This is a genomic window from Candidatus Alistipes pullistercoris (assembly GCF_027665465.1).
Taxonomy (GTDB): domain Bacteria; phylum Bacteroidota; class Bacteroidia; order Bacteroidales; family Rikenellaceae; genus Alistipes_A; species Alistipes_A hominis.
Genome location: NZ_JAQDED010000001.1, coordinates 643,300 through 700,970, shown reverse-complemented (window position 1 = coordinate 700,970; position 57,671 = coordinate 643,300). Strand labels below are relative to the sequence as shown.

The following is a 57,671-nucleotide window of genomic DNA, read 5'->3' as shown; positions in this document are numbered from 1 at the left end:
GTTTACGACCGAAACGGACGCTTCCTGGTACAGAGCAAAGAGGCTTACGACCTGATGGCGACCCCGCGCGAAGTGCGGCCGTTCGACACCGCGCTGATGAGCCGCATCCTGGGCGTACCGGTCGAACAGATCCGCAAGGAGCTGATCAAAGCGTCCAATTTCTCGCGCCGTAGGGCGTCGGTCATCGTCAAACAGTTGCCCAAAGAGACCAAACTGCGCCTCGAAGAGCACCAATTCCCCGGATTCTTCACCGTTTACCGCACCGTCCGGTCGTACCCGACTAAAATGGCGGGCAACCTGCTGGGATACGTCGGCGAAGTGGACGACCGGATCCTGGAACGCGACCCGTACTACCGCAGCGGCGACTACATCGGGCGCAGCGGCATCGAACAGGCCTACGAAGAAGTGCTGCGCGGAGAGAAAGGAGTGAAAATCGAAATGGTGGACGTGCACGGTATCCCGAAAGGCTCCTATGCGAACGGTATTTACGACACGCTGCCGTCTCCGGGCGTGGCGATCACCTGTACGATCGACGCGCGGCTGCAAGCGCTGGCCGAAGAGTTGATGGAAGGCAAAGTGGGCAGCGTCGTCGCGATCGAGCCGGAAACGGGCGAAATCCTCGTGATGGCCAACAGTCCGACCTACGACCCGGACGAACTGGTGGGCCGCGATCGCGGCAACAACTACATGAAACTGCTCAACGACCCGCGGCGGCCGCTTTACAACCGCGCGGTCATGTCGTTCTACCCCCCCGGTTCAACGTTCAAAGTGATCCAGGGACTCATTGGAATGCAGGAGGGCGTGCTGTCGCCGTCGCAAACCTATCCCTGTCACGGAGGATACCCGTACGGGCGCGGCGTCAAATGCCACGCGCACGGATCGCCGCTCGACCTGGAGGCAGCCATCGCGAACTCCTGCAACGCCTACTTCTGCTACGTTTTCCGGAATATCATCGAAAACAAAAAATACAAAAACATCGAGGAAGGTTTCGGCGTGTGGGCGGACTATGTTCGCAGTTTCGGGTACGGCCGCAAACTCGGAACGGACTTTACCGGCGAACTGAACGGGAACGTCCCCTCCTCCGAATTTTACGACAAGGCCTACCGGGGCCGATGGAACGGACTCACCGTGATCTCGCTGTCGATCGGGCAGGGCGAGCTGGGCTGCACCCCGTTGCAGATGGCCAACATGGTGGCTACGGTCGCCAACCGGGGCCATTACCGCACTCCGCACGTGGTCAAGCGGATACACGACCGCGACTCGATCGACGCGCGGTTCTACGTCAACCACACCACCCGGGTGGACGCCCGCTGGTTCGAACCGATCGTCGAAGGGATGTACCAAGCGGTCAACGGCGGCGGAACGGGCCGGATCGCGATGGTGCCGGGCCTGGATATCTGCGGCAAGACCGGTACGGCTCAGAATCCGCACGGGGCCGACAACAGCACATTCTTTTGCTTCGCCCCGCGAAACAACCCGAAGATAGCCGTCTCGGTCTACATCGAAAACGGGGGATTCGGCGCCACCGTCGCAGCCCCGATCGCCAGCCTGCTGACCGAGCTTTACCTCACCGATACGATCCAGCGCGCGCCGCTGGTGGAATACGTCAAAAACAAACAGATCGCCTACCCGTATTATGAGAGACAACAGCGAAAATAGACTCGCCGTGGGCGGCGTGGACTGGGTGGCGGTGCTGGCATACGTTCTGCTGGTGCTGATGGGCTGGCTGAATATTTACGCCGCCGTCTACGACGACGCGCATGCCAGCATCTTCGACGTCGGCCAGCGTTACGGGATGCAACTGGTCTGGATCGGGGCGTCGGCATTCATCGCGGTGTCGATCTTGCTGATCGACGACAAGTATTACCACGTGCTGGCCTACCCGCTGTATTGGATCATGATCCTGGTACTGGTCGGCGTGCTGCTATTCGGCAAGGAGGTCAACGGCGCGAAAGCGTGGATCATGCTGGGCCCGGTGGCGATCCAGCCGACCGAGTTCGCGAAATTCACCACCGCGCTGGCGCTGGCCCGTTACATGAGTTCCTACACGTTCGACATCCGCAAGCCGGGCGATCTACTGCGCGCGGGCATGATCGTCGGACTGCCGGTGCTGATCGTAATCCTGCAGAACGACACCGGTTCGGCCCTCGTATACGGCTCGTTCCTGTTCATGTTTTACCGCGAAGGGTTCAACGGCTGGGTCTACGTGGCGCTGATCATGATTATCTCGCTGTTCGTCTTTTCGTTCCTGCTCGAACCGGTCACGCTGCTGATCGTGCTGATCCTCGTCTGCGCGATCGGCGAAGGGGTGTCGAACGGCAACTGGAAAAGCAAAGTCACCTACCTGGCCGGACTGGCGCTCGGCTCGATCCTGCTCTACCTGCTGTTCAACGCCGTCCTGCGGATCGGCATGAGCTGGCACACGGCCATTTTGATCGCCGCCGTGCTGTCGGTCGGAGCCGTGGTCGCCTACGCTTACCGGTACAAAATACACAATATACTGACGTTCATCTTGCTCTTCTTCGGATCGCTCGGATTCACCTACACGATCGATTACGCTTTCCAGCACCTACAGATACACCAACAAAAGCGAATCCTCGATCTGCTGGGCCTGGAATCCGACCTGAAAGGCTGGGGCTACAACGTAAACCAGTCGAAAATCGCGATCGGATCGGGCGGTTTCAGCGGCAAAGGCTTTCTCGAAGGGACGCAAACGAAATTCAATTTCGTCCCCGAACAAAGTACCGACTTCATCTTCTGCACGGTCGGCGAAGAGTGGGGATTCCTGGGCAGCGCCGTCATCGTCGTCCTGTTCACCGTCCTGATCCTGCGGATCATCCGGATGGGCGAGCGTCAGATGGAACCCTTCGGCCGGATCTATTGCTACTGCGTGGCGTCGATCTTTCTGTTCCACGTAGCGGTCAATATCGGCATGACGATTGGTATCATGCCGGTAATCGGCATTCCGTTGCCGTTTTTCAGCTATGGCGGCTCGTCGCTGATCGCCTTCACGATCCTGCTCTTCGTAGCGATCAAGCTGGACGCATCCAAACACGAACTGTTAACATAACCCTAATCAGCCATACACCATGTCGAATTCCCTGAAAGGACTCACGCAGGACGAAGTAATCCGAAGCCGCGAACAATACGGCGCCAACCTGCTCACCCCGCCGAAACGCAAATCGCTGTGGCGCCTGTTCATCGAAAAATTCAACGATCCGGTCATCCGCATCCTGCTGGTGGCGGCCGTGCTGTCGCTCGGGATCGGTTTCATACATAATGAATTCGCCGAAGCGATCGGCATTTTCTGCGCGATCTTCCTGGCTACCGGCGTCGCATTCTGGTTCGAATACGACGCGATGAAGAAATTCGACGTGCTGAACAGCACCAACGACGACACGCCAGTGAAAGCCGTCCGCGACGGAGCCGTCGCCGAGATCCCGAAAAAAGAGGTCGTGGTCGGCGACATCGTCCTGCTCGAAAGCGGCGAAGAGGTGCCTGCCGACGGAATTCTGCAGGAAGCCGTGTCGCTGAAGATCAACGAATCGACGCTGACCGGGGAACCGCAGATCGGCAAAACGACCGACCCGGCCCATTTCGACAAAGAATCGACTTATCCGTCCGACCACGTCATGCGCGGAACGACCGTGGTCGAAGGCCATGGCGTCATGCAAGTGACCGCCGTAGGGGACGCCACCGAATTCGGCAAAGTCGCCGAACAAGCCACCGTCGAGAGCAATGAAGAGACCCCGCTGAACCTGCAACTGCAACGCCTGTCGAAGCTGATCGGACGCGTCGGCATCTCGCTGGCGATCGTCACGTTCGCAGCGCTGATCGTCAAAGGTATGCTGACGGGCGACTTGTTGACGGCCGACTGGCTGACCGTCGCAACCGAAGTGTTGCAATACTTCATGGTAGCCGTCACGCTGATCGTCGTGGCCGTGCCGGAAGGATTGCCGATGAGCGTCACGCTGTCGCTCGCGGTCAACATGCGGCGGATGCTCCGTACGAATAACCTCGTCCGGAAAATGCACGCCAGCGAAACGATGGGAGCGATCACAGTGATCTGCACCGACAAGACCGGCACGCTGACCCGCAATGAAATGCGCGTTTACGAAACCAAATTCTCCGAGGACGGGATCGACCCGCTGATCCGCGAAGGAATCGCCGCGAACTCGACCGCCTTCCTGGACGCGAACGGCAAAGTGATCGGCAACCCGACCGAAGGGGCATTGCTGCTGTGGCTCAAAGACCGGGGCGCCGACTACGCCGCGCTGCGCAACGCCGCGGAGACGGTCGATCAAATGACCTTCACCACCGAACGCAAATTCATGGCGACACTGGTCGACTCGGCTTCCGGCAAACGCATTCTCTACATAAAAGGCGCTCCCGAAATCATCCTGGCCAAGTGCGCCGGTTTCGGGGCGAAAGCCGAAGTGGAAAAGCAACTGTCCGCCTACCAGAACATGGCGATGCGGACGCTCGGATTCGCTTACGCCGTATGCGACGGCGTGGATACCTGCGACGAAGCGCTCGAACGCTGCCCGCTGCATTTCATCGGGATCGCCGCCATCTCCGACCCGGTACGCGACGACGTGCCGGCCGCTGTGGCAGAGTGCTTGTCCGCAGGCATCGACGTGAAAATCGTTACCGGCGACACCCCGGCGACGGCCAAAGAGATCGGTCGACAGATCGGCCTGTGGACGGCGGAAGACACCGACCGCAACCACATCTCCGGCTCCGAATTCGCCGCGCTGAGCGACGAGGAACTGCTCGAACGGGTACAGTCGTTGAAGATCATGTCGCGCGCGCGGCCGCTGGACAAACAGCGGCTCGTAAGACTGTTGCAACAAAAAGGGGAAGTGGTGGCCGTCACCGGCGATGGCACGAACGACGCGCCGGCGCTGAATTTCGCGCAGGTCGGACTGTCGATGGGTACCGGAACCTCCGTAGCCAAAGAAGCCAGCGACATCACGCTGCTCGACGACTCGTTCAGCAGCATCGCCACGGCCGTGATGTGGGGCCGCTCGCTGTACCGCAACATCCAGCGGTTCGTACTGTTCCAACTGACGATCAACTTCGTGGCGATCATCATCGTACTGTTCGGCTCGATTTTCGGCAGCGAATTGCCGCTGACCGTCACGCAAATGCTGTGGGTCAACCTGATCATGGACACTTTCGCGGCGCTGGCGCTCGCTTCGCTGCCGCCGAGCCGCAGCGTGATGCGCGAAAAACCGCGCAAAAACAGCGACTTCATCATTTCGCGCCCGATGATGCGCTCGATCGTCGGCGTCGGACTGCTTTTCGTCGCCGTACTGCTCGGCATACTGTACTACTTCGGATCGGCAATCACGATCTACGAGCTCTCCGCATTCTTCACGGTATTCGTCATGCTGCAATTCTGGAACATGTTCAACGCGAAGGGATTCGGCACAACCACCCCGATCTGGAAAGCGGTCGGGGGCTGCGCCCCGTTTTTCGGCGTGCTGCTGCTAATCTTGGCCGGTCAATTCATCATCGTAACCTGGGGCGGAAACGTCTTCCGCACGGTTCCGCTCTCCGGCTGCGACTGGCTGACTATCATCGGAGCCACTTCGCTGGTGATGTGGGGCGGCGAGTTGACCCGCGCGCTGAGTTCCCGCCGCAGGCACACAACGAAATAGACCGGGACGCAGAAGGGCAAGCTATCCGACCCCGGCGCACCCGGGAAACAGGCGTGCGAACCACGATTTTCCGGAAGCGATCCGCACCCCATTGCGGTAACAGGCGCCCGCTTCTTCTGCCGGATAATATCCTTCGAACAGGTCGACGATCAGATCGGCTTCGAACAACGTTTCGAAGCCCAATTCAATGGTTTTTTGCACATTGTGGTGCAAACCGACCACGTCGACGATCCACTGCGCGTCGGCAGAAGCGAACGACCCTTTTCAATATCCGATCCACCCTGTTTTCCATACGCTTCCGTTTAGTCCGGCCGGCAATTCCGGCCCTTTCCGCAAAATTAGGAAAAAGGGTATAAAATTGCATATCACCGTTAAAAAACATACATTTGTCAACTAACCAATCACAAACGCCATGAAAAAACATACTTTCCTGACCGGACTGCTGCGATGGATCGTTGCAGGAGTATTTATTTTTTCGGGGTTTGTCAAAGCCGTCGATCCTTGGGGCACGGCCATCAAGTTCGGAGAATATTTCAACGCCTTCGGAATGGGTTGGCTGTCCGGAGCCGAATACGCCTTTTCGATCCTGCTGTCCGCCTCGGAAATGCTGCTGGGATTCTGCCTGCTGTTCCGTATCCGGGAAAAGAGCGTCACGACACTGTTGACGATCCTGCTCGGATTCTTCACGCTGCTGACTTTCGTGCTCGCCCTGTGGAACCCGGTGGCCGACTGCGGCTGTTTCGGCGACTTCGTCAAACTGACCAACTGGCAGACCTTTTTCAAAAACGTAATCCTGCTGCTGTTTACCGTCGTCCTGTGGCGCACGGCTTGGAAACAGCCTTTCAGACAGCACAACCGTTACGCCTCGACAGTCGAATGGAGCATGATCTTTTTCTTCGGGCTGCTGTCGTCCGGGATCGGACTGTACAGCCTGCGCCACCTGCCTCCGATCGACTTTTTGCCGTTCCGCATCGGCGTGAACATTCCGTCGCAGCTGGAAGGTTACGGCAACGATACGCAGACAACGCTGATCTACAAGGACCGCACGACCGGACAGCAACGCGAATTCGACCTTGCCGATACGACCTGGTACGACACGCTGCGCTGGGAATACGTCGACACCCGAATCGTAGAAAACAACCGCAAGCGGCGAAGCGAAATCCAGGACTTTTCCGTTTTCAACGCCGACGAGAATTATGCGCCGACGCTGCTGGCTTCGACCCGCGAAGTTTTCCTGATCGCGCTGAACCCGATCGACCGGCCGTTGTCTTCGATATGCAGCCGGCAAATCGAACAAACCGTGCGCTATGCCGTGAAATACAACTACCCGGTCGTATGCGTCACCGCTTCTGCGTTACCCGAAGACGGGAAAATAACTTTCGGCGACAGTCGTATCCCGGTTTACAACATGGACGGCACGACGCTGAAAATGCTGATCCGCGCCCGGGCGGGACTCGTACTACTGAAAGAGGGGACGATCCTCGGCAAATGGAACTGCCGCGACATCCCGAATTTCGAACGGGATTACGACGGCCGGACGCCGCTCGAAACGGTCACCGAACGGCGCGACCGCAACAACCGCATCTGGCCGCTGGGCCTCCTTGCAGCCGCCTTGGCGTTCATTTACGTCGCCTATACGTCACGACGCGTCAAAGAATAATTTTTTTCGAAAGTCGATCCGGAATGTCCGCGGCCCGAAAACCGCGGACATTCTTTTCATAACCGTCCGCCGCCGGACGGCATGGCATGATTTTAGCTGAAGGTCAGCCATATCAGACTATCGCTTATGAATGCCAAACTCATTTTCACCGCCGGCATCCTGGTGTCGCTGCAAAGCTGCGGCCATTCCGGGACACAACCCGCGCAACAAGAGATCCGCCCGGTAAAAGTATACGCCACCCAACCGCTCGGCTCGGTCGACAAGGACTTCGCCGGCATGTCCGTAGCCGACGATATTTCGAACCTGGCTTTCCGGATCTCGGGACAGATCCTAAAGATGAACGTCATCACCGGCCAGAGCGTCAAAAAAGGGGATGTAATCGCCGAGATCAACCCGCGCGAGTATTCGCTGCAAATGGAGGCCGACAAAGCCACCTACCTGACCGCCCGGTCGCAAATGGAGCGAAACAAACGGCTGCTCGAGAAGCAGGCGATCTCCCGCCAGGACTACGAAATGGCCGACGCCGCCTACGTCCGTGCGAAATCCGCTTACGAGAATTCTCAAACGACCCTCGCGGATACCCGACTGCGCGCGCCGTTCGCAGGGGCCGTCGAAAAGAAGTACGTAGACAACTACCAGCAGGTGATGGCCGGCGAACCGGTCGTGCGGCTGGTAAACCCGATCACCGAGAGCGTCATGTTCACGATGCCGGAGAGCGGATTGCAGACATTGAAGATCCCCGGCATCCGGTTCTCGGTAAAATTCGACAATTACCCGGGCGTCACGTTCGGCGCGCGGCTGAAAGAATACGTGCAGACCTCGACGCAGGCGACCGGCATCTCCGTCACGTTGACGCTCGAGGGAGAGAACCTGAAAAAATACGACATCGCTCCCGGCATGTCGTGCATGATCAACCTGCGGGTGAACAATCCCGACCGCCCCGGCCTGACGGCCGTACCGCTGACCGCCGTATTCGAACGCAACGACAGCAACTACGTCTGGACGATAGACCGCGAACGCCGCACCCGGCTGAACCGGGTCGAACTCGGCGAGCCGATCGGCAGCGACATGATCGCCGTCGAGAGCGGATTGCTGCCCGGCGACACGGTCGTCACGGCGGGCATCTACCGGATCAATCCGAACGAAACGGTAAAAATCATCAAATAACCGGACCATGAATCTACCCCGCTACTCGCTCGACAACCGCAAGGTTATCTTTTTTTTCCTGGCCATACTGCTCGTCGGCGGCATTGTCGCTTTCACGCAACTGGGCAAAAAGGAGGACTCGCCATTCGTCATTAAAAGCGCGGCGATCGTCACCCGCTATCCCGGAGCGACGCCCGAAGAGGTCGAACAATTGATCACCGAACCGATCGAACGCGAAATCCAGTCGATGCGCCGCGTCTACAAGATCACGTCCGAGTCGTGGTACGGCATGTCGAAAATCATGATCGAACTGCAACCCTCGACGCCGGCCGGCGAGATGCCGCAGATGTGGGACGAACTGCGCCGCAAAATCATGAACGTGCAGCCCGCGCTGCCCGACGGGGCGTCGAACATCTCGGTCAGCGACGATTTCGGCGACGTCTTCGGCATCTATTACGGACTCTCGGCCGACGAAGGATTTACCTACGAAGAGATGCGCGACTGGGCGCAGCGAATCAAGACCGAACTGGTGACGGTGCCCGGCGTGCAGAAAGTCACGCTGTTCGGCGAACAGAACGGGGTGGTGAACGTCTACCTCAGCATGTCGGCCCTCGGCAACCTGTTCATCACGCCCGACGAAGTAATCCGCATCCTCAGCGGGCAGAACACGCTGGTCGGCAGCGGCGAAAAAATGGCCGGCCAGATGCAGATCAAGATCATCGAAACGGGAACTTATAAGAACCTCGACGACATCCGCAACCAGATTCTGACCTCGACCCAGGGTCTTCAGGTGCGCCTGGGCGACATCGCCCGGATCGAAGCGGGCTATGCCGAACCGCCAGGCACACTGATGCGCGTCAACGGCCGGCGGGCCATCGGGATCGGCGTTTCGACCGACCCGGAAAAAGACGTCGTCAAAACCGGCGCGCTGATCGAACGGAAACTGGCCGAGCTGAACCCGCAGATACCGATCGGCATCACGCTACAGACGCTCTATCCGGAAAACCAGATCGCTCGGGAAGCCAACAATACCTTCATCGTCAACCTGATCGAATCGATTTCGATCGTAATCGTACTGATCATGCTGATCATGGGTCTGCGCGCCGGCATATTGATCGGCAGTTCGCTGATCTTCGCCATCGGCGGCACGCTGCTGATCATGCAGTTTCTCGGCGTCGGCCTGAACCGTACTTCGCTGGCCGGATTCATCATCGCGATGGGAATGCTGGTCGATAACGCGATCGTCGTAACCGACAACGCGCAAAACGCGATCCTGCGCGGCGCGCGACGACGGCAGGCGCTGATCGACGGAGCCACCGGACCGCAATGGGGCCTGCTCGGAGCCACGTTCATTGCGATCTGCTCGTTCCTGCCGCTGTACCTGGCCCCGTCGGCGGTCGCCGAGATCGTCAAACCGCTGTTCGTCGTCGTAGCCATTTCGCTGTTGCTGAGCTGGATGCTCGCGCTGAGCCAAACCCCGCTATTCGGCAGCTACATTCTGAAAGAACAAACGCAGGCGGCTCCGCGAGACCCTTACGACCGGAAATTCTACCGCCTGTTCGACCAGTTGCTCGAACGGCTGATCCGCCGGCGCTGGTGGGTCGCGGGGATCATGGTCGCGCTGTTCGCCGGGTCGCTGCTGGTCATGGGAGCCATGCCGCAAAATTTTTTCCCGAACCTCGACAAGCCCTATTTTCGGGCCGACTGTTTCCTGCCCGACGGCTACAATATCCGGGATATGGAACGGAACATAATGCGGCTCGAAGAGTGGTTGTTACGGCAACCGTCCGTTAAGAACGTCTCGGCGACGATGGGCAGTTCTCCTCCGCGGTACTACCTGGCCAGCACTTCGTTCGGCCCGAAACCCAATTTCGGCAACCTGCTGGTGGAATTGACCGCGAAAGACTCGACGGCGGCGGTGGAGGAGCGTTTCAACGCCTATGCCCGCGCCAATTTCCCCGACCTGCTGGTACGCTCGTCGCTGTTCAAACTGTCGCCTGCGGTCGAAGCGGCCATCGAAATCGGATTCATCGGTCCCGACATCGACACGCTCGCCGCGCTGACCGAACAGACCGAAAGGTTGATGCGCGAGATCCCGGAAGTCACCGACATCCGCAGCAGTTGGGGCAACCCGATCCCGGTCTGGGAACCCGTTTATTCGCAGGAAAAAGGGCCCCGGCTCGGCATCACGCGACTCGCGGCAGCCCAGCAGATGACCATCGCCACCTCGGGCTACCAACTCGGCGAGTACCGTCATAAGGATCAGTTCATGCCGATTCTGCTGGTCGACGACGACCGGGCCGATTTCAACCTGAATAACCTGCGATCGGTGCCGATCTACTCGCCGAAAGGCAATGTCTATCCGCTCGAGCAGGTCGTCGACCGTTTTGATTTCGGATTCCGTTACGGCACGATCAAGCGCTACAACCGCGAACGGGTGATGATGGCCCAGTGCGACCCGGTACGCGGAGCCAATACGAAAGCGGCTTTCGGCAAGGTGCTCGAACAAGTGCGGTCGCGGATCGCGCTGCCCGAAGGCTACGACCTGAAGATCTTCGGCGAAGAACAGGGACAACAGGAGTCGAACGCTGCGCTGGCCGCCAACATGCCGCTCACGTTCATACTGATATTCATCACGCTGCTGCTGCTGTTCCGTACCTACAAAAAACCGGTCGTCATCGTGCTGATGGTGCCGATGATTTTCATTGGCGTCGTCGTCGGCCTGTTGGCTACCGGCAAACAGTTCGACTTTTTCGCGATGCTCGGCCTGTTGGGACTCGTCGGCATGAACATCAAGAACGCCATCGTACTGGTCGACCAGATCGGCGCCGAAACGGCAGTCGGCAAAAGCCCCTACGACGCCGTTCTGTCGGCGACCCGATCGAGAATCGTCCCGGTCATGATGGCCTCCGGCACCACGATCCTCGGTATGCTGCCGCTGCTGTTCGATTCGATGTTCGGCGGCATGGCCGCCACGATCATGGGCGGACTGCTGGTCGCTTCGCTGCTGACTATTCTGGTACTGCCCGTCGCTTACTGCCTGTTTTTCGGAATCCGTAAACCGGCGCCTGCAAACCCTTAAAACAAACCCCGCAATGCGTACGAAATTCATATACCTATTACTGATCGCAGCCGTATCCGGCTCCGCCGCCGCCCAGGACACGCTCTCGCTCGACGACTACCGACTCCGCGTCCTGCAATACAGCTACACGCTGAAACAGGCCGCCGAGCAGACCCGCGCCGCAGAGGCCGCCGTCCGGGGCAGCTACACCGGTTTCCTGCCTCAACTCAGCGCCGACGGCGACTTTTCGATCAACTTCCGAAAACGTTTTCAGAGCGACCGGCTGCTGAAACCCTATTCGTTTTCGTTGCAGCCGGCTCTGGTACAGCAAATTTACGTCGGAGGAAGCGTCCGCGATAGTTACCGACAGGCGCAGGTGAATCAAGATCTGTTCCGGTTGCAGGAACAGCAATCGGAGCTGGACGTCGCCTACCTGGCCGAATACAACTACTGGAATCTGGCTTCGAACAAAGCGCTGCTGGACATCACGACCCGCTACGAAGCGATCGTCCGCGAAATGTTCAACGTAGTGCAGACGCGTTTCGACGACGGCTACGTAGCCCGCAACGACCTGCTGATGATTCAGACCCGATTGCAGGAAGCTGAATTCAGCCGTATACAGATCGAAAACGCCTACCGTATTTCGCTGCACAATTTCAACATCCTGATGGGAGAAAAACCCGACGCGCCCCGCCATGCGGCCGACTCGATCACGCAATCCGTTCCGCCGTTGCAGGAGATAGCCCCGGAAGAGGCCGTCCCGTCGCACCCGTCCTACCTGATCGCCGGCAAACAAATCGACCTACAACGGTACAACGTCAGACTGGCGGCTTCGCGGTTCAACCCGCAGCTCTCGGCCGGCGTGCAGGGCATTTGGAACACCCCGTCGCCGAACTATCACGGACAGACCCGGATCGACGGGCTGGCATTCCTACGGCTGAACATCCCGATTTTCCACTGGAACGAACGGCGTCACACGGTCCATGCGGCCGAAGCGACGCTCCGCTCGTCGCAGTATGCGCAGGCCGCCGTCGCGGACAACCTTTCGGTAGCGATCTCGAACGCATGGACAAACATCACCGAAGCGAATTTGCAGATCGCGACCGCCCGCTCAAACCTCGACGTCGCACGCGAGAACCTGTCGCTGAACACGTTCAGCTACAACGAGGGGGTACTGACCATCCTCGACGTCATATCCGCGCAACTTTCGTGGTTACAAGCTTATACGAACGCCGTAACGGCCCATTTCAACGAAAAGGTCGCCATTTCGGCCTATAAGAAAGCGATCGGCCGCTACGATTTTTCCAGATAATCCGCACGACCGTCGCCACCGCACGACCGCGGCTTACAGTGCGATTTCCAGAAACAAAGCGGCCATCCGTTTACGCCTTCTCTACCCCGCGATCTCGCTCAATTCGAGCCACCGCATACTTTTTTCGTCAATCAGGGCGATCACCTCGCCGATCCGCACCGATTTGGCGGTAAGCTCCCCGACAGATAGGCTACCGCTGCCGAGCAGTCGCTCCAGCTCGGCCTTTTCCTGCTCCAACTGCGGAATCTCCTGTTCAAGCCGTTCCATCTCTCGGTTTTCCTGATACGTCCGCTTGCGTTTGCCGGACGGCGCGGACGACTGTTTCGGCATTTGCTTTTCCTGTATCTTCTTGTTCTCCCGCGATCCGGCCGCCCGTTCTTCGGACTCTTTCAGCCGTTTCCACTCAAGGTAATCGCTGTAATTCCCCGGAAAATCTTTGATCTGCCCGCCGCCCTGGAAAACCAGCAGGTGATCGGCTACTTTGTCCATGAAATAACGGTCGTGCGAAATTACGATCAAACAACCGCCGTAACCCTGCAAGAACTCTTCGAGCACTTGCAGCGTCATAATATCCAGGTCGTTGGTCGGCTCGTCAAGCACCAGAAAATTCGGATTGCGCATCAGCACCGTGCAGAGGTACAGCCGTCGCCGTTCGCCGCCGCTGAGTTTTTCGACATAATCGTACTGCGTCTGCGCCGTGAACAGGAAATACTGCAAAAATTGCGACGCGCTCAACCGGCGCCCTTCGCCCAGCTCGATATGTTCAGCGATTTCGGTCACCACGTCGATCACCTTCGCGCCATCGTCGAACGACAGCCCGTCCTGCGAATAGTAGCCGAAACGGACCGTCTCGCCGATATCGATCGTCCCGGCATCCGGCTGCACCAGCCCCATCAGCATCTTGATAAAGGTCGATTTTCCGGTGCCGTTGTCGCCGACGATACCCATTTTTTCGTAACGGGCGAAACGGTAGTCGAATCCGTCGAGAATCACCTTGTCGCCGAAACGTTTGGAAAGCCCCCGCACCTCGAAGATCTTTTTCCCGATGTAAGCCGCTTTGACGTCCAGCCGCACATCTCCGCTCTCGCGGCGCTTGCGCAGCCGTTCCTCGAGTTCGCCGAACGACTCGACCCGCGAACGCGCTTTCGTCCCGCGCGCTTGCGGCTGCCGGCGAATCCACTCCAACTCGGTACGGTACAGATTGTTATCGCGCTCGCGTTGCGCATCGGCCGCATCGAGCCGCTGCTGCCGCTTTTCGAGATAAAGGCTGTAATTGCCGTGATACACGTACGCCTGCCGGTCGTCGATCTCAACGATGTCCGAGCAGACCCGGTCGAGGAAATAACGGTCGTGAGTCACCATCAGCAAGCTCAGTCGGGTATGAGCCAGATATTCTTCGAGCCATTCGGTCATCTCAAGGTCGAGGTGGTTCGTCGGTTCGTCGAGGATCAGCAGGTCGGGTTCGGCGATCAGCGCATTGGCCAGAGCGACCCGCTTGACCTGACCGCCGGACAACTGTCCGGTCGGCTGATCAAAATCCTTAATTTTCAACTGCGTGAGGATCTGCTTGACCCGCGATTCGTAGTTCCAGGCATCCTGCGCGTCCATTTCGGCCATCGCCCGGTGCAAAACGTCTTCGTCTGCCGACGCCACCGCCTGTTCGTAGGCGGCAACGGCGCGCAACGCGGGCGAATCGGCCAGGAAACAGGCGTCCAGCACGGTCGTTCCTTCGGGAAACGCGGGATTTTGTTCCAGATAAGCCACTTTCAGATCCCGGCGGAACGTGATCCGCCCCGCCTCGTAATCCTCGCGCCCGGCAATGATGTTGAGCAGAGTCGTTTTGCCCGTCCCGTTCTTCGCAATCAGTCCGATACGCTGACCTTCGCCGACTCCCAGCGACAAATTTTCGAAAAGCACCCGGTCGCCGAACGATTTGACGAGCCCCTCCACCTGAAGATAACTGACCATAAACTCCCTTTTTTCGTACAAAGATAAAAAGTTACGGCCGATTCATCCGGTTTTTCATAGTCAGGTCCGGAAAAATGCAACGGAAAAGAAAACCGGAGAGAAACCGTCGCAAAAAAATCCACCCGTTTCGGAGTGGATTTTAAATCGAACGTTTCCGGCAGAACTACTTCGCAACTTCCTGCTGAGCCTGCTGGATCATGTTATCGTTGGCCGTAATCAGGATCTCCACGCGGCGGTTCTGCGCACGCCCTTCCTCGGTCGAGTTGTCGGCGATCGGCGCATCGTAAGCCAGTCCGCGCGTAGTAATCCGGTTCGGATCGATCTTCTGACCTATCAAATAGTTAGATACGGCCTGCGCACGTTCCTCGGACAATTTCTGATTGATCTCGCGGCTGCCCGTATTGTCCGTATGACCGTAGATCGCCACGTCCGTCTCGGGAGATTGGGCCAGCGAAGAAGCGAATTTCTTCAGCGCCGAACGCGAAGCGTCGCCCAGTTCGCTCTTTCCGGTGGCAAACAGGATCTTGTCGTCGAATGTCACCTTGATGGCGGGCACGTTGTTTTCGTCGGTCACGGTTTCGACCTTCGCGCCCTCGATTTTTTCGAGTTCGGCTTTCTGCTTGTCCATCCGCTTACCGATCAACGCGCCGACTCCCGCGCCGACTCCCGCGCCGACCAGCGTACCGATCGCGGCGCCCTTACCGCCTCCGGCCAACGCGCCGATCCCGGCGCCGGCAACGGCTCCGCCGCCGCCGCCGATCGTAGCGCCTTTACCCGTAGAACTCATGTTCTGAAAAGCCGCGCAACCGGTCATCAGCAATGCCGCCGACAACATGGCGGCCATCGAAAATTTTCCTGTTCTCATATCCGTCGCAATTTACTCCGATACTTATCGGATAATAGTCTCCTCACGGTCGGGTCCCACCGATACGATCTTCACCGGCACGCCCGTCTCTTTTTCGATAAATTCGATATATTCCTTCAGTCGGGTGGGGAACTGATCGTAGTTCCGTATCCCGTTGATGTTGCAGTTCCATCCTTCGAACTCCTTGTATACCGGAACGATCTCCCCGTTGACCTCATACGGGAATTCGGTCGTCTCCTTCCCGTCCACCTTATAGGCTACGGCGACTTTCAGTTTTTCGAAATCGTTCAGCACGTCCGACTTCATCATGATCAGCGCGGTCACCCCGTTCATCATCACCGAATAACGCAGCGCCACCATGTCGAGCCATCCGCAGCGGCGCGGACGCCCGGTGGTAGCACCAAATTCCATGCCGATCCGGCGCATCTTCTCGCCGTCCTCGTCGAACAGCTCGGTCGGGAACGGACCGCTGCCGACCCGCGTGCAGTATGCCTTGAAAATCCCGTACACATTGCCGATCCGCGACGGAGCCACCCCGAGACCGGTGCAAACCCCAGCGCAAAGCGTATTGGAAGAGGTCACGAAAGGATAAGTGCCGAAATCGATATCCAGCATCGATCCCTGAGCCCCTTCGGCCAGGATCGCCTTGCCCTCGTCGAGCAACCCGTTGATTACGTGCTCGCCCTCGATAAAACGGAAACGCTTCAGGTTTTCGATCCCTTCGAGCCACTCCTTCTCGTAATCGGTGATATCGAACTGGAAATCGTATTGCCGCAGCAATTCCAGATGTTTCGCTTTCAGTCGCTGGTAACGCTCTTCGAACGCGGGAGAGAGAATATCCCCTACGCGCAACCCGTTGCGTCCGGTTTTGTCCATGTAGGTCGGGCCGATTCCTTTCAGCGTCGAACCGATCTTGGTCTTGCCTTTGGAAGCTTCGGAAGCCGCGTCGATGATCCGGTGGGTCGGTAGGATCAGGTGCGCCTTTTTGGCGATCAGCAGCTTGCTCTGTACGTCGACGCCGTCGGCCTCCAACGTGGCGATCTCGTCGGACAGGATCACCGGGTCGATCACGACGCCGTTGCCGATGATATTGATCGATCCGTCGCGGAAAATCCCGGAAGGAATCGTGTGGAGCACGTATTTTTTGCCTTCGAAATGAAGGGAATGTCCGGCGTTCGGCCCACCCTGGAAACGGGCGATCACCTGATAGTCGGGGGTCAGTACGTCCACCACCTTTCCTTTACCTTCGTCACCCCATTGCAAACCTAAAACAACATCTATTTTTTTCATTGGTACGGTTAGAATAATTTCACAACGCAAAATTGCTTTCAAAGGTACGTAACTTTTTCATAACATAAAAGACGTCCGCAAAATTTAAGCGCTATTTTCGCGCCCGGCAAGAACGCTGGAACGAAGGGCGGTACCGCCCCGGAAACAAAAGCGCGTCAAAAGCGAAATCGGCGAACGCCCGTCCCGCAGCACGGAGCCGCGACGGTTCGATTGCGGACGATACTACTTTCGCCCGTCCGTCCGTTAATTTAACCGGAAAACACTCGGGGGTTTTCGGTAAAATAATTAACTTAGCACCTTAAAACGGGAATGCGAATGCGAAAAATACTGCTGATTCTGTTGTTGCTGGCAGCCGTCGGGCCGCACCGGGAAACAAAAGCGCAACTCAACAAGGCCTACTTTTTCTACGTGGGACAGAACTTCCTGATCGACAGCAAGTATCAGGATGCGATCGAGGTGCTCAATATCCTGTTGCGGGTCGACTCGACCGCCACCGAGGGTTATTTCCTGCGCGGCATCGCCAAATACAACCTCGACGACCTGCTGGGCGCCGAACAGGATTTCACGCTCGCCATCCGCCAGAATCCGGTTTTTACGACCGCCTACCAGTACCGCGCCATCACCCGTTCGCGGCTGGGCAATTACGACGACGCCCTGAAAGATTTCCAGGAAGCCATCGACCTGCGCCCCGACCGTCCCGGCCCCTATTACAGCCGCGGAGTCACCTTCCTGCTGAGCCAACAGTTCGAAAAAGCCATCGCGGATTTCACGACTTTCATCCGCTATGACAACAAGGTCTCGGACGCCTACCTGAACCGCGGCACCAGCTACCTGTACATGAAGGACACCACGCGCGCCCTGGAAGACTACAACCAGGGCATCCGCACCAACTACTACGACCCGAACGGTTACAACCGTCGCGGCTCGCTGTATCTGAGTCAGAAAAAATACGACCTTGCGAAACAGGATTTCGACCGGGCGATCGGCTACGACTCGACTTTTATCCCGGCTTATTTCAACCGGGCGCTGGTCTACTCGAACACCCGGCGGCCGGTCGACGCCATCGAAGATTTCAGCCGGGTGATCGAACTCGACTCGACCAGCGCGCTGACCTATTTCAACCGGGCGATCTTGCGTACGCAGATCGGGGACTACAACAAGGCGCTGGAAGACTACGACCGGGTGGCGCTGTACTCTCCGAACAACGTGCTCGTCTACTATAACCGGGCCGGCCTGTACGCCCAACTGGGCGATTACGACGCGGCCATCCGCGACTATTCGCGCGCCATCGAGCTCTATCCGGACTTCGCCAACGCCTACCTGAATCGCTCGTCGCTACGTTACGCGACCAAAGACCTGAAAGGTTCGCGCAGCGATAAGGAAACCGCCGACCGGAAAATCGCCGAATACCGCTCGAAGCTGAACGACAGCACCTTCTCGATCTACGCCGACACGAGTCGCCAGTTCAACCAACTGCTATCGTTCGAAAATAATTTCACCGACGAAGAATACCAGCAGGTCAATGCCAAAAGCGCCGACATCGCGCTATTGCCGCTGTTCAAATTCTCGTTGGCACAACCCGACAGCACCCGGAACGCCGAGATTCCGCAGCAGTTCCAGCCCTATTACTCGGAAGAAGCCGAGCGTTTCAAAAAGCAGATCGGCCTGCCGCTGTTGAAATGGGTGAACCGCGACAGCGACGTTCCGCCCGATTCGCTGATCGCGTTCGATGCGGCGAACGGCGATTCGATCCGGACGGGAAGCGACTCATGGCAGATCTATTTCAAACGGGGACTCTCGCAATCGCTGATCAAGCAGTACACCAGCGCCATTTCGAACTATACGGCGGCGATCGACCGCAACCCGTCCAACCCGTTCCTGTACCTGAACCGCAGCACGACGCAAAGCGAGATGATCGACTTCGTCTCGTCGATCGACAACAGCTTCCAGCGGATCGCCATCGAAAGCGACCCGGCCAACCGCCTCAAGACTCAATCGACCCGTACGTACAATTACGACGAGGCGATCGGCGACCTGAACAAGGCGATCAAGCTGTTACCCGATTTCGCCTACTCGTATTACAATCGCGCCAACCTGTACTGTCTGTCGGGACAAATGTCCGAGGCGTTGGAGGATTACACGCGGGCCATCGAGCTGAACCCACAGTTCGGAGAGGCGTACTACAACCGGGGACTGATCCAGATCTACCTGAAAGACACCCACAAAGGATGTCTCGACATGAGCAAGGCCGGGGAACTGGGTATCCAGCAAGCTTATAAAGTATTGAAAATATACGGGCAGCCGGGCAATAAATAGCCCGGCTACGACGACACCGGCAGCGAACGCGCCGCTTCCGGGTCGACGGAAAAAGACTAACAGCAAACCGATCCGATGAAAGAGATCATACGGAAAAAAATGGCCGCGTCGCCCGTCCTGCGCTGGACGGTACTGGGACTGGTATCGTTCACGATGCTGACCGGCTACGTCATCGCCGACGTCATGGCGCCGCTGAAAACCCTGCTCGAACAGCAGCTCGGATGGGACAGCTCCGACTACGGGCTGTTCACGAGCGGTTACGGCTGGCTCAACATCTTCCTGCTGATGCTGATTTTCGGCGGTATGATCCTCGACAAAAAAGGCGTCCGTTACGCCGGCGTCCTGTCGGTCGGGCTGATGATCGGGGGCACCCTGCTGAAATACTGGGCAATCACTGCCGACCTCGGCGGAGCGGTCTCGTCGTTTTCGATCGGAGGGCATTCGCTTTTCTCGGTCAAATCGCAGGTGCTGTACGCGACGCTCGGATTCGCCGTTTTCGGCGTCGGCGTCGAAATGATCGGCATTACGGCCAATAAAGCGGTCGTCAAATGGTTCCGCGGACGGTCGCTCGCGCTGGCCCTCGGCATCAACGTAGCGGCGGGACGGATCGGAACCGCGATCGCGATGTTCGGGTCGCTGCCGCTGGCTCGGATGACGGGCAATCCGGGCGCTCCGCTCGCCGTATGTCTGTTGCTGCTTTGCATCGGTCTGCTGAGCTTCCTGGTTTTCTGCGTGCTGGACCGGCGGGAAGACCGGGAAACGGAAACGCTCCCCGGCACGGAAAAAGAGGAAGAATTCAAACTGTCCGACATCGTCAAAATAGCGAAAATCAAAGCTTTCTGGTACATTACGATCCTTTGCGTGCTGTTTTATTCGGCCGTTTTCCCGTTCCTGAAATACGCCACCGAACTGATGATCCAGAAATTCCACGTATCGCCCGGATTCGCAGGCGCGATACCGGCCCTGCTGCCGTTCGGAAACATCTTGCTCACCCCGTTGTTCGGCAGTATTTACGACCGACGGGGACACGGGGCTACGATCATGCTGATCGGCTCGGCGCTGCTGGTCTGCGTATACACTCTGTTCGCAATCCCGGCGCTCACGGCAAACTGGATGGCCGTCGTGCTGGTACTGGTACTCGGAGCCGCCCTTTCGCTGGTGCCGTCGGCCATGTGGCCTTCGGTGACGAAAATCGTCCCGTACCGGATGCTGGGCACCTCCTATTCGATGATTTTCTGGATACAGAACTGGGGCCTGGCCTTCGTCCCGCTGTTGATCGGCGTCGTGCTCAAGAACCATTGCATCGCCGGCACCGTCGTGATCGACGGCGTGGTATCCACGCGCTACGACTACACGCTGCCGATGCTGATTTTCGCCGGATTCGGGGCACTGTCGATCGTCTTCGCGCTCCTGCTGCGCCGTGAAGACGCCCGCAAAGGATACGGACTTGAAAAACCGAACGACGAATTGCAAACGAACTCAACCACTAAAACTCAAATACCATGAAAAGAAGAGATTTTTTACGCGTCACACTGGTCGGAGGCGCCGCAGCGGCGGTAGCGCCGCTCGATTTATGGGGAAAAGGAACCGGCAAATCGGGTTTTACCCTCTGGCAACTTCCTTCTCAGGTAGACACGATCGGAAATTCGTTCGTTTTTCTGACGGACAAAGGGCGCGTCGTCGTCATGGACGGCGGAATGAACGACGAAACGCTTTTCCTGCGGGGATTCATCGCCGCACTCGGCAACGAAGTGGAAGCATGGTTCACGTCGCATCCGCACAACGACCACGTCGGCGCGCTGACCAAGATCCTGCAAAAACCCGACGGCATGAAAATCAATAAGGTATACCACTCCCGTTTCTCCGACTCGCTGCTCGCCTGCGAGGCCCCCTATCAACAATATGCGCTGGACTATTACGAAGCGCTGGACAAATCGGGCATCGAGGTGGCGAACCAGACCGAACCGGGGCTGACCGGACAGATCGACGGCCTGAATTTCAAGATCCTGGGAGTGACCAACGAAGAGTTCCGCACGAACCCCTATAACAATTCCAGCATGATCATCCGCGTGTGGGACAAAGCCAAATCGCTCGTATTCCTCGGCGATGCCGGCGTCGAGTGCGGCAACAAAGCGCTGAACGGCCCCTACCGCAAAGACCTCGACTGCGACTACCTGCAAATGGCCCATCACGGGCAGCAGGGTTGCGACGAAAACTTCTACAAAACGATCAATTTCAAAGCCTGCCTCTGGCCCACGCCGACTTGGGTATGGAACAACGACCAGGGGAAAGGTTTCAACACCGGCCCGCTGAAAACGATCGACACCCGCCGCTGGATGGATGAAAAGGGAATCAAAGAGCACCACGTCAGCTGTCTGGGACTGTTCAAACTCGGGTAACCGAACCCAAAAACGGCATTTTTTAAAGTCCCCGGAATCTTATCCTTCAGATTCCGGGGATTTGCCGTCCGGCCAATCCCGGAACCGAAACAACACCAATCAAAAAAGGGAACCGGAATTTTCTAATTCCGGTTCCTTTTCTGAATTTATATCGCAACTTTTACTTGCTCAGGTTGATGATCGAAGCGACCATCGCCGCCAGAGACGCCGTCGAGGACATCATTCCCATCACGTTAGCCAGCCCGTTCCCCTTGCGCTCCTGTTTCATCGGAACGATCACTTGACAGCCGGGCTCCACTTTCGGATAACGCTTGCAGAGGAATCCGCCGCGGGTAGCCGCCACTTTGCCGTTCATGTAGACGACGAAAGGACGCCTGCGCGCCTCCTGCTTGTAACCGCCGGCCTGATAAATATAATCCTTCACTTTCGACCGGTCGTACACGACGGTATTCTGGTACAACACGGCTCCCGACACGCGCACCGTACTATTGAATTTCGGAATAAAGATGCGGTCGCCGTCCTGCAGGATGATATCGTCGTTAGAACCCGGATTCTTAACGGCCGCCATTACGTCGATCCCCACCGGATAATAATCGGGAATCTCGACGGACTGCGTCGATACGGAATCCTTCCCCTTGTTCGTATTGGCAATCGCCATCACGGCTGCGACTTTGGCGCGGTCGTCGGCAGTCAGCCGCCGCTGCACGCTCGCCCCGACGACATAAGCTTCCGGCGTAAAACCACCCGCTTTCTTGATGATATCGGACAGCCGTTCCCCGGCCGAAGCGAGCACATACTCGCCGCCGAAAAGTATTTCGCCGGTAATCGCCACGCTTTGCTGCTCGGAATACCCCGGAGACCGGCGGATATAGATCTCGTCGAACGGCTCGATCAGAAACCGGCTGTCTTCCGGCGCGATCTTCAAATCTTCCGATATCTCGAAAGAATAATTTTCCGCGATTTTAGGCGAATAGGAAGTCGATTGGGGATCCTTGATCCGGCGGGCCACCTCGATCTTGGCCAGCGAGGCCGATTCCCGCAAACCGCCGCAGATCAGGACGACGTCTTCCACGGTCATCCCCTTGCGGAAAGTAAACGTATGCGGGTTGTTGACCTCTCCCTTCACCGTAACCGTATATTCTTCCCGCAAATCGTAGATATTCGGAATGTAAACCCGATCCAGGTTTTGCAGCGCGATGTCCGTCTGTCCGCCGACGATCTCCCGAACGTCGAACGGGATCACCGTATAATTGTTCGCCATATCCACCCGGGTGATCTGTCCCCGCGAGGCGAACTCGCTGCCCTTCAACCCTTCGGCTTTTGCGATCAACTGCGACAATGTCGCGATTTTTTCGGAAAATTCGTACTCGCCCGGACGCCATACGGCTCCTTCGATCGCAACCATGTTCGCATACATCGGCAGCACCTTCCCGATGCTCACGCTATCGCCGTCCAACAGCTCGAACGTCCCGAAATCGGCTTTATCCACCGTCAGAATGGTCAGCATCCGGCCGCTCTTGCGGTGCACCGTCACGTTGTCGCTGTAAGCATCCCCGGTAAAACCACCCCCGAAATCGATCAGCCGGGCCAGCGTCTCGCCGTCTTTCATGTCGTAAATACGCTCCCGCTTGATCTTTCCCCCGATCGTCACGTGGTTGTCATAAGGCGGCACGATGATCATATCGTTGTCTTCCAGCCGGATATTCGTCTCGTATTTCCCGTTGATCAGGTAGTCGTACACATCCAGATCGGCGATTTGCTTGCTGTTCCGGAAAACCTGAATATGCCGGAGCGACCCGATCCCGTTGACCCCGCCGGCCGAATAGATCGCATTGAACAGCGTCGCCAGCGAAGGCAGCGTATAAGTCCCCGGAGTAACGACCTCCCCGGAAATATTGACCTTGATGCTGCGAATCTGCCCCAGCGACACCTTCACCTGTCCGTTCATGATCTCGTGAATCCGGGATTCGACCCTTTTTTGGGCTTCGGCAACCGTCAATCCGGCCAAATTGATCGGGCCGACCCCCTGGATGCTGATACTGCCTTCCGGGGAAATTTTCTCCTGTACGCGCGATTCCGCCTCGCCCCAGACTTCGATGATCACCTCGTCGCCGGGCCCCAGCACGTAACTGGGCGGAGTAGCCATGTTGTAACTCGGCGCGAAAGTCAGGTTCTTCGTCGAAAATATCTCCTGTCCGAAAACGGTATTCCGGGTGAGGGAATCGACCGAACGGCGCTGAACGGCAGTCTTATCCTCCGATGCCTGCCGCTGATCGGCGGAAGCTTCCCGTCGCACTTCGTTCCCGCCCGTGTCCGCGGACGTATCCGCTCGGGAAGATTGAGAAGAAGAGGGAGAAGTCGCATGCATCGCCGCATTGATCTGGGCGTCCGAAGCTCCCATCGCTTTCGCCTGCTGCACCATTCCCGGCGTAACGACCACCTGGCCCGACGCGCCCGTTAGCATCAACAAGGCCCCTATGAGTAAAGCATAACCTGATTTACGTGTCGAATTCATATGAAATATTATAATTTTATCAAAAAAACGGTTCGGATTAGTAAAACGCAACTGCCCTGATTCTATTATCCGCTCACTTCCCGGTCGGATTTGTTTTGCGATTGCCCAGTATGTCCAGCAAGCGAATCAACAAAATGCCCAGCACGATATCGATCGCAAAGAGCAAATTGATATTCAAATCTTTCAACAAGATGTTCAACAAAATAAAACCGGCCTGCAAAGCGATAATCACCATCGCGCTGCGGAAATGAGTCAGCCCGATCCGCAGCATTTTATGATGAATATGTCTCTTGTCGGGGTAAAACGGGGAGAGCCCCGCCTTGATCCGCACGCAAAAAACGCGGAGCGTATCGAAGGCCGGGATAAACACCATCCCCAGGAATACGGCCGGAGCCGACCGTATGTGAAACATATCGGTATTGATATTCATGTTGTAGAATTCCAACCCGAAAAAAGCGATCAGGTAGCCCAGCGTCAGCGACCCGGTATCCCCCATGAATATTTTCATCCGCTTTCCCGACACGTTGTAAAAGAAAAAGACGCTCACCACGCCGGCGATCCCCATCGTCATCATGCCGTAAACATACAGTTCGTTCCAGCAGAACCATCCGCCCAGCGTCCCCAGGGCGAGCAGGGCAAGCCCCGAACAAAGGCCGTCGATCCCGTCGATCAGGTTATACGCATTGACCAGCAAAACCACCACCAACACCGTCAGGATACAGCCCGCCCATACCGGGATCTGATACAGTCCGAAAAGACCGCCCAAGTTCTCGATTCCTATCCCGCCGAAAATCAGCAGAATAGCCACCGCGACCTGCATCACGAACTTGCTTTTGTACGACACGCCCGACAGATCGTCCGACAGTCCGGTGAAAAAAATGAACGTGGACCCCGCTATCAGGAACATGATCTCGCGGAAAACATCCGTTTCCAGCGCGGTCGCCGTGATATCGTAACCCAGATAGTACCGCAGTCCCATCATCAGCGAAACCGAGAACAGGAAAGCCGGGAAGAAAGCGACGCCGCCCAAACGGGGAATATTCGTATGATGGAGCTTACGTTCGGAAAACTCATCGAAAAGCTTCTTTTTTTTAGCGATCAGGATGATTTTCGGAATCGTCAAACGTCCGACCAGAGCCGAAATCAGAAACGTAGCTATGACAAACAATTTCAACATTGCGTATTCAGTAGAAACAAAGCCTTGCAAAAATACGAATTATGTTTGACATTCTGCCGGTCTGCATTCCATTTTTATTCGTTTCGGCCGAAAACGTCATTTTTCAACGATAAAACCCTGTTTTTATAAAATAAAACGTTATTTTCACCGCTTGTATTGAGCCGGAGCAGGAATACGGGGAACCCTGCTTTTCAAAAACTGTAAATCAATGAGAATTGCGATTGTCGGCAGCGGGTACGTCGGATTGGTATCGGGCACCTGCTTCGCGGAAATGGGGATCAAAGTCACCTGCATAGATACGAATCCGGAGAAGATCGAACGCCTGCAAAACGGAAAGGTTCCGATCTACGAACCGGAACTGGACACGTTGATCCAAAAAAACATGCGGGCGGGACGCCTGTCGTTCGGAACCGATTTGGGCGCGGTCGTCAACAGCGTCGACGTCGTCTTCATCGCGGTCGGCACGCCGCCGGACGAAGACGGGGGGGCGGATCTGAGCCATGTGCTCGACGTCGCGAAAACGTTCGGGGCGAGCGTTTCGAAGTATACGCTGCTGGTCACCAAAAGCACGGTACCGGTAGGCACCGCCGCGAAGGTCAGGGAAACGGTCGAACGGGAACTGGCGGCGCGCGGAATCGAAGTCCCGTTCGACGTGGCTTCCAATCCGGAATTTCTGAAAGAGGGAAATGCCATCAAAGATTTCATGAGTCCCGACCGCGTGATCGTAGGAATCGACAGCGAACGGGCCCGCAAACTGATGACCCGGCTCTACCGGCCTTTCCTGCTGAACAACTTCCGTGTGATCTTCATGGACATCCCGTCCGCAGAAATGACCAAATACGCGGCCAACTGCATGTTGGCTACGCGGATCAGCTTCATCAACGACATCGCCAACCTGTGCGAACTGGTCGGAGCCGACATCCACATGGTTCGCAAAGGGATCGGCAGCGATCCGCGAATCGGCAGCAAATTCCTCTATCCGGGCTGCGGTTATGGGGGGTCCTGCTTCCCGAAAGACGTCAAGGCGCTGATTCATACGGCAGAACAGCGCGGATACCGGATGCAGGTGCTCCACGCGGTCGAAAGTGTCAACCAGCAGCAGAAACGCGTGCTGTTCGACAAGTTGATGCGTTATTTCGGCGGCGATCTGACCGGCAAGCGGATCGCGATGTGGGGCGTCGCCTTCAAACCGCAGACGGACGACATCCGCGAAGCTCCGTCGCTGGTGCTGATCGACCTGATCCTCCGGGCCGGCGGCCGGATCACCGTATACGACCCGGTAGCGATGGACGAATGCCGCCGCGTCGTCGGAGACAAAGTCGCCTATGCGAAGGACATGTACGAAGCGGTCGTCGATGCGGACGCCCTGCTGCTGGTCACCGAATGGAAAGAATTCCGGATACCGTCCTGGCCGGTCATCGAACGGACGATGCGCTGTCCGGCGCTGTTCGACGGCCGCAACATTTACGACAAACACGAATTCGACGGCACGTCGATCGTCTACCACTACATCGGGGGCTGATCCGAGGCGGCCCCGTTTCCCGGCTGCAGTTCCGGACAAAAAAACGGCGGAGTCTGTTCAAGACTCCGCCGGATTCATATTTTTGACGGTCGTCAGAATCCCACGCCGATCCGGAAACCGAAATTATTCAACTGGTCGGTCTTGTATTTCAACACCGTCCCGCTGTTGGTCGCATAGCTATAATAAAGAGCGAAGTGAAACCCGAAGCCGGATGCCCCGAACGGGCGAACGTTCAGACCGATTTCCGGCGACATATAGAATCCCCACGTCTTTTCATAGGCTTCCAATATGTAGAAGTTGGAAGAAATGCGCGCGTAATTGGCGCCGAGTTTCAGGGCTACGTAAGGTTCCAGCACGTTCGTCTGCAAGAAACGATAACGTCCGGTGGCGCCGAACGGCAACTGGAAGACCGAATGCTGCTGGTCGGTAGTCACCGTCGAAGTCTCGCCGACCGGAAAAGTCTGCCTCGGAATGTACTCGTTGTTGGTATGGTAAGCGATGAACGCACCCACGCCGAAATTATTCGGGAAATAATAACCGCCCTCGAAGTTCATTCCCCAGCCGCTCGATTTATCGGCGAAGCTGGCTCCGAGCGGCACGTTGTACTGCCAGTCGATATTCAGATAGATGTTGTCGTTGCCCTGAGCACGACCGACGGACGGCAGCAACAACGCCGCAACGGCAACCGCTGCCCATCCCGTTAATTTGCTTTTTATGTTTTTCATGATATTCTGCTGTTTTTAAATTCTACATGGGTTGAAACGGAACTTATTCCCCGACTGCGGCGCTTCTGACCAGATAGGGGGACTGCACGAACGACTGATTGATAGCCCTTACGGTCAGTTCCATGTTGAACGCGTCCGATCCGCTCAGCAATCCGCTCAGGAAGCTGTTCCAGACGACGGTCAGTTTTCGGTCGGCGCTGGGCGACGTACTCAGGTCGACCATCTCGGTCAGCAGCGAACCGACGCTGTAACTGTACACGACCGGATAAGGGTAATACCAGTATCCCCAATCGCCCCAGTAGCCGGGAAGCCAATAACCGGGATATTCGTTCCACCAATAAGGATTGCGGTAATCCACGAAATAGGCGACGCTCTGCACGTAGCTGATCTGCAAACCGACGTCGGCTTCCGATTTATCGTCCGTACGGACATAACCGCAGGCCTGCATGTTATCCTCATAGGCTTTCAGGATATCGGCGGCCTTGCTGCCCGTCCAGTATTCCGGATCTTTCGTATCGCCGATCACCATCACGCTGTCGGGCATATAATAACGGGTGAAACGGTTGAAATCCGCCTTGCCGTCGTAATTGGTAAACACCAGAAAATCACTGCTCAGATCTCCCAGATCCGGATCCTCCCGACAAGAGGTCAGTGCAAAAACGGCAATCAAAACGTAAATTAATTTTTTCATACTCTTTGCTATTTAATAAGGTTTTCGAATTCTATAAATACTACAACCGAATCTATTTCAAAATCCGTTCCACACTACTTTCGCCCCGTCTGCCGAAACCGCGCCGACCGGCGGCAAATCTCCTCCCAAACTTCCTGCTTTTGCGCCCGAACGCGATGTTTTTTCATTCCCGAAACCGCTCCCCGATAAATCTTTATTTTGTTCCGAAAAGACTTTCTTAAGGCATAAATCTTGCGATGCACGACAAAAATTCGTATCTTTGAGCAGATGAGACGTTTTCTATAATTATTCTAACTTTCGAGAAAGATGGTGCTGGATGCCGGGAATATCCTGTTGGTGGGAGCGGTTTTATTGTTTGTGAGTATTGTCGCGGGAAAAGCCGGTTACAAGTTCGGTGTGCCGATGTTGCTACTTTTTCTCGGCGTGGGGATGGCATTCGGCAGCGACGGCGTAGGCATCCAGTTCAACAGCCCGACGATCGCCCAGTTCATCGGAATGATCGCACTGAGCGTCATTCTGTTTTCCGGGGGCATGGACACCAAGTTCAAAGAGATCCGCCCGGTTCTCGGACAGGGAATCATCCTCGCTACGTTGGGCGTCATGCTGACCACCGCCATCACCGGAGGAGCCATCTACCTGATTACGGATTACCTTTTCCCGAGTTTTTCGCTGACGCTTTACGAATCGCTGCTGCTGGCCGCCGTAATGTCGTCGACCGATTCGGCCTCGGTATTCTCGATATTGCGATCGAAAGGACTGAAACTCAAAGAGAACATGCGTCCGCTGCTGGAATTCGAAAGCGGCAGCAACGACCCGATGGCCAACATCCTGACGATCCTGTTCATCCAGATCATCCAGGTCGGCGAAATGAGTTTCGGCGAGTCGGTTTCGATCCTGCTGTTGCAGATCTCGATCGGGGCCGTCGCCGGATACGTGCTCGGACGCGTCTCGTTGCTGCTGATCAACCGGCTGAACATCGACAACCGCTCCTTTTACCCCGTGTTGCTGCTGGCCTGCGTCTTCTTTATCTTTTCGTTCACGAATCTGATTCAGGGCAACGGCTATTTGGCCGTTTACATCGCCGGGCTGGTCGTCGGCAACAACAAAATGCCGCATCATCGCAGCACAGCGACCTTTTTCGACGTCATCGCCTGGCTTTCGCAGTTGGTCATGTTCCTCACGCTCGGACTGCTCGTCAATCCGAAAGAACTGATCCCGGTAATGGCGATCGGGCTGCTGATCTCGGTCGTAATGATCTTCCTGGCCCGCCCGGCGACCGTATTCCTATGCCTACTTCCGTTCCGCAAAATGAGTACCCGCGCCAAATCCTACGTGTCGTGGGTCGGTCTGCGCGGCGCCGTACCGATCATTTTCGCCACTTATCCGCTCACGGCGGGTATCGAAAACGCATCGCTGATCTTCAACATCGTATTCTTCATCACGATCGTCTCGCTGGTCGTACAGGGCACGACGGTGAACTTCATGGCTAAAAAACTGAAACTGACGGACGACACGGCTTCCAAAAGCCGGAAATTCAACTTCGAAGAACTGCCGGCGGAGATCAAATCCACCCTGTCCGAAATCGACGTGACCGCCGACATGCTGGTCAAAGGCGACCGGCTGATGGACCTGCCGCTGCCGGACGACGAACTGGTCGTGACCGTCAAGCGCGACGACACCTTCTTTATTCCGAACGGACGCAGCAAGCTTTATCTGAACGACAAGCTGATGATCATTTCGCACAGCAAAAAAAATCCGGACACGGAAGTCCCGGATTCCAATACTCCGTCCGAACCGGCATCCTGAATGCCGGAAACCTAACGGCGGACGTAATCCAAAAAAACGAAAGGATGTTCGAACTTTTCGCCGCGTTCGCGACGTTCCTCGCGTACCGGCGTCCAATCGGCCGGATTCCACGCCGGGAAAAGGGTATCGCCTTCGTAATCGGCCTCCACCCGCGTCAGGTAAAAGCGGTCGGCCAGCGGCAACGCCTGGGCATAAATCTGCGCGCCGCCGATCACGAAAATCTCTTCGGACGGATCGAAACGCCGGATCGCATCCTCCAACGAACCGGCGACGACGCACCCTTCGGCGCGGTAACCGGTCTGCCGGGTCACCACGACGTTGATCCGGTTCGGCAGCGGACGCCCGAGCGATTCGAAAGTCTTGCGTCCCATAATCACCGGATGCCCGGTAGTAATCGCCTTGAACCGGCGTAAATCTTCCGAAATATGCCAGATCAGCCGGTTGCGATCCCCGATCACCCCGTTGCGCGCTACGGCCACGATAATCGAGATCATACGGCGATCGGCGCTTTAATAGACGGCCAGGGATCGTAGCCTTCGAGCGAAAAATCCTCGTAACGGAAGTCGAAGACCGATTTGACGTCGGGGTTGATCTTCATCACCGGCAACGGTCGCGGCGTGCGCGCCAGTTGCAGGTCGACCTGTTCGGTATGATTCAGGTAGATGTGCGCATCGCCGAGCGTATGCACGAACTCGCCGGGCCGCAGGCCGGTCGCCTGCGCGATCATCATCGTCAACAGCGCATACGAAGCGATATTGAACGGCACGCCGAGAAAAACGTCCGCGCTGCGCTGGTAAAGCTGACAGGAGAGTTTGCCGTCCGCCACGTAGAACTGGAACAGCGCATGGCACGGCGGCAGCGCCATCCTATCGATCTCGGCCACGTTCCACGCGCTGACGATCAGCCGGCGCGAGTCCGGATTGCTGCGGATCTGGTCGACCACCTGCGCGATCTGGTCGATATGGCTGCCGTCCGGCGCGGGCCAACTGCGCCACTGGTATCCGTAAATAGGTCCGAGGTCGCCGTTGGCATCGGCCCATTCGTCCCAAATCGTCACGTTGTTGTCGTGCAGATAGCGGATGTTGGTATCGCCGCGCAGGAACCACAGCAGCTCATGAATAATCGAACGCAAGTGCAGCTTTTTGGTCGTCAGCGCCGGAAACCCCGCTCCGAGGTCGAAACGCATCTGATAGCCGAACGTGCTGATCGTACCGGTACCCGTGCGGTCGCCTTTCACGGTGCCGCAGGTCTTGATATGGCGGAGCAGGTCGAGATATTGTTGCATGTCGTTATGATGTTGTCGGATAGCTGTTCAGCGTAAATCCGTTTTGATCCAGTTTGCCGTAAGTGGGGCGGTCGATCCACTCGCCGAGGAATGCGATCCGGCTGCCGCCCGCGAGCGGAACGATCTCCGCGCAATGAATATGCCCGCAAACGAACAGGTCGATCCCCGGATGTTCTTTCAGGAAATCGGAGGCGAAACGCACGATCGGCTCTTCTGCGCCGCGGAACGCATGCCGGATCGGTTTCGCCTTACGGTTCGAACCGCTCCACCAATGGCCGAAACGCATCGCCGCATTCGGATGGACGAATGTCGAGAAAACCCACTGGATCGCCCGGCTGCGAAACACCCGGCTCAGCAGCCGTCCCCCGCGCCCCCGCTTGCCGAACACATCGCCGTGTCCGATGAAAACCCGTTTCCCGGCCAACGCGAGAATTTCGTAATCGGCTCGGTGCAGTACCACCCCGCACTCGGTCTGCAAGTAGTCGAACGCCCAGAGGTCGTGGTTACCGGGAAAAAAATGGACGGCGACCCCTCGGTCGGTCAGTTCCGACAGTTTTCCCAGCAGCCGCGTGAACCCTTTCGGCACGACGCGCCGATACTCGTACCAGAAATCGAAAACATCGCCCACCAGAAAAATCGCCTCGGCATCCGCAGACACTTCGTCGAGCCAGCGGACGAACAACCGCTCGCGCGTAGCGTGCGTCTGCCCCACCTTGAGGCCCAAATGGATATCCGATGCGAAATAGTACATTACCTGACCAGTTCGGCGACTTTATTTTTCAGTTGATCCCCGAAAAGGTTACGAGCCACGATCGCACCGTCGGAACTGATCAGCACGTTCGACGGCACGGCCTGGACGTTATAGCTCATGGCCGCGATACCGCCCGTGCCGCGCGGATCGAACACGTTGATCCACGGGAGCTTCTGATCCTGCACCACCGTCACCCAGTCGGCTTTCTCGTCGTCCAGCGATACCTGATAGATGGCCAGTCCTCGGTCTTTATAAGTTTTATACAGCTCCCTCATTTCGGCGTTTTGCACCGGATAGCGGGAATCCCGGGTCGACCAGAAACTGACGAGGATTGTTTTTCCGTCCAGCGAAGACAACTTCTGATCCTTGCCGTACACATCCTGCAAGTCGATTTCCGGATAATTCAGCGCGTTCCCCGACTGGTTCTGTATCCGGTCGGCCAGTTCGAGCACCTTTTTCCGCTCTTCGATCTCTTTTTGAAGCACCTTCACGCGCGAAGCATCGGGATAGCGCACCGACGACGAATCCGCGACGATCCGGTAATAGATCAGATCGGTTTTTTCATTGAACAGCCACGGGTCGTCCGGCAACCGTTGGTACAGCGCATAAACGGCAGCCATCGACGAAGGATGGGCCATAATGAAAGCGATGTGCTCGCGCTTGATCCGGTAATACTCCGCCAGGTACTGATCCAGCAGGTTTTTCCGCCGCTTTTCGGTATCCGCCACCACGGGCGTATTCCGGTAAATCTTCGACAACGAATCGAGCGTCGCGACGCCGTTGCCGTACTGCGTATTGAACTGCTTGAGCAACTGCGACTCCTCGGAGCCTTCGACCGTGTAGTTCCGGGCCAGGTCGCACAGCGAGTTGACCTCGATCCGGTCTCCGGGCGTCACGATCAGCGGAATCGCACTGCCGTCGCAAAGCAGGTTGTAAAATACGGGGCCTTTCTCGGGCAGCTTCACCCGAAAACGGAAATCGCCCCCTTGGTCGATAACGGTCGAATCCACGATCCGGCGTCCCTGCGTCGTAACCATTTCCAGCAACACGGTATCGTGAGACAGTCCCGAGAAAGAGCCCTGGACACGCGCTTTGCGATCCTGTCCGCAAGATGCGATCAACACGGTCAGGGTAATGACCGAAAGAATCTTTTTCATACAGTTTCCTCTCGTATTATCAATACGGTCGTCACGGCCGGGCCGAAGCACGAAACCCGTGACTTTTTTAAAGTTACAAAAATAGATTAATTTTCTCACAATATAAAACGATTTTCCCGGCATTTATAGTATCTCCGAAACAAAGCGGGCCGGGTTTCGAAACCCGGCCCGCTTTGCAGAACAGCGTTCCCGCCCGTCAGGCGGGAACCGATTCCTGCATCGTTTCCTTATATTTCCGGTCGACCTCGATCTCGAAATCGCTCAGCACGTTCATGTAATTGATGAACGCTTCGTAAGGCGACTCGTACGGGTTGAAATAGCTGTGAACGTCGCCGTCCGAGAACCATTTCGTCGCCATGTAATAAAAATGATCCGACACCTGCATGAAATTCCACGCATGGTAAAAATCGGGATGATTGATCGCCCGGATCTTATCTTTCAACGCATAAAGTTTTTTGAACGCTTCGTTCTGGAGTTCGTTGCCGAGCCAGGCCGTAATGTCCCGCTCCTCGTCGGCCCACGAAATCGGGTAGGGAGCGTGCAAGATAGCCACCGGCTGGAACTTTTTGGATACCTCGGTCGGCGTGGCGAACTTCAGCGACCCGGTCGCCAGCGCTGCATTCGGCAGGTGTTTCATGAATTCGAAGATCCCGCTGTCGGCCTTCTGATGCTCCCCGAACGTCTCGTAGTCCATAAACAGGTTGATCACCTCGCCCGGAAGTTCCGGATTGTTCAGCCAGCTCACGTATTTCTCGGCCGTCAGCGGCCACTGCGACCATCCCCGGTCAGAAAAACGGAACGCAATATCGTCGCTCAGCTTGAAATTCCGCAGCAGCAGGTGCAACTTCTGGTCAATCGCATTGGCATAGACGTAATTCGGACTTTTCCATCCCAGAACGTGCTTGGCGCCTTCGGCCAACATCGTGCGGAACCCCATCGAAGCGACCACTTCACCGATATGATCCGAATAGATCAGTTCGGTATTGCGAAAAGCCGTGGGCTTTACGCCGAATTCCTTCTCCATCAACGCACAGTGCTGCTTCACCTGAGCCACGAATTCGTCCCGGTCGGCCAGCGCCGCCAGCGAATGCGAATACGTTTCGGCCAAGAACTCGACGCAGCCCGTACGCGCCAACGCCTGGAAGCTGTCCAGCACTTCGGGCGCATACATCCTGAACTGTTCGACCGCGATCCCGGAAATCGAAAAACTGACTTTGAACTTTTTGCCGTTTTTGCGGATCAGTCCGGCTAACAGCTCGTTCATCGGCAGGTAGCATTCCCGCGCCACTTTCTGCATGATCGCACGATTGGCGTAATCGTCCAGGTACTCGTGGTCCTTACCCATATTGAAAAAACGGTACTTTTTCAGTCTCATCGGCTGATGTACCTGAAAATAGATGCAGATTGTTTTCATAACCTCGTATTTTATAGTCCGTCCCTTATCCGACCAAACTGCGGTAAACATCGAGCACTTCGCCGGCCGCGTTGTCCCATTTCAGATTAATCACTTCGCTTTTCCCCTTTTCGGCCGACATCGCCGCCAGCGACGGATATTTCAACAGGCCGTAAATCGCGTCCGCCATCGCGTCCACATCCCAATAATCGACCTTGATCGCGTAATCGAGCACTTCGGCCACTCCCGACTGTTTCGAAATGATCACCGGGACGTTCGACTTCATCGCTTCCAGCGGCGAAATTCCGAACGGTTCCGACACCGACGGCATCACATACACATCGCTCATACCGAACATCTTTTGCACTTCGTCCCCGCGCAGAAACCCGGTAAAATGGAACCGGTCGGCAATCCCCAGCTTGGCGACGCGCCGGATCACATGGACCAACATATCGCCGCTGCCCGCCATGACGAAACGGACGTTCGGCAACCGTTTGAGCACTTTGGCCGCCGCCTCGACGAAATAGTCGGGGCCTTTCTGGTAGGTGATCCTCCCGAGGAACGTCACGATCTTATCCTCCACGTTCCGTTCGCTCTCCCCGGAATCCCGCTTGTCGAAACGCACCGCATTGTGCACGGTCACGACTTTGTCCGCCGGAATCCCGTATTTCTCGATCACGATGTTGCGCGTCAGGTTGCTCACGGCGATCACGCGGTCGGCGGCTTCCATGCCGGCCCGTTCGATGTTATAGACCGACTGGTTGACATGCTCGCCGCTACGATCGAACTCGGTCGCGTGCATGTGTACTACCAGCGGCTTGCCGGACACCCGTTTGGCGGCGATCCCCGCATAGTAGGTCAGCCAGTCGTGCGCATGGATCACATCGAACTCCCCGGCCCTATCCCGAGCGATCTGCGCGGCGACCATCGCATAGCGCGCCACTTCCTCCATCAGGTTCGGCCCGTACTTCCCGGAAAAAGCATAACGCTCTTTCCATACGTCGTGTCGCCCGGGCAACTCCCCGGTTTCGCGGAACTGCCTCGAATAATCGTCGAACTCCTCGGGAGACACATAGGGCACCATATTGGAATCCACATGGATAAACGTCAGCTTCTCCCAAATTTCTTTCTCCCGCGTATCGTCCGCGGACACTTCCACGTCGCTCGCGTTGACGACCCGTACGAAACGGCCGTCCTCGTCCCCGTAAGCCTTCGGCACCACGAAGATCACCCCGACGTCGTGCTTGGCCAGTCCCCGGGTCAATCCGTAGCATGCGGTTCCCAGTCCTCCCGCGATATGCGGCGGAAATTCCCATCCGAACATCAATACTCTCATCTGCTTTATGGTTTTTATTATTTTATATCAATTCAATTCGTTTTCCTCTTTTCCACACCGACCCATAAACAGCGGAGCTTTTTCTGAAATTTTCCGGAAAATCCGGTTTGCCGGCCTCAACCGTTCCTTCAAAAAACAATTCCCTTGCAAACAACCTGCCGTCCGGTTTCCGCACCCCCTTTTCCCGGCTTTATTTTTTAGATTTACACTCCTGTATCATCTGGTCGATCCGCAAAACGGCGCCTACGCTCCACGCCTGCGAAACGGAACCCCTCGGACAGTGCGGAGGATCTCCGTCGTAAATCTCATTGATCGAAGCGATTCCGCTGACACTGATATCTTCTTCGAAATTTTTCAGAATATCCTCCGCTTCGTTCAGGAACTTCTTCCCGTGCATATCGAAGCCGGCCTTCACATAGTGTTCCAGCAACCAGGGCCATACGGTTCCCTGATGGTATGCGCGGTCGCGGGTCGGCTGATCTCCGCCGTAGTGCCCTTTGTAAAGGGGATTGCGCGGCGAAAGCGTCCGCAGCCCCTTGGGCGTCAACAGGTGACGATGCACTTTGTCGATCACGTCGAGCTTCATCGCGTCGCTGAGCATACCGTACGGCAGCGAGCAGGCGATGATCTGGTTCGGCCGGATAAATCGGTTCTGCCCCTGTTCGTCCACATAATCCGCCAGGAACGACTCTTCCGGATACCAGAAAAGCCCGACGAACGACTCCTTGATCCGTTCGGGCATCCGCTCCCAACGGCTCACGAAATCGGTATCCTTATTTTTCCGCGCCAGTTCAAGCGTATAACAAATCGCATTGTACCACAATGCGTTGATCTCTACTTGATAGCCCTCGCGTCCCGTCACCGGGCGGCCGTCCACGACGGCGTCCATCCAGGTCATCGCATAATTCGGATGCGCGGCCCATACCAGTCCGTTCTCGCGCACCTGCACCCACTCGCCTCCGCGCATATACGACTCCAGGATCTCTTTCATCGGCTTGCCGTAGGCCTTCCACAGCTTACGTCCGCCGCCGATATGCTTTTCGAGGCATTGCAACGTCCAGAAAAACCACAACGGAGCGTCCACCGAATTGTAGGCGCTGCCCATATTCGGAAACATGCCGTCTTTCATCTCGCGCACCATCGTATCGATCACCTCGCAACACGACTCGACGCCGCCCTGGGTCAGCGTGATGCCCGGCAGCGCGATGAACGTATCGCGTCCCCACCGGCCGAACCACGGATATCCGGCCACCACTTCGGTCTTATCGCCGTGACGCACGATGAATTGCCTGGCCGAATGCCGCAGACACGACAAGAAATCGATCTTGTTCGACCGGCGCGCCAACTCTTCCATGAAATCCTTTTCGAGCGTCGCCGGATCGACCTCCTCGGTCGAACACGAAAAAATAACGCTCTGCCCCTTGACGATATCCGTTTCGAAATAACCGGTCGTCAACAGGTCCTCGTGCCCCGGATAACCGCGATCGATCTCCTCGGCATATTCGAAGTTATAATACCAATCCGGCGCAGCGACGAATTCGCATGGAACGTTCGTCTGCATATGCAACCACGGAAATCCCTCGTAGAGCCGGCTCCGCACGCCGCCGGGAATCGGGTAGCTGTGACCGTCCGCGAACAGGTTAGCCTTACTCAGCCCGTGCCGGTCGCGGAACGCCAGGAAGGGCCGCAGCCTCAACTGCGTATCCGAGCGGGCGTCCAGCAACGTATAACGGATCAGCAACTGCGTCCGCGAATGAATCCACAGCAACTCTTTTTTCAGCACGACCCCGCCCACGCGGTACGTAATCGCCGGCGTCGGCGTATAGGTAAAATCGGTAATATACTTATGCCCCCGGGGTTCGTACACGCCGGGAAAACGGTGGATCGCCAGGTTGAACGTCTGATCGTGCTGAACGATCGTTTCATCCACCGACGACAGCAGCACGTAATTATTCTCGTCGTCATCGTCTTTCGGGCACACCATCAGCCCGTGGTATTTCCGCGTATTGCAGCATACGATCGTCGTACTCATATACCCTCCCGCGCGGTTGGTACTGAGCATCTCGCGCTGAAGCGAATACTCCAGATTCCCCAACTCGTTTTTGTCGAAATGCAAAACTGCCATATCCTCCATTTATTTTCTATATCTACGCGTAAATTTAAGAAAAAATTGCGCGAAATCCAATAAAAATTTGCGGCGCCGAAAAGCCTTTCCGACAGCGAGGGAGCGCTCTTCGCCGACACGCTCCTCATCGAACGCGTCGTTCGGACATCAGGCTGATTATCAACCCCATTTCACCAGAGCGAAATCCATCCGGTGCGGCAGTTTCGCGTTCTTCGGGAACACGCGGATCGCCATATCGAACGAACCGGTCGCCTCGGGGGTGGACTGGATCGAATAATAGGCCTGAGTACCCTCCTCGCGCACGAAATTCAGTTCGCGTTTGGCGACCACCCGCACGTTGCCATCGATGATCTGGTCAGAAAGAATCATTTCCACGCCGATGTCCTCCGGAGCGAGCCCGTCGATGTCCACGATCACCTCGATGTCGTAACTATGCCCGATCAAGATGGCCTCTTTGCCCATGTCGAGCCGCTTTACGCTGATCACATGCACCTTGTCCCACCGGCTGCTGACCCGCCGTTTCCAGGCCGCGATCTCGCGCGCCTGCGTATAGTCGTGGGCTACCATCTGCTGGTTCCGGTCGTACAGCTTATGGTAAAAACGCTCCTCGTAGTCGGTCAGCATCCGATTGGTCGTAAAGTTGGCCGCAATGTCCGCCACGCAGATCTTGACCGATTCGATCCAGTCGTTCGGAATATTCTCCTCGTCGCGGCGGTAGTATTTCGGCACGATCTCCTCTTCGATCGTATTGTAGATCAATTCGGCGTCCATTTCGTCCTGGAAGCCCTGGTCGTCGAACGTCCGTTCCATCGGCAGCATCCATCCGCCGCCTTTGCGATATCCCTCGACCCACCAGCCGTCCAACACGCTGAACTGCATCACGCCGTTCATGACGGCCTTTTCGCCGCTGGTGCCGGACGCTTCCAGCGGACGGGTCGGCGTATTGAGCCATACGTCGACGCCCTGCACCATCCGGCGGGCCAGCTCCATATCGTAATTCTGCAGGAAGATGATCTTCCCGGTAAACTGCGGCATCGCGGCCACTTCGACGATCCGTTTGATCAGGTCCTGGCCGGGTTTGTCGTTCGGATGCGCCTTGCCGGCGAAAATGAACTGCACGGGACACGTCGGATTGTTGACGATGTTGTTCAGCCGGTCGAGGTTCGTAAAGAGCAGGTGCGCGCGTTTGTACGTGGCGAAGCGGCGTGCGAAACCGATCGTCAGCACGTCGGGCTTCAGCGCCTCCTGGATCCGGATCATCTGCCGCGGCGAGTCGAACCGGAACTGCTTCGGATCGCTGACGCGTTTTTTGATATGGTCGATCAGCTTGTTTTTCAGCACGAGACGGGCGTCCCACAACTCCCGGTTACTGATATTATGCACTTTCTGCCATGCCGAGATCTTGTAATCCTTTTCGAGGAACCCGTCCCCGAAAAACCGGGCATACAGCCGGCGCAGATTCGCGGCGCACCAGGTCGGGAAATGCACTCCGTTGGTCACGTAGCCGATATGCAGCTCGTCCTTGAAGTACCCCGGCCACATGCCGCCGAGGATCTCCTTGCTGACCTCGCCGTGCAGCCAGCTCACCCCGTTGACCTCCTGCGAAAGGTTGCAGGCCAAAAAACTCATCGAGAACTTTTCGTTCGGATCGTTCGGATTCGTCTTGCCGAGGTTGATGAATTGCTCCCACGTGATCTCCAGCCGGTCGGGGTAGTGGGACATGTACTGCCGGATCATCGATTCGGGGAAAGCGTCGTGTCCGGCCGGAACCGGCGTATGCGTCGTGAACAACGACGACGAACGCACCACCTCCAGGGCTTCGCTGAACGACAGCTTTTTATTGTGGATCAGGTTGCGGATCCGTTCGATCCCGGTGAAAGCCGCATGGCCTTCGTTGCAATGGTACACATCCTGCCGAATGCCCAGCGCCCGCAACGCCCGGATACCGCCGATGCCGAGCAGCATCTCCTGCTTGAGCCGGTTTTCCCAGTCGCCGCCGTACAGGTGGAACGTAATCGAACGGTCCTCCTCCTGGTTCAGGTCGTGATCGGTATCGAGCAGATACAGCTCGGTGCGCCCCACGTCGCAGCGCCAGATGCGCGCCGTAATGTCCCGTCCCGGGAAAGCGATCCGGATATCCATCCAGTTCCCCTCCTCGTCGCGCACCGGCGTGATCGGCAGCTTCAGGAAATTCTGGGCCTCGTAGCTGGCTTCCTGAGCGCCGGAAGCCGACAACCGCTGCGTGAAATAACCGTAACGGTACAGCAATCCGACCGCCACCATCGGCACGTTCTTGTCGCTGGCTTCTTTCAGGTAATCTCCGGCCAGAATCCCGAGTCCGCCCGAATAGATTTTCAGCGAACTGTGCAGTCCGTACTCCATGCTGAAATAGGCGATCTTCGGCCCTTCGGCATCGGCTTTCTGCCGCATATAATCCTCGAACTGCGCGTACACCGCATCCATCTTGCCGAGGAATATTTCGTCTTTTTCAAGCGCCAGAATCCGCGAATAGGTCAGCTTGTCGAGAAAGTCGATCGGATTCTTTTCGCATTTGACCCACAGCGCGTTGTCGATGTATTCGAACAGCTCGTAAGCGCTCATCGTCCACGACCACCACAGGTTTTTCGAAAGTTCTTCCAACGGACGCAGTCGTTCGGGCAGCTTGCGTTCGACCATCAGGCGCGTCCACGACGGGGTATTGCTAACCAACTGTTGTTTGACGAAGTTGATCTGCTCGGTATGCGCGCCGCCCCCGTCGTATGCGGCGCGGTTGTTCCGCGTCGTCGCCCGGTCGTTGGCCTTCCGGTACGCCTCGTAATAAAATTCGATCAGGTTTTTCCACAGCGCGATCTTCGATATCTCAAGGGCCGACACCCGGTACGAATCGTATTGCTGCCGATCCATCGCGCAATAATTTTTCAGCGCGTCCGAGATGGCCGCAACTACTTCCGAATCGTTCGTATCGTTGCGCGCGATCACGTCGACGCCCTTGTGTTCTTTCAGTTTGCCGTCGACCCACAGGCCGAACCCGGTCAGCGACGTAGTGATCGTCGGCACCGAGAAAGCGATGCTTTCCAGCGGAGTATACCCCCACGGCTCGTAATAGGACGGGAATACCGTCACGTCCATGCCGCACAGCAATTCGTAGTAGTGTTTGTTGAAAATCCCGTCGTCTCCGTTCAGATACGAAGGCACGAACACCAACTGTACCGGACACGCCGGGTCCATCAGGCGGGAATTTTTGATCCGGCCGATGATCGGGTCCCACTCCGGAGCCGAAAGATAATGCGTCGTATTGCGCAGCACGTTCGGATCGATCGGGTTGTTCGGATCGTTCAGGTGCGCCTGCAAGTCTTTGCGCGGCCCGTTGTTTCCGGCCGGCACGGTTACGTAGGCCAGCACCGGACGTTGCAACGAATCGTCTTCGGAGAGCTTCAACAGCGAATCGACGAACACGTCCAGTCCCTTGTTCTTGAACTCGTAACGCCCGCTGGTTCCGACGATCAGCGGTTCGCGGTCGTATTTGACGCCGAGACAGGCTTCGGCGACTTCGATCATCGCCTTGCGCGCCGAAGCGCGTTTCTCGAGCAACTCGGCCTCTTCCCAGACAATGTCGTCCTCGAAGCCGTTCGGCGTAACGACGTCGACCTCTTTGCCGAGCAGATAGCGGCACTCGCGCGCCGTCAGGTCGCTGACCGTCGCGAAACAGTCGAAATTGGCGGCCGACGTCTTTTCCAGCGAATGTTTGGCAACCACGTTGAACCGCCGCGCCAGTTCGTCGGCGTTCAACCGCGTCATATCGCCGTACAGCGGCAGTCCGTTGCCGGCGATACAACGCCCCATGACCGTCGCATGGGTGGTAAATACCGTGGCGACGTAAGGCGAATGTTTCTGTAGGTACAATCCGCCGCTGGCCGTCATCCATTCATGGAAATGAGCCACCACCCGGTCGGTCGCCGAACAGAAATAATTCACGTAGCTCTCGATCACCTTGCCGGCCGCCGCCCCGAACAGCACGGGCTCGATATAATCCCACTGCCCGCTGATCGAATCGACCCGGTAACTCTCCCACAGGAATTTCAACACATCGTCCTTGCTCGAGAAAAACTGGCTGAAATCGACCAGGATCGTCAACGGCTTCCCTTTGACTTTCCACCGGCCGGTCTTGACCCGTATGTTATGATTGGCGAACAGCACTTGTTTCCACTCCTTGAGCAGCGCCGGGTCCTCCTCGAATTCGAGGTTGACATCCTCGCGGTGCACGTCGGGTCCGATCAGGATGTAATGGTCTCCCAGCTGTTTCGAAATTGTCAACGCTTTGGTTGCGATCACGGTATGGATGCCGCCGACCTTGTTGCACACCTCCCAACTCACCTCGAACAGATAGTCGGGCATCTTCTTAACTTCTTCGTTGTTTGACATTTTCATCTATTTTTAGATATACTTGATTTTCAATTTAACGTTCCTAACAAAGATACGTTTTGTTTCCGGAATCCCGGCGTCATTCCACATAAAAAAGATCGGATATCACCGTATCCGAAATCAGATAGTGTTCAAACGGAATGCGATACGCGGAGCCCGTGCGTACCAGCGTCCCTTCGGCCAGAAATTTAACGGCCAGCCGCGTGAAATATTGCAATTTCCGTGCCCCGAATCGGCGTTCCAGCACGTCGGCGTCGAGCCCCGACGCCGTCCTCAGCGACGTCATCACGAACTCGTTGTAGGCGGCATGTTCCGACAGCGTTTCGCTTTCGAAATGCTCCTGCCGCGGTTCGCGCTCCAAGTAGAGCCGCACGTCCGCCGCATTCCACTGCCGGAGCGCCCCGTCGAACGAATGCGCCGACGGCCCGACGCCGAGGTAACGGGTGCCGTTCCAGTAATTGCCGTTGTGCTGCGATCGGAATCCCGTCCGGGCGAAATTCGAAATCTCGTAATGTTCGAACCCGGCTCCGGTCAGCATCTCGTGCAACAAGCGGTACTGCGCTACGCTCCGTTCCGGATCGATTTCGCGCAACGCGCCGCGGCGCAGGCGTTTGCCGAAAACGGTTCCCGGCTCGACCGAAAGGTGATAGGCCGAAATATGCTGTACGCCGAGCCGGATCGCCTGTCCGACGTTTTGTTCCCACTCCGCGAGGCTCATCTGCGGGATGCCGTAAATCAGGTCCACCGTCAGGTTTTCGAAGCCGGCCCGCTGCGCCTCCCCGACGGCCCGCACGGCCGATGCCGCATCGTGGCGCCGGTGCATCCACCGCAAATCGCGGTCGATGAACGACTGAATTCCGATGCTGAGCCGATTCACGCCCTCGACTCGCAGCGCGGTCAGCCAATCCGCCGTCAGGTCGTCCGGATTGGCTTCGACGGTTACCTCCTGCAGCCCGGATACGTCGTAAACGTCCCGAATACGGCCGATCAACGCCCCCAGTTCCGACGGCGTGCAGAGCGACGGCGTGCCGCCGCCGACGTAAACCGTCCGCACCGGTTCGCCCTGCAGAAAACCGGCACGACAGGCCAACTCGTCCGCAACGGCAGCGAGCACGGCCTCTTTTTTGGCAAGCAACGTGCAGGAATAAAAATCGCAGTAATGGCATTTACTTTTGCAAAACGGGATATGAATGTAAATGCCGGCCATAAAATCTGGGGTATTAAAACAATCCGTACGGTTATTATGCATACCTTTGCGGGCGGTTTCCGCACGGATTCCGATGATTACAAAAATATGGAAAAAAAGAGACATATAAAGGTCGCCGGGGTCCTTTTTTTCGTCTGGACGGCGGTAATTCTCTACGGGTCGCTAAGTCCGGGCGACGATTTGCCCCCGATGGGATGGTTGGCCCGGATCCCCCATTTCGACAAGATCGTCCACTTCTGTTTCTATCTCGGACAGGTGCTTCTGTTGCTGCTGTGGCTGCAACCGTCGCGCGGAAACCGGATCTGGGTCGCCTTGTGCGCCATTATTTTTTCCGGAACCATCGAACTGCTGCAAGGGGAGTACTTCGACCGGAGCGCCGACTGGCTGGACTTCGCGGCCAATTCGGCCGGAGCGCTGGCGGGGATTCCGCTCGCCCGGCTGGCCGAACGACTGATTTTTAAAAAAGATTCCGGGAACGAAACGCCCCCGAACAACGACAATTAACTGCTTAACAGAAATTTATCGGAGCGAACCGATAATAATTTTTTTTAATATTTTAATTGTTATTTTGGTAACAATACGTATCTTTGCCGCTGATTACCGGATAAAACCGGACTGAACGATACTTCCGAAAGAGGAGCATTAACTAAATAAATTAAAATTATGTCAAAGATTGATTTGAGCAAGTACGGGATCACGGGCGTTACCGAGATCGTACACAATCCCTCTTACGATCAACTGTTCGCAGAGGAGACCAAACCGGGTCTGCAAGGTTTCGAAAAAGGACAAGTAACCGATATGGGAGCCGTAAACGTGATGACCGGCGTTTACACCGGCCGCTCTCCGAAAGATAAATTTTTCGTGAAAGACGCCGTAACCGAGAACACGATCTGGTGGACTTCCGACGAATACAAGAACGACAACAAGCCGATCAGCGAAAAGAGCTGGAAAGTGCTGAAAGACATCGCCACCGACGAGCTTTCGAAAAAACGCCTGTTCGTCGTCGACACGTTCTGCGGAGCCAACGAAAACAGCCGCCTGAAGATCCGCTTCATCATGGAAGTGGCCTGGCAAGCTCATTTCGTGACCAATATGTTCATTCGCCCGACCGCCGAAGAGTTGGCCGACTACGGCGAACCCGACTTCGTCGTACTGAACGCGTCGAAAGCCAAAGTGGAAAACTACAAGGAACTGGGGCTGAACTCCGAAACGGCGGTCGTATTCAACCTGACCGAAAAGATGCAGGTCATCATCAACACCTGGTACGGCGGCGAAATGAAAAAAGGCATGTTCTCTTACATGAACTACCTGCTGCCGCTCAAAGGCATGGCTTCGATGCACTGCTCGGCCAACACCGACCTGAAGGGCGGCAACACCGCAATCTTCTTCGGGCTGTCCGGCACCGGCAAAACCACCCTTTCGACCGACCCGAAACGTCTGCTGATCGGCGACGACGAGCACGGCTGGGACAACGACGGCGTCTTCAACTTCGAGGGCGGCTGCTACGCGAAAGTGATCAACCTCGACAAGGATAGCGAACCGGACATCTGGAACGCCATCAAGCGCGACGCGCTGCTCGAAAACGTAACGGTGCGTGCGGACGGTTCGATCGATTTCGCCGACAAATCGGTAACCGAAAACACCCGCGTTTCGTATCCGATCTACCACATCGAGAACATCGTTAAACCGGTTTCGAAAGGCCCGGCTGCCGAAAAGGTGATCTTCCTGTCGGCCGACGCTTTCGGCGTGCTGCCTCCGGTTTCGATCCTGACCCCGGAACAGACCAAATACTACTTCCTGTCCGGCTTCACCGCCAAACTGGCCGGAACCGAACGCGGCATCACCGAACCGACTCCGACCTTCTCGGCCTGCTTCGGCGCAGCCTTCCTGTCGCTGCATCCGACCAAATACGGGGAGGAACTGGTGAAAAAAATGCAGGCTTCCGGCGCAAAGGCCTATCTGGTTAACACCGGATGGAACGGAACCGGCAAGCGTATTTCGATCAAGGACACCCGCGGAATCATCGACGCGATCCTCGACGGTTCGATAGACAAGGCTCCGACCAAAAAGATGCCGTACTTCGACTTCGAAATTCCGACCGCGCTGCCGGGCGTAGACCCGAAGATCCTCGATCCGCGCGACACCTATGCGGAAGCCGCGCAGTGGGATGCCAAAGCCAAAGACCTGGCCGAACGTTTCATCAAGAACTTCAAGAAATTCGAAGGCAACGAAGCCGGCAAGAAACTGGTTGCCGCCGGCCCGAAACTTTAAGACGAGAATCCTTTATAACCGAAAAAATCCCGGCGTTTTTGCGCCGGGATTTTTTTCTTCGGACCGCATCCGATCTCCGCGCCAAAATCATTACCTTTAGTCGTTAGACAAACCTGCGTCCGGCCCCGAAACCGCCGGAACATGAAACGAACCCAACCGATGAATCTGTTTGAAACCGAAACGTGGAGAGCGTTTTTCCCGAACTTTATCGCCGTAGTGGCCAGTATCGTCCTGACTTTCGGGACGGACAGGGCCATCCAGGAGTACAACCACCGTCAGGACATCCGGGAAGTCATCGCGGTGCTGAAAGCGGATGCACGCGAATCGTTCGAGTATTACCGGGAAACCGCCGACAACTGCCGCCGCATCTGCGCTTCCACCGACCGCATCGTACGGGCCGGCGACCGCTACGACACGTTGCCGCCCGAAATGCTCGGAAAATTCCTGACGCTGTTGCTCGAAAAAAACGTATTCACCTCCACGTCGGCCTCGGAAGACATCCTGAAACAATCGGGGACGATGCAGTACATGGAGCCCGAACTGCTGTCGGTCATCGACGATATCCGGCTGGCCGAGAATTCGATCAACGACGCCATTGCGGGATGCGTATCGGATATGGAAACGATACGCACGGGCCTGTACATGGATTCCCGCCGCTTTCCCGAAGCGCTCCGGGATACGCTCCCGTCGGGAGAAGGAACCGTGGCGGCCGTAAGGTTCGTGATGGAGTATCCGCCTTGCCACAACTACACGGTCAAAAATCCGTTCGGCGACCTGGCCCGGTCGATCGAAAAGAGTTGCGCCGACCTGGAAGATGCGCTGAACCGGATCACGGAGGCAGGATACTGACGATCGCGCGGCGCATCCCGCCATCGGGACAAAAATTTAAGGGACGGTTTTTCGAAAAACCGTCCCTTATCGATTCATGCGATCGAAAATCTTACTGCCTTCGGGCGATCCCGATATAGTAGATCAGCGTCACGACCGCCGACAGAGCCGCGACCAAATAGGTGCGCGCCGCCCATGCCAACGCCTCTTTCGCCTGCGCGGCCTGTTCGCCCTTCAACGTGTAGCTGCCGGTCAGCCATTCCATCGCGCGAGCCGAAGCATTGTACTCGACCGGCAGGGTGATGAGACTGAAAACGGCCGATACGGCGATCATACCGATCCCGATCCAAAACAGCGCCGGATAGGTATTCAGCAGCAACATTCCGGCAATAATCACCCACATCGCCCACTGCGACGAAAAACTAACCACCGGCACCAGCGCCGAACGCATTTTCAGCGGAGCGTACTCGCGGGCGTGCTGCACGGCATGGCCGCACTCGTGGGCGGCTACCGCCGCCGCGGCCACACTGTTGCTGCTATAAACCGACTCGCTGAGATTGACGGTCTTCGTGGCCGGATTGTAGTGATCGGTCAGGTGCCCCGGCGTCGAAACCACCTTCACGTCGTAAATCCCGTTGTCGTGCAGCATCCGTTCGGCCACGTCCTTACCGGTCAGACCGCCGGGAAACATCACTTTGGAATACTTTTTAAAAACCGATTGGAGCTTCGCCTGCACGATAAAACCGACGATCGCAATAACGATCAGCAACACCCATTCCGCATTGATTGGTCCTAAATACATTTTTCAACTTTTTTCTTTGTGCACGCTGCAAGACGTGCGGTTTCAACTTATGATCTGTTTTTAAGAATAAAACGTTTTTGCTCGCGCTTTATTACGTTGTTTCGGATTCCTGTTTCCGGAAAGTCATATAGGCATTGGCCTGCTGCAACGGCATTACCTCGATGTCGTTGATATTGACGTGCGGCGGCAGCGAAACGACCCATGCGACGATCCCGGCAATGTCGTCGCCGGTCAGCGGTTCGACGCCGCGGTACACCTCCGCGGCCCGTTTCTTATCCCCGTGGAAACGCACCGTCGAAAATTCGGTATCGACCATACCGGGACGGATCTCGGTCACTTTGATCCCGTGACTCAGGAAATCCATCCGCATCCCCTGTGAAAGCGCGTGCACGGCATGCTTCGAAGCACAGTAAACGGCTCCGTTCTCATAAGCCTGCGTTCCGGCGATCGAACCGAGGTTGACGATATGCCCTCCCTTGCCGCGCCGGATCATCCACCCCGACACGACGCGGGTCACGTACAGCAACCCTTTGACGTTCGTGTCGATCATCCGTTCCCAGTCGTGCGGGTCGCCCTCGTCGAGGTGCTCGAAACCGGACGCCAGTCCCGCATTGTTGACCAGCAGGTCCACTTCCCGGAAACGGTCGGGCAACGCGCTCAGCGCGCCTTCGGTCTGAAAACGGTCCCGGATGTCGAATCCCAGCACATGCACTTTCACGCCGTACTCTCTTTCCAGTTCGTCGTTGAGTTTCTGCAAACGGTCGGTGCGCCTCCCGGTGATTACGAGGTCGTACCCCAGCCGCGCCAGTGCGCGGGCGGTGGCAGTCCCTATTCCCGAGGAAGCGCCGGTAACCAAAGCTGTCTTTTCCATAACGGCATTTTATTAATCACGGTAGCGTTTTTTCGCCCGTTCTGCGCGCAGGCGCAAAAACCAACCTCCCGATTATATGCAAAAATACGAAATTTTACGTTACTTTGTAGCTTTTAAACTATTTTACGGCGGATATGGGCAGACTGAACCTCGAATATTTCCTGGCGCGGCGAATCGCGACGCAAACCGGCGGGCGCAAAAACAACGTGATGGTGCGCATCGCCACGCTGAGCGTCGCGATCGGCATCGCCGTAATGATCATATCGCTCAGCGTGATTTTCGGATTCAAGCGAGAGATCGCCGCGAAACTGAGCGGATTCGGCTCCCATGTTCAGATCGTCAATCTCGACGGGAACGTTTCGTACGAAACGGTTCCCATTTCGAAAAACCAGCCGTTCCTGTCGCAAATCCGCAGCGTGCGGAATTTTTCGGGAATGTATCCCTATGCCGTCACGATCGGCATTCCGCGCGGAGAACGCGCGATGCAGGGCGTCGTACTGAAGGGAGTGGACAGCACGTACGACTGGTCGTTTTTCCGACAAAACCTCGTGGAGGGCGAACTGCCCGACGTGCAAAGCGGCGTCCGCACCAAGGATATCGCGGTCTCCCGTTCGCTGGCGGACCTGCTCGAAGTTTCGGTCGGGGATCCGCTGGAAATGCTGTTCATCCAGGATCCGCCGCGGCGCGACCTCTTCCGGGTCGCGGGCATTTACGACACGCAGTTCAGCGAAATAGACCACATGATGGTGCTGACCGACCTACGCAACGTCCAGCGACTCAACGGATGGGATTCGACGCAGATCACCGGGTTCGAAATCGCCACGTCCGATTTCGGACGGCTGGAGCCTTTTACGGACGACGTCTACCAAGTCGTTTTCGACAACCTGACGGGAGACGAACACGACTCGTTGCGCGTCATCAACATCCGGGAGCGTTTCCCGATGATCTTCGACTGGCTCGACGCGCACAACGTCAACGCCGGAGTCATCATTACGGTGATGCTGCTCGTGGCGCTGTTCAACATGATCGCCGCCCTGCTGATCATCCTGCTCGAACGCACGTCGATGATCGGCACGCTGAAAGCGCTCGGCATGGGGAACCGCGCCCTGCAGAAGATGTTCGTGATCCGCTCGTCGTTCGTCATTATAAAAGGAATGTTTTGGGGCAACGTGGTCGGCATCGGCCTGTGTCTCTTACAGCACTGCACCGGATGGATTTCGCTGAGCCAGGAGGGATATTTCCTGACCACCGTACCGATTTTCATCGACTGGGGGTGGCTGGCGCTGCTGAATGCCGCGACCTTCCTGTTCATTGTAGCGCTGCTGGCTTTGCCGACGATGATAATTTCACTAATTTTGCCGGAGAAAACGATCCGCTTCGAATAGTGCCGAACGATGAAACCCTATAACCAGACGGAAAGCAAAAAAGAACAGGTGCGAACGATGTTCGACGGGATCGCCCGCCGGTACGACCTGCTGAACCACTTGTTGTCGCTCGGCATCGACCGGGGATGGCGCCGCCGGGTGGTGCGAATGGTGCGCCTGCACCGGCCCGCCGAAATCCTGGATATGGCGACCGGCACGGGCGACCTGGCCATCATGCTGGCCGAAGCGTGTCCCGCAGCGCAGATCACCGGCATCGACCTCTCCGAACGGATGCTGGCCATCGGCCGCGAAAAGGTGGAACGGAAAGGACTCTCCGGCCGCATCCGGCTGTCGCAGGGAGACGCCGAGACGCCCCGATACGGCGAAGGAAGGTTCGACGCCGCCACCGTAGCGTTCGGCGTCCGCAACTTCGAAGACTTGCCGGGCGGAATGACCGGCCTGTACCGGGCCCTGAAGCCCGGCGGAAGGCTTTACGTGCTGGAATTCGGTATGCCGCAGAACCGGATCTTCAGAGCCTGTTACGGATTCTACTTTCTCCGGGTGCTGCCCCGGATCGGCGGAATGATCTCGAAAGACGGCGCGGCCTACGCCTACTTGCCCGAATCGGTCGGCGAATTTCCCTACGGGAAACGCTTCACCGAAATTCTCCGCGACGCGGGCTTCCGCAACGCGCGTTTCAAAAACCTGTTCGGCGGCGTAGCGCAGATTTACAGCGCCGAAAAGCCCGTTTCATCGACGTAAAAACAATCAAGCCCATGAAAAAACTGATTATCCTGCTGCTGATACTGCCGATCGTTTCGTGCGTACGGGTCGAAGATCTCTCCTACGACGGAATCGAATCCGTACAAGTCCAGTCCGTAGGCACTTCCCAGACGGCCATCGACCTGTTCGTACGCGCGTCGAACGGATCGGGAACGAACCTCACGGTCGCGCGCGCCGAACTGACGCTGAAAAAGGGCGACCGAACGCTGGTTCAGGCCCGGGTGGACGAAAAGGTAAAACTGCCTCGCAAATTCGACGGCACGGTGCGCGTTCCGGTCAACGTGCGTTTCGAAGGCGGTATGCTCGGCGCGATCGGCGTAATGAGCACGCTGTCGCGGGGCGTCCAAGGAACGACCGTCTCCGGCGTCGTCGTAGCCCGGGCCGGCCTGATGCGCAAAAAATACGTAATCGAGGATATGGAGACCGAACGCTTTCTCAGGCAGTTCGGGATCAAGCTTTCCGACATCCTGCAAAATATCGATCTATGAAAAAGTTCATGACGATCCTGCTGCCGCTCGCCGCTGCCGCAGCCACGGTCGCAGCCCAGGGACTGGGCGGGTTTAAAAACCAACTGGCCGCACCGGACGGTTCCTACGGCAGCCGCATACAGATTACCGAGCACGGCACGGCCGCTTCGGCCGTCAGTTCGATGCAGACGAACCAGTCCGGCGTCAAAATACGCGGATATCGGGTACGCATCTTTTCGGACAACAGCCAGAACGCGCGTTCGGCGGGGCAGAATGCGCTCAGCCGCTTTCGGGAGTTATATCCGGGCATACCGGCCGACATGACTTACGACACTCCTTATTTCAAGGTCACCGTCGGCAACTGCCTGACTGCGGAAGAAGCGACCATCCTGTGGGGAAAGATCAAAGACGCTTTCGACCGCGCATTCGTCGCCCGCGAAGAGATTCCGTTGTCGTCTTTCAAGGAGAGCCAGTCGCTTCTCCCCGACAGTTCCGCCGGGAATGCCGCCGCAAAAGAGTAATATTCGGGGCTTTCGATCCCGGCGCCGCTTCGGTTATACGAAAAATATCCGACAAAACCAAATTTTTTACCGGGAAAATTCATTTTTCGGCAAAAATTTCACTGGATAACTGTTCCAATAACCAATCATTTTTATACCTTTGCGCCTGAATAATTCAACCAATTAATTCTTGTCACTATGAAAACTTTTACTAAATCTGTAATGATGCTCGCAGTTGTTGCTGCCTGCGTTTCTTTCGCTTCTTGCGGTAACGCCGGCGCTGAAAAAGCCAAAGCCGACTCGATCGCCGCTGCCAAGGCTGCCGATTCGATCGCTGCCGCCGAAGCTGCTGCTGCCGCCGCTGCCGCTGCTGCTGCCGATACGACCGCTGCCGCTGCCGACACGGCTGCTGCCGCTCAATAATCGCGGGCGTTTTCGGACGCTTACAGATAAAAAGTAAAGGATCTTCCAGGAAGACCCTTTATTTTTTTGCCCCAAAAAAGAAACCGGCGGTTTCCGACCGAAAAGCAAGCCGGCTTCCCCCGATCGGGGGAAGCCGGCTTGCCGTTTTCTTCAAACGGATCCCGTCCTATTTATAATAATCGAACGTCCCGTTCTGATGCGTAATCGTCACCGAAGCCTTATCGGCCGCTTCGACACGACCGACGACCTGCGCATCGACCCCGAAGCTTTTCGAAATCCGGATCAGGTCGTCCGCCACGGCTTCGCTGTCGACGTAAAGCTCCATCCGGTGTCCCATGTTGAACACGCTGTACATTTCGCGCCACGGCGTCTGCGATTCCCGCTGGATAATCCGGAACAGCAACGGCGTTTCGAACAGATTATCCTTGACCACGTGCAACTTGTCGATAAAATGCAGAATTTTGGTTTGTCCGCCGCCGCTGCAATGGATCATGCCGCGAATATCGCCGCGGTGCTCCTGCAACATTGCCCGGACAACCGGAGCGTATGTCCGCGTCGGCGACAGCACCAGTTTGCCGACCGTCAGCGGACATCCCTTTACGGTATCGGTCAAACGGTATTTACCGGTATAAACCAAATCTTTGGGAACCTCCGGATCGAACGTTTCCGGATACTTCTCGCCGACGATCTTCGCAAAAACGTCGTGCCGGGCCGAAGTCAATCCGTTGCTGCCCATCCCTCCGTTGTATTCGTCCTCGTAGGTCGCCTGTCCCGACGAACTGAGTCCGACGATATAACAGCCGCTGCGGATATTCGCATTGTCGATCACGTCGCTGCGCCGGGTACGCGCCGTTACGGTGCTGTCGACGATAATCGTCCGCACCAAGTCGCCCACGTCGGCCGTTTCGCCCCCGGTCGAATAGATCCCGACCCCCAGTTCGCGCAAGTGTTGCAAAAACTCTTCGGTGCCGTTGATCACCGCGGCGATCACCTCGCCGGGGATCAGGTGCTTGTTCCGCCCGATGGTCGACGACAGCAGAATGTTGTCGGTCACGCCGACGCACAGCAGGTCGTCGGTATTCATGACGACCGCGTCCTGCGCGATGCCTTTCCACACCGACAAGTCGCCGGTTTCCCGCCAGTAAGCGTAAGCCAACGCCGATTTGGTGCCGGCTCCGTCGGCATGCATGACGAGACACGACCCGTCGTCGCCCGACAGAAAATCCGGAATGATTTTACAAAACGCCTTGGGGTAAAGCCCCTTGTCGATGCTTTTGATCGCAGCGTGCACGTCCTCTTTCGACGACGAAACCCCGCGTCCCGCGTAACGTGATGATGATTCAGACATAATTTCAGTTCGAATAATGCGTTACAAAGATAGCCATTAAATTTCGGTTTGTCTGTATTTTTTCGTAATTTTGCTTGTTACAAATCCGAAAAAGATGAACATCGTAACTGGAAAACAAGAGTCCGTATACGACCTGATCCGGAGCATGAGCAAGGCGGAGAAGCGCAACTTCAAACTCTACGCCACCCGCCTGTCCGGCAACCAGGAAGCGAAGTTCATTTCGCTTTTCGACTGCATGGACGCGTTGGACGAATACGACGAAACGAAAATCCTCCAGCGCTGCCCGATCAAGAAGGAACAGCTGCCGAACATGAAGGCGCACCTCTACAAACAGATCCTGGTCAGCATCCGGCTGCTCGACGCGCAACGCACGGTTCCGATCCAACTTCGCGAACAGATCGACTTCGCCCGCATCCTGTACGACAAGGGATTGTTCCGGCAAAGCACCAAGATCCTCGAAAAAGCGAAAGAACAGGCGCTGTTCTACGAACAGTACACGCAGGCTATCGAAATCATCGAGTTTCAGAAAAGGCTCGGGACGCTGAGCGTCTCCCGCGGACTGGTCGCCAAAAGCGAAACGGTCAGCCGGCAAGTCGCCGAATTGTGCACGCGGATCAAAAACATCAACGAACTGTCGAACAGCGGGTCGCAGCTCTACGGGCTCTACCTGCAACTGGGATACGCCCGTACGCAGAAAGACCTCGACATGATCGTCCAGGTCTACGGCCCGACGCTGGCGAAATACGACGACGAACGGCAGCTTTCGTTCACCGAAAAAGTATACCTGTACCAGGCGCAGGTCTGGTACAACTACATCCGGCACGATATGCTGACGTGCTACAAATACGTCTGTCGCTGGATACTGCTGTTCGACAGCGCGCCGCACATGAAAGAGCTGATGTACGATCTCTACCTGCGGGGATACTCCCGGCTGCTTGACGGACTCTATCTGCTGCGCAGCTACCGGCGGTTCATCCAGAAATTGGACGACTTCGAAGACGAAGCCGACTCGATCGCCGCCATCAACGACAACGCCCGGATGATCTGGCAGCAGATCATTTACGTCAACCGCATCAACAAGCATTTCTGGGAAGGCACATTCGCGGAAGGCATCCGGATGATCCCGGAAGTGGAGCGGTATATCCGCGACTACGGGACCGAGTTGGATATCCACCACCGGATGGTGCTTTGCTACAAAATCGCCTGCCTCTATTTCGGACACGGCGACTACCGCAAGTGCATGGACTACCTCGGAAGGATCATCAGCACGCGCGATCCGCGCATCCACCGCGATCTGCAATGCTACGCCCGCATCCTGAACCTGATCGCCTCTTACGAAGCGGGCATCGACTACAACCTGGACTACCAGGTGCGCTCGGTGTGCCTGTTCCTGGTCAAGATGAACGACATGCACCAGGTGCAACAGGAGATCATGGCCTTCCTCAAACGGCTCAACTCGATGTACGCCACCAACCTGAAAGAAGAGCTGCGCCAACTGTACGAACGGCTCAAACCGCTCGAGCACCACCCGTTCGAACGCCGGACGTTTTATTACCTCGACATTTTGTCGTGGCTCGAGAGCAAACAAAAGGGGAGTTCGGTCGCCGAGATCATTCGCAGGCGGTTTCTCGAAGAGAACGGCGGGAAATAGCCGGCACGAAAAATGCGGACGGCGTAAAATCCCGTCGCAGCGCGCATGTTAAATTGTAATTTAAAAAAAATAATTTTTTTTTATCCGCTGACAATTTTCGGCCAGATTTCGCAAAAGGCTTATCATTTGAAATCAATACCGGAAATTTAAAAAACATTTAGTAACGAATCGAACCGTTATATTTTTAACACCGGTACGATCCGCCGGCCGAATGCCCGATCGTCGTTTGCCGTTCTGATATTATTCACCTATTTTTACGGTCGCAAACACCGACAGTGCGAAAAAACAAATCTCTATAAAATTCCGAATCCTATGGAAAAACACGTTCAAAAGTATGTCGACGATTTCATGGCCGATATCATCGCCAGAAATCCGGGTGAAAAAGAGTTTCACCAGGCCGTACACGAGGTAGTAGAATCGCTGGCCCCGTACATCCTCGAAAATCCCGTGCTCCAGAAAATGAAAGTCCTGGAACGCATCGCCGAACCCGAACGAATCGTGATGTTCCGCGTTCCGTGGCTCAACGACAAGGGGGAGATCGAGATCAACAAAGGCTACCGCGTCGAAATGAACAGCGCGATCGGCCCCTATAAAGGCGGCATCCGTTTCCACTCGTCGGTAAACCTGAGCATTCTGAAGTTCCTCGCCTTCGAGCAAACCTTCAAAAACAGCCTGACGACGCTGCCGATGGGCGGCGGCAAGGGCGGCTCGGACTTCAACCCGAAAGGCAAGTCCGATAACGAAGTAATGCGCTTTTGCCAGTCGTTCATGACCGAACTGCAACGTCACATCGGAGCAAACACGGACGTGCCGGCCGGCGACATCGGCGTGGGCGGACGCGAAATCGGCTTCATGTTCGGCCAGTACAAGCGGCTGCGCAACGAATTTACCGGCACGCTGACCGGCAAGGGCCTCGGCTGGGGCGGCAGTCCGCTGCGTCCGGAAGCCACCGGGTACGGCACCTGCTACTTCGCCCAGGAGATGCTGGCTACGCGGGGCGAAAGCTTCAAAGGCAAGACCGTAGCGATTTCCGGATCGGGCAACGTGGCGCAGTACGCCTGCGAAAAGGCGACCCAGCTCGGCGCCAAGGTCGTAACGCTTTCCGATTCGTCGGGATACATCTACGACCCGAAAGGCATCGATGCCGATAAGCTGGCCTATGTAATGGAACTGAAAAACATTTTCCGAGGCCGCATCAAAGAGTACGCTGAAAAATATCCGGAAGCCACCTACTACGAAGGACAGCGTCCGTGGAGCGTAAAATGCGACATCGCGATGCCGTGCGCCACGCAGAACGAACTGAACGGCGACGAGGCCCAAACGCTGATCGCAAACGGCTGTTTCTGCGTTGCCGAAGGCGCCAACATGCCCTCTACGCCCGAAGCGATCAAGGCCTTCCTGGACAACAAACTGCTGTACTCGCCGGGCAAGGCGTCGAACGCCGGCGGCGTAGCCACTTCCGGCCTCGAAATGACGCAGAACTCGATGCGTCTGTCATGGTCTCCGCAGGAAGTCGACCAGAAACTGCACTCGATCATGAAAGACATCCACGCCGCTTGCGTGAAATACGGCACCGGCCCCGACGGATACGTCAACTACGTCAACGGCGCCAACATCGCCGGCTTCATGAAAGTGGCCAACGCCATGCTGGCCCAGGGCTGCGTATAAGATCCTTTACTTTCCTGATATTAAAAACGTTCCCGGAAATCCGGGAACGTTTTTTCGTTTCGCGCGGCAGGAAGCGCCGGCAGCAAAAACAAACGATAAAAAATCATCCCGAATCCGACGTTCCGTCGCAATTTATTATCCCGAAACAGGCTCGATTTTGAAAAAAAACGTTACATTTGTAGCAATTGGAAAGTAAATAAAATTAAAAATGCCTGATTGTCATGATGAGGTAACGCGACATAAAAAACCGGACTGGCTGAAAATCAAGCTCCATAACAGTAGTAATTTCGGCGAAGTGGCTCGCATCGTACAGGAACATGGGCTGCATACGATATGCAGCAGCGGACGATGCCCCAACCAAGCCGAATGCTGGAGCCGCAGAACAGCGACTTTCATGATCCTGGGTGAAATCTGTACCCGTTCGTGCAAGTTCTGTGCGACAGCCACCGGAAAACCGTTACCGCCCGACCCGGATGAGCCGCAGAAACTCGCCCGTTCCGTTCGATTGATGGGATTGAAACATTGTGTCGTCACTTCCGTAACGCGTGACGATCTGCCCGACGGCGGAGCCGAAATATGGGCGGAAACGGTACGGGCCGTTCGCCGCGAAAATCCGGATACTTCGATCGAATTGCTGATTCCCGACTTCGATGCGCGGGAAGATCTGATCGACACGGTGATCGCCGCCAAACCGGATATTATCGGACACAACGTCGAAACCGTCGCCCGGTTGACTTCGCAGGTGCGCTCGCGCGCCCGTTACGAAGTCAGTCTCAAAACTTTGTCGCATATCGCGCGGTCGGGCTGCCGAACCAAAAGCGGCCTGATGGTCGGTCTCGGCGAAACCGACGACGAAGTGCTCGCCGCGATCGACGACCTGGTCGCCAACGGCGTCCGGATTAT

43 protein-coding genes and 1 pseudogene (2 of these 44 only partly in view) are annotated in these 57,671 nt (G+C 56.5%); 23 read left to right on the top strand and 21 right to left on the bottom strand.

Features of this window, described 5'->3' with window-relative positions; genetic code table 11:
- The 3 genes in view from mrdA to PGR91_RS03020 are tightly spaced (at most 19 nt apart) and all read left to right on the top strand, a layout consistent with a single transcriptional unit that may run on beyond the window.
- Positions 1-1,659 carry the 3' portion of a penicillin-binding protein 2 gene (gene mrdA, locus PGR91_RS03030; RefSeq protein ID WP_055203058.1) on the top strand. Its footprint begins 165 nt before the window's first position, so the window shows 1,659 of its 1,824 coding nt (coding positions 166-1,824); its start codon lies beyond the left edge, outside the window; the stop codon is at positions 1,657-1,659.
- Positions 1,637-3,070 carry a rod shape-determining protein RodA gene (gene rodA, locus PGR91_RS03025; RefSeq protein ID WP_118655623.1) on the top strand — a complete coding sequence of 478 codons (1,434 nt, stop codon included), beginning with the start codon at positions 1,637-1,639 and terminating at the stop codon, positions 3,068-3,070. The genes mrdA and rodA overlap by 23 nt, the downstream gene beginning before the upstream one ends.
- A gap of 19 nt (positions 3,071-3,089) precedes the next feature.
- Positions 3,090-5,663 (top strand): calcium-translocating P-type ATPase, PMCA-type, encoded by a 2,574-nt coding sequence (locus PGR91_RS03020; RefSeq protein ID WP_118655621.1) that lies wholly within the window; start codon positions 3,090-3,092, stop codon positions 5,661-5,663.
- Positions 5,664-5,684: 21 nt separating this feature from the next.
- On the opposite strand, the gene PGR91_RS03015 is transcribed toward PGR91_RS03020, so the two are convergent.
- Positions 5,685-5,846: a hypothetical protein gene (locus PGR91_RS03015; protein ID WP_153497711.1), complete on the bottom strand. Its 162-nt coding sequence runs from the start codon at positions 5,844-5,846 to the stop codon at positions 5,685-5,687.
- A 229-nt stretch (positions 5,847-6,075) separates the two neighbouring features.
- On the opposite strand from PGR91_RS03015, the gene PGR91_RS03010 reads away from it, so the two are divergent.
- The 4 genes from PGR91_RS03010 to PGR91_RS02995 all read left to right on the top strand — a co-directional run bounded on the left by PGR91_RS03010 (position 6,076) and on the right by PGR91_RS02995 (position 12,842).
- A complete protein-coding gene (locus tag PGR91_RS03010) occupies positions 6,076-7,323 on the top strand; it encodes a BT_3928 family protein (protein ID WP_118457925.1) in 1,248 nt (415 codons plus the stop codon).
- Between the two features lie 126 nt (positions 7,324-7,449).
- Positions 7,450-8,490, top strand: coding sequence for an efflux RND transporter periplasmic adaptor subunit (locus PGR91_RS03005; protein ID WP_101573571.1), 1,041 nt, complete (start codon positions 7,450-7,452; stop codon positions 8,488-8,490).
- A 7-nt stretch (positions 8,491-8,497) separates the two neighbouring features.
- The gene (locus PGR91_RS03000; RefSeq protein WP_118655618.1) at positions 8,498-11,551 is read left to right on the top strand and encodes an efflux RND transporter permease subunit; all 3,054 of its coding nucleotides are present in this window, start codon (positions 8,498-8,500) and stop codon (positions 11,549-11,551) included.
- A 13-nt stretch (positions 11,552-11,564) separates the two neighbouring features.
- Positions 11,565-12,842: a TolC family protein gene (locus PGR91_RS02995; protein WP_101573575.1), complete on the top strand. Its 1,278-nt coding sequence runs from the start codon at positions 11,565-11,567 to the stop codon at positions 12,840-12,842.
- An 81-nt stretch (positions 12,843-12,923) separates the two neighbouring features.
- Here the strand turns inward: PGR91_RS02995 and PGR91_RS13560 are convergent, their stop codons facing one another.
- From PGR91_RS13560 to PGR91_RS02980, 4 genes and pseudogenes are all read right to left on the bottom strand, one after another.
- Positions 12,924-13,187, bottom strand: coding sequence for an ABC transporter C-terminal domain-containing protein (locus tag PGR91_RS13560; RefSeq protein ID WP_409049095.1), 264 nt, complete (start codon positions 13,185-13,187; stop codon positions 12,924-12,926).
- A 41-nt stretch (positions 13,188-13,228) separates the two neighbouring features.
- A pseudogene (locus tag PGR91_RS02990) lies at positions 13,229-14,810 on the bottom strand (ABC-F family ATP-binding cassette domain-containing protein); the annotation flags it as partial.
- A 163-nt stretch (positions 14,811-14,973) separates the two neighbouring features.
- Positions 14,974-15,675 (bottom strand): OmpA family protein, encoded by a 702-nt coding sequence (locus PGR91_RS02985; RefSeq protein ID WP_101573577.1) that lies wholly within the window; start codon positions 15,673-15,675, stop codon positions 14,974-14,976.
- A 24-nt stretch (positions 15,676-15,699) separates the two neighbouring features.
- Positions 15,700-16,965: an adenylosuccinate synthase gene (locus PGR91_RS02980; protein WP_055203044.1), complete on the bottom strand. Its 1,266-nt coding sequence runs from the start codon at positions 16,963-16,965 to the stop codon at positions 15,700-15,702.
- Between the two features lie 315 nt (positions 16,966-17,280).
- On the opposite strand from PGR91_RS02980, the gene PGR91_RS02975 reads away from it, so the two are divergent.
- From PGR91_RS02975 to PGR91_RS02965, 3 genes are all read left to right on the top strand, one after another.
- Positions 17,281-19,281, top strand: coding sequence for a tetratricopeptide repeat protein (locus tag PGR91_RS02975; RefSeq protein ID WP_101573672.1), 2,001 nt, complete (start codon positions 17,281-17,283; stop codon positions 19,279-19,281).
- A 75-nt stretch (positions 19,282-19,356) separates the two neighbouring features.
- Positions 19,357-20,787, top strand: a complete 1,431-nt coding sequence (locus PGR91_RS02970; RefSeq protein ID WP_118655616.1) for an MFS transporter — start codon at positions 19,357-19,359, stop codon at positions 20,785-20,787.
- Positions 20,784-21,680: a ComEC/Rec2 family competence protein gene (locus PGR91_RS02965; RefSeq protein ID WP_118457931.1), complete on the top strand. Its 897-nt coding sequence runs from the start codon at positions 20,784-20,786 to the stop codon at positions 21,678-21,680. The genes PGR91_RS02970 and PGR91_RS02965 overlap by 4 nt, the downstream gene beginning before the upstream one ends.
- A gap of 160 nt (positions 21,681-21,840) precedes the next feature.
- Here the strand turns inward: PGR91_RS02965 and PGR91_RS02960 are convergent, their stop codons facing one another.
- Positions 21,841-24,195, bottom strand: a complete 2,355-nt coding sequence (locus PGR91_RS02960; RefSeq protein WP_257937112.1) for an SLBB domain-containing protein — start codon at positions 24,193-24,195, stop codon at positions 21,841-21,843.
- 73 nt (positions 24,196-24,268) lie between these two features.
- Positions 24,269-25,372: an MraY family glycosyltransferase gene (locus PGR91_RS02955; RefSeq protein ID WP_118655614.1), complete on the bottom strand. Its 1,104-nt coding sequence runs from the start codon at positions 25,370-25,372 to the stop codon at positions 24,269-24,271.
- Between the two features lie 208 nt (positions 25,373-25,580).
- On the opposite strand from PGR91_RS02955, the gene PGR91_RS02950 reads away from it, so the two are divergent.
- Positions 25,581-26,894: a UDP-glucose dehydrogenase family protein gene (locus PGR91_RS02950; RefSeq protein ID WP_118457933.1), complete on the top strand. Its 1,314-nt coding sequence runs from the start codon at positions 25,581-25,583 to the stop codon at positions 26,892-26,894.
- Between the two features lie 92 nt (positions 26,895-26,986).
- Here the strand turns inward: PGR91_RS02950 and PGR91_RS02945 are convergent, their stop codons facing one another.
- Positions 26,987-27,619, bottom strand: coding sequence for an outer membrane beta-barrel protein (locus PGR91_RS02945; protein WP_101573587.1), 633 nt, complete (start codon positions 27,617-27,619; stop codon positions 26,987-26,989).
- 43 nt (positions 27,620-27,662) lie between these two features.
- Positions 27,663-28,310, bottom strand: a complete 648-nt coding sequence (locus PGR91_RS02940; protein ID WP_101573589.1) for a DUF4136 domain-containing protein — start codon at positions 28,308-28,310, stop codon at positions 27,663-27,665.
- Positions 28,311-28,616: 306 nt separating this feature from the next.
- Here PGR91_RS02940 and PGR91_RS02935 point away from each other — a divergent pair, with 306 nt between their 5' ends.
- Entirely contained in the window at positions 28,617-30,116 is a 1,500-nt protein-coding gene (locus PGR91_RS02935; protein ID WP_118655612.1) for a potassium/proton antiporter, read from the top strand.
- A gap of 11 nt (positions 30,117-30,127) precedes the next feature.
- On the opposite strand, the gene PGR91_RS02930 is transcribed toward PGR91_RS02935, so the two are convergent.
- From PGR91_RS02930 to hemW, 9 genes are all read right to left on the bottom strand, one after another.
- The gene (locus PGR91_RS02930) at positions 30,128-30,610 is read right to left on the bottom strand and encodes a dihydrofolate reductase (RefSeq protein ID WP_055203025.1); all 483 of its coding nucleotides are present in this window, start codon (positions 30,608-30,610) and stop codon (positions 30,128-30,130) included.
- Positions 30,607-31,401, bottom strand: a complete 795-nt coding sequence (locus PGR91_RS02925) for a thymidylate synthase (protein ID WP_055203022.1) — start codon at positions 31,399-31,401, stop codon at positions 30,607-30,609. Before PGR91_RS02925 ends, PGR91_RS02930 begins: the two co-directional genes overlap by 4 nt.
- A gap of 4 nt (positions 31,402-31,405) precedes the next feature.
- The gene (locus PGR91_RS02920) at positions 31,406-32,152 is read right to left on the bottom strand and encodes a UDP-2,3-diacylglucosamine diphosphatase (protein WP_101573593.1); all 747 of its coding nucleotides are present in this window, start codon (positions 32,150-32,152) and stop codon (positions 31,406-31,408) included.
- Entirely contained in the window at positions 32,152-33,309 is a 1,158-nt protein-coding gene (locus tag PGR91_RS02915; protein ID WP_101573595.1) for a TlpA disulfide reductase family protein, read from the bottom strand. The genes PGR91_RS02920 and PGR91_RS02915 overlap by 1 nt, the downstream gene beginning before the upstream one ends.
- Before the next feature lie 196 nt (positions 33,310-33,505).
- The gene (locus PGR91_RS02910) at positions 33,506-34,723 is read right to left on the bottom strand and encodes a glycoside hydrolase family 57 protein (RefSeq protein ID WP_055203018.1); all 1,218 of its coding nucleotides are present in this window, start codon (positions 34,721-34,723) and stop codon (positions 33,506-33,508) included.
- A 25-nt stretch (positions 34,724-34,748) separates the two neighbouring features.
- Positions 34,749-36,038, bottom strand: coding sequence for a glycosyltransferase family 4 protein (locus PGR91_RS02905; RefSeq protein ID WP_316616097.1), 1,290 nt, complete (start codon positions 36,036-36,038; stop codon positions 34,749-34,751).
- Positions 36,039-36,228: 190 nt separating this feature from the next.
- Entirely contained in the window at positions 36,229-38,163 is a 1,935-nt protein-coding gene (locus PGR91_RS02900) for an amylo-alpha-1,6-glucosidase (protein WP_182424197.1), read from the bottom strand.
- A gap of 159 nt (positions 38,164-38,322) precedes the next feature.
- Positions 38,323-42,585 carry an alpha-glucan family phosphorylase gene (gene glgP / locus PGR91_RS02895; protein ID WP_101573676.1) on the bottom strand — a complete coding sequence of 1,421 codons (4,263 nt, stop codon included), beginning with the start codon at positions 42,583-42,585 and terminating at the stop codon, positions 38,323-38,325.
- A gap of 79 nt (positions 42,586-42,664) precedes the next feature.
- On the bottom strand, positions 42,665-43,792 hold the full coding sequence (gene hemW / locus PGR91_RS02890; RefSeq protein WP_101573677.1) for a radical SAM family heme chaperone HemW: 1,128 nt from the start codon (positions 43,790-43,792) through the stop codon (positions 42,665-42,667).
- An 87-nt stretch (positions 43,793-43,879) separates the two neighbouring features.
- Between hemW and PGR91_RS02885 the strand changes: the two genes are divergently transcribed.
- From PGR91_RS02885 to PGR91_RS02875, 3 genes are all read left to right on the top strand, one after another.
- Positions 43,880-44,296, top strand: coding sequence for a VanZ family protein (locus PGR91_RS02885; RefSeq protein WP_172970720.1), 417 nt, complete (start codon positions 43,880-43,882; stop codon positions 44,294-44,296).
- A 159-nt stretch (positions 44,297-44,455) separates the two neighbouring features.
- Positions 44,456-46,063 (top strand): phosphoenolpyruvate carboxykinase (ATP), encoded by a 1,608-nt coding sequence (gene pckA / locus PGR91_RS02880; protein ID WP_101573597.1) that lies wholly within the window; start codon positions 44,456-44,458, stop codon positions 46,061-46,063.
- A 141-nt stretch (positions 46,064-46,204) separates the two neighbouring features.
- Complete coding sequence (locus PGR91_RS02875; protein WP_101573599.1) at positions 46,205-46,912, top strand: hypothetical protein; 708 nt, start codon at positions 46,205-46,207, stop codon at positions 46,910-46,912.
- Positions 46,913-47,003: 91 nt separating this feature from the next.
- On the opposite strand, the gene PGR91_RS02870 is transcribed toward PGR91_RS02875, so the two are convergent.
- A complete protein-coding gene (locus tag PGR91_RS02870; RefSeq protein ID WP_101573601.1) occupies positions 47,004-47,693 on the bottom strand; it encodes a zinc metallopeptidase in 690 nt (229 codons plus the stop codon).
- 91 nt (positions 47,694-47,784) lie between these two features.
- Entirely contained in the window at positions 47,785-48,564 is a 780-nt protein-coding gene (locus tag PGR91_RS02865; RefSeq protein WP_118655610.1) for an SDR family NAD(P)-dependent oxidoreductase, read from the bottom strand.
- 134 nt (positions 48,565-48,698) lie between these two features.
- Here PGR91_RS02865 and PGR91_RS02860 point away from each other — a divergent pair, with 134 nt between their 5' ends.
- The 5 genes from PGR91_RS02860 to PGR91_RS02840 all read left to right on the top strand — a co-directional run bounded on the left by PGR91_RS02860 (position 48,699) and on the right by PGR91_RS02840 (position 52,101).
- Positions 48,699-49,949, top strand: coding sequence for an ABC transporter permease (locus tag PGR91_RS02860; RefSeq protein ID WP_101573605.1), 1,251 nt, complete (start codon positions 48,699-48,701; stop codon positions 49,947-49,949).
- A 9-nt stretch (positions 49,950-49,958) separates the two neighbouring features.
- Positions 49,959-50,690, top strand: a complete 732-nt coding sequence (gene ubiE, locus PGR91_RS02855; RefSeq protein WP_101573607.1) for a bifunctional demethylmenaquinone methyltransferase/2-methoxy-6-polyprenyl-1,4-benzoquinol methylase UbiE — start codon at positions 49,959-49,961, stop codon at positions 50,688-50,690.
- Positions 50,691-50,704: 14 nt separating this feature from the next.
- Positions 50,705-51,199, top strand: coding sequence for a hypothetical protein (locus PGR91_RS02850; RefSeq protein ID WP_118458072.1), 495 nt, complete (start codon positions 50,705-50,707; stop codon positions 51,197-51,199).
- Positions 51,196-51,699: a hypothetical protein gene (locus PGR91_RS02845; RefSeq protein WP_101573611.1), complete on the top strand. Its 504-nt coding sequence runs from the start codon at positions 51,196-51,198 to the stop codon at positions 51,697-51,699. The genes PGR91_RS02850 and PGR91_RS02845 overlap by 4 nt, the downstream gene beginning before the upstream one ends.
- 177 nt (positions 51,700-51,876) lie before the next feature.
- Positions 51,877-52,101: a hypothetical protein gene (locus PGR91_RS02840; RefSeq protein WP_172970721.1), complete on the top strand. Its 225-nt coding sequence runs from the start codon at positions 51,877-51,879 to the stop codon at positions 52,099-52,101.
- Between the two features lie 166 nt (positions 52,102-52,267).
- On the opposite strand, the gene PGR91_RS02835 is transcribed toward PGR91_RS02840, so the two are convergent.
- On the bottom strand, positions 52,268-53,449 hold the full coding sequence (locus PGR91_RS02835) for an AIR synthase related protein (protein ID WP_055202994.1): 1,182 nt from the start codon (positions 53,447-53,449) through the stop codon (positions 52,268-52,270).
- A gap of 94 nt (positions 53,450-53,543) precedes the next feature.
- Between PGR91_RS02835 and PGR91_RS02830 the strand changes: the two genes are divergently transcribed.
- The 3 genes from PGR91_RS02830 to lipA all read left to right on the top strand — a co-directional run.
- Entirely contained in the window at positions 53,544-55,100 is a 1,557-nt protein-coding gene (locus PGR91_RS02830) for a hypothetical protein (protein WP_118655608.1), read from the top strand.
- Between the two features lie 312 nt (positions 55,101-55,412).
- Complete coding sequence (gene gdhA / locus PGR91_RS02825; RefSeq protein WP_055202990.1) at positions 55,413-56,768, top strand: NADP-specific glutamate dehydrogenase; 1,356 nt, start codon at positions 55,413-55,415, stop codon at positions 56,766-56,768.
- Positions 56,769-56,976: 208 nt separating this feature from the next.
- On the top strand, positions 56,977-57,671 hold the 5' portion of the coding sequence (gene lipA, locus PGR91_RS02820) for a lipoyl synthase (protein WP_118655606.1). The gene runs 190 nt beyond the window's last position; the window shows 695 of its 885 coding nt (coding positions 1-695); it begins with the start codon at positions 56,977-56,979; its stop codon lies beyond the right edge, outside the window.

Coding starts and splice junctions, on each gene's coding strand:
- rodA (WP_118655623.1), top strand. CDS start 1,637: ATGAGAGACAACAGCGAAAATAGACTCGCCGTGGGCGGCGTGGACTGG.
- PGR91_RS03020 (WP_118655621.1), top strand. CDS start 3,090: ATGTCGAATTCCCTGAAAGGACTCACGCAGGACGAAGTAATCCGAAGC.
- PGR91_RS03010 (WP_118457925.1), top strand. CDS start 6,076: ATGAAAAAACATACTTTCCTGACCGGACTGCTGCGATGGATCGTTGCA.
- PGR91_RS03005 (WP_101573571.1), top strand. CDS start 7,450: ATGAATGCCAAACTCATTTTCACCGCCGGCATCCTGGTGTCGCTGCAA.
- PGR91_RS03000 (WP_118655618.1), top strand. CDS start 8,498: ATGAATCTACCCCGCTACTCGCTCGACAACCGCAAGGTTATCTTTTTT.
- PGR91_RS02995 (WP_101573575.1), top strand. CDS start 11,565: ATGCGTACGAAATTCATATACCTATTACTGATCGCAGCCGTATCCGGC.
- PGR91_RS02985 (WP_101573577.1), bottom strand. CDS start 15,675: ATGAGAACAGGAAAATTTTCGATGGCCGCCATGTTGTCGGCGGCATTG.
- PGR91_RS02980 (WP_055203044.1), bottom strand. CDS start 16,965: ATGAAAAAAATAGATGTTGTTTTAGGTTTGCAATGGGGTGACGAAGGT.
- PGR91_RS02975 (WP_101573672.1), top strand. CDS start 17,281: ATGCGAAAAATACTGCTGATTCTGTTGTTGCTGGCAGCCGTCGGGCCG.
- PGR91_RS02970 (WP_118655616.1), top strand. CDS start 19,357: ATGAAAGAGATCATACGGAAAAAAATGGCCGCGTCGCCCGTCCTGCGC.
- PGR91_RS02965 (WP_118457931.1), top strand. CDS start 20,784: ATGAAAAGAAGAGATTTTTTACGCGTCACACTGGTCGGAGGCGCCGCA.
- PGR91_RS02960 (WP_257937112.1), bottom strand. CDS start 24,195: ATGAATTCGACACGTAAATCAGGTTATGCTTTACTCATAGGGGCCTTG.
- PGR91_RS02955 (WP_118655614.1), bottom strand. CDS start 25,372: ATGTTGAAATTGTTTGTCATAGCTACGTTTCTGATTTCGGCTCTGGTC.
- PGR91_RS02950 (WP_118457933.1), top strand. CDS start 25,581: ATGAGAATTGCGATTGTCGGCAGCGGGTACGTCGGATTGGTATCGGGC.
- PGR91_RS02945 (WP_101573587.1), bottom strand. CDS start 27,619: ATGAAAAACATAAAAAGCAAATTAACGGGATGGGCAGCGGTTGCCGTT.
- PGR91_RS02940 (WP_101573589.1), bottom strand. CDS start 28,310: ATGAAAAAATTAATTTACGTTTTGATTGCCGTTTTTGCACTGACCTCT.
- PGR91_RS02935 (WP_118655612.1), top strand. CDS start 28,617: ATGGTGCTGGATGCCGGGAATATCCTGTTGGTGGGAGCGGTTTTATTG.
- PGR91_RS02930 (WP_055203025.1), bottom strand. CDS start 30,610: ATGATCTCGATTATCGTGGCCGTAGCGCGCAACGGGGTGATCGGGGAT.
- PGR91_RS02925 (WP_055203022.1), bottom strand. CDS start 31,401: ATGCAACAATATCTCGACCTGCTCCGCCATATCAAGACCTGCGGCACC.
- PGR91_RS02920 (WP_101573593.1), bottom strand. CDS start 32,152: ATGTACTATTTCGCATCGGATATCCATTTGGGCCTCAAGGTGGGGCAG.
- PGR91_RS02915 (WP_101573595.1), bottom strand. CDS start 33,309: ATGAAAAAGATTCTTTCGGTCATTACCCTGACCGTGTTGATCGCATCT.
- PGR91_RS02910 (WP_055203018.1), bottom strand. CDS start 34,723: ATGAAAACAATCTGCATCTATTTTCAGGTACATCAGCCGATGAGACTG.
- PGR91_RS02905 (WP_316616097.1), bottom strand. CDS start 36,038: ATGAGAGTATTGATGTTCGGATGGGAATTTCCGCCGCATATCGCGGGA.
- PGR91_RS02900 (WP_182424197.1), bottom strand. CDS start 38,163: ATGGCAGTTTTGCATTTCGACAAAAACGAGTTGGGGAATCTGGAGTAT.
- glgP (WP_101573676.1), bottom strand. CDS start 42,585: ATGTCAAACAACGAAGAAGTTAAGAAGATGCCCGACTATCTGTTCGAG.
- hemW (WP_101573677.1), bottom strand. CDS start 43,792: ATGGCCGGCATTTACATTCATATCCCGTTTTGCAAAAGTAAATGCCAT.
- PGR91_RS02885 (WP_172970720.1), top strand. CDS start 43,880: ATGGAAAAAAAGAGACATATAAAGGTCGCCGGGGTCCTTTTTTTCGTC.
- pckA (WP_101573597.1), top strand. CDS start 44,456: ATGTCAAAGATTGATTTGAGCAAGTACGGGATCACGGGCGTTACCGAG.
- PGR91_RS02875 (WP_101573599.1), top strand. CDS start 46,205: ATGAAACGAACCCAACCGATGAATCTGTTTGAAACCGAAACGTGGAGA.
- PGR91_RS02870 (WP_101573601.1), bottom strand. CDS start 47,693: ATGTATTTAGGACCAATCAATGCGGAATGGGTGTTGCTGATCGTTATT.
- PGR91_RS02865 (WP_118655610.1), bottom strand. CDS start 48,564: ATGGAAAAGACAGCTTTGGTTACCGGCGCTTCCTCGGGAATAGGGACT.
- PGR91_RS02860 (WP_101573605.1), top strand. CDS start 48,699: ATGGGCAGACTGAACCTCGAATATTTCCTGGCGCGGCGAATCGCGACG.
- ubiE (WP_101573607.1), top strand. CDS start 49,959: ATGAAACCCTATAACCAGACGGAAAGCAAAAAAGAACAGGTGCGAACG.
- PGR91_RS02850 (WP_118458072.1), top strand. CDS start 50,705: ATGAAAAAACTGATTATCCTGCTGCTGATACTGCCGATCGTTTCGTGC.
- PGR91_RS02845 (WP_101573611.1), top strand. CDS start 51,196: ATGAAAAAGTTCATGACGATCCTGCTGCCGCTCGCCGCTGCCGCAGCC.
- PGR91_RS02840 (WP_172970721.1), top strand. CDS start 51,877: ATGAAAACTTTTACTAAATCTGTAATGATGCTCGCAGTTGTTGCTGCC.
- PGR91_RS02835 (WP_055202994.1), bottom strand. CDS start 53,449: ATGTCTGAATCATCATCACGTTACGCGGGACGCGGGGTTTCGTCGTCG.
- PGR91_RS02830 (WP_118655608.1), top strand. CDS start 53,544: ATGAACATCGTAACTGGAAAACAAGAGTCCGTATACGACCTGATCCGG.
- gdhA (WP_055202990.1), top strand. CDS start 55,413: ATGGAAAAACACGTTCAAAAGTATGTCGACGATTTCATGGCCGATATC.